The sequence below is a fragment of the Ruegeria sp. CK1 genome (assembly GCF_056536545.1).
Genome location: NZ_JBQFPX010000002.1, coordinates 114,455 through 172,125 on the forward strand (window position 1 = coordinate 114,455; position 57,671 = coordinate 172,125).

Consider the following 57,671-nt stretch of genomic DNA (forward strand, 5'->3'; position numbering starts at 1 on the left):
TTTACGTGAGCGATACGCCAGAAATCCCTGAAAACATAGATGAAACCCCGCCCGAGCGCCCAGTGTATGACGGCCCGACGGTATCCATCGAATCCGAGATGCGCACGTCCTATCTGGACTATGCAATGTCGGTCATCGTGTCTCGCGCGATCCCGGATCTGCGCGACGGTCTGAAACCGGTTCACCGCCGAATCCTTTATGCAATGCACGAAACCGGGAACACGCACGACAAGGCCTATCGCAAGTCGGCCCGCCCGGTTGGTGACGTGATGGGTAAATATCACCCGCACGGCGACAGCGCGATCTATGACGCGCTGGTGCGGATGGCCCAAGATTTCTCAATGTCGCTGCCGTTGCTTGATGGTCAGGGTAACTTTGGATCGATGGACGGCGATAACCCGGCAGCCATGCGTTACACCGAAGTGCGGATGGACAAGCCCGCCGCTTCGCTTTTGGCGGATATTGAAAAAGAAACGGTCGATTTTCAGGACAACTATGACGGCAAGGACCAAGAGCCGACCGTCCTGCCCGCACGTTTTCCAAACATGCTTGTTAATGGCGCCGGCGGTATCGCGGTGGGTATGGCGACGAACATCCCGCCGCACAATCTGGGCGAAGTGGTCGACGCAACGCTGGCTTTGATTGACGATCCAGACCTGACTTCGGAACAGTTGATCGAATACGTGCCCGGCCCCGATTTCCCGACTGGTGGCGTAATGCTGGGCCGGTCCGGCGCACGTAAAGCCTATCTGGAGGGTCGTGGCAGCGTCATCATCCGGTCCAAGACACGCGTTGAAGAGATCCGCAAAGACCGTTACGCCATTGTGGTTGATGAGATCCCCTATCAGGTGAACAAGGCGGCGATGATCGAAAAGATTGCCGAGGCCGTGCGTGAAAAGCGCATCGAAGGCGTAGCCCATGTTCAGGACGAATCCGACCGCAACGGTGTCCGCGTTGTGGTCGAGCTGAAGCGCGACGCTACGCCCGAGGTGGTGCTGAACCAGCTCTATCGCTTCTCGCCGATGCAAACCTCATTTGGCTGTAATATGCTGGCGTTGAACGGTGGCCGCCCCGAGCAGCTGACACTGCGCCGCTTCTTGACTTCGTTCATCGACTTCCGTGAAGACGTTGTCGCACGCCGTACCGCATATGATCTACGTAAAGCGCGGGAACGTAGCCACATCTTGTGTGGTCTGGCCGTGGCCGTTTCCAACGTGGACGAAGTGGTCGCCACGATCCGGTCGTCCGCCGATGCCGCCGAAGCCCGTGAAAAGCTGATGACGCGCCGCTGGCCCGCAGCCGAGATCGAAGGCTATCTGCGCCTGATCGACGATCCGCTGTCCAAGATGAACGACGATGGCACCTATAACCTGACCGAAGTTCAGGCTCGCGCCATCCTCGACCTGCGCCTGCAGCGCTTGACCCAAATTGGCGTTAAAGAGGTCACGGACGAACTTGAAGAATTGGCCGCCAAGATCAAGGAATATTTGGATATTCTTTCCTCACGCGAGCGGATCATGTCGATCATCGGTGATGAGCTGCGCAGTGTCCGCGAACAATTCGCCGTGCCGCGCCGCACCGAGATCGTCGACTGGTCCGGCGACATGGAAGACGAAGACCTGATCGAGCGTGAAGACATGGTCGTGACAGTCACTTCGGGCGGTTACATCAAGCGCACCCCTCTGGCCGATTTCCGCGCGCAAAAACGCGGTGGCAAGGGCCTGTCCGGAATGCAGACCAAGGAAGAGGATGTTGTTACCAACCTCTTCGTCGCGAATACCCATACCCAGCTGCTGTTCTTCACCACCGAGGGCATGGTCTATAAGCTCAAGACCTGGCGCCTGCCGCAGTCCAGCCGGACCGGCAAGGGCAAGGCGATCGTCAACATCCTGCCGATCCCGACCGGCGTTTCGATCGCTGCGATCATGCCCGTTGATGTGCCTGATGAGGAATGGGAGAACCTGCAAATCGTCTTCGCCACCAGCGCAGGCGACGTGCGCCGCAACCGCCTGTCGGACTTCACCAATGTCCGTCGCAACGGCAAGATCGCCATGAAACTGCCAGAGGGCGTAGAACTGGTGAACGCGCGCATTTGTTCCGAAGACGAAGACGTGATGCTGGTCACCAATTCGGGCCGCGCAATTCGTTTTCGCACTACAGACGTGCGCGTATTCAACTCGCGCGAGTCGACCGGTGTACGTGGAATTAAGCTGACCAACGGTGACCGCGTGGTTTCTATGTCGGTGATCCGCCACTTCGAGGCCGGTCCGGACGAGCGCGCTGCATACCTCAAGATGCGCCGCGCTGTGGCCGGAATTGCAGACGAAGGTGAATCCGATGAGGATGAAGCAGCACCCGGAATTATCACACAGGAACGCTATGCCGAGATGTCGGCTGCCGAAAACCTGATCCTGACCATCACGACAAGCGGTTCTGGCAAGCTGAGTTCTAGCCATGACTACCCGGTTCGCGGACGTGGCGGTATGGGTGTTGCCGCTATGGACAAAGCAATGCGCGGCGGTGAGCTGGTCGCCTCGTTCCCAGTTGAAATCGACGATCAAATTATGCTGGCCACCTCCAAAGGTCAGTCGATCCGGGTTCCGGTCGATGGCATCTCATTCCGGTCCCGCAGCGCGGGCGGCGTGAAGGTTTTCAACACTGGTAAGGGCGAAGAAGTCGTGAGCGTTGCTTGGATCGCTGATCAGGGCGACGAGGAAGCAGAAGAATAAAACAAGGAAAGGCCCCGGAACTGAGTTTCCAGGGCCATTTTCCATCTAAACGTTGACTTGCCCCGCACCGCGCCCCGAAACTCCATGTTAGAGTGCGTTTTTTTGTCCGGTGGTTTGTTTGGGGGGCGCTCCTAGATGAAGGTCATTGCCTGCTATTCGAACAAGGGCGGAGTGGGTAAGACAGCAACTGCGGTAAATCTGGCCTATGCGTTGTCGACGGCTGGGGTGCGCACCTTGCTGTGTGATCTGGACCCTCAGGGTGCCTCGGGCTTTTACTATCGCCTCAAATCTTCAAAATCCTTAACCAACGCCCGCTTCTTTCAAGATTCAAACCAGCTCAACAAAGCCATTCGGGCCAGCGACTTCGAAAATCTGGACATCCTGCCGTCAAACCAAAGCTATCGAGGCTTTGACATTCTTTTGTCCCAAATGTGCGCGGGCCAACCCCATCTCAATCGCGCTTTTTCAGAAGTAAAAGCAGACTATGAAGTTGTCGTGCTGGATTGCCCACCGAACCTGTCGCATTTGTCGGATCACATCTTTGAAACCGCCGACGCTGTCGTTGTTCCGGTGATACCCTCAACCCTGTCACAGCGGACGTTGGAGCAACTCATCAAAGTCTTTAAGAAAAAGGGGCTATCGACCGAAAAGCTTCACTGTTTCTTTTCTATGGTTCAGCGGGCAAAGAGCCTGCATCGAGACACCATGGAAGATATGAAAAACACCTACGGCAAGCGTTTCCTTGACGCACAGATCCCCTTTGCCACAGACGTCGAAAGGATGGGTATCCACCGCGCCCCAGTTATGGTGACAGCGCGCAGCGGCCCCGCAAGTCAAGCGTACTTGTCACTTTGCGAAGAGGTAATCTCGCGCGTGTTCCGAGCTTAGCAGTGAAAGTACTATTGAAACCGCAAAAACTTACACTCCGTAAAGCGCACCGAATTTTTGTTCCAGATAAGTCAAAAATGGTTCTGCGCTTGGCTCCATTCCGCTTGCACGTCGAATGGTTTCTCGTGGGGCGTAAAGACCGCCGAAACGCTGGAGATTTTCGCGCAGCCAACCAGTAGCGCCAGAGGTGTCACCATTAGCCAGTTGCGCATCGAGATCCGGCACAGCTGCAGGCAGCGCCTGATAAAGGCAACCGGCGTAGACGTTGCCAAGCGAATAGGTTGGGAAATAACCGAACAAACCAACGGACCAATGCACATCCTGCAAACATCCGTTCGAAGGCATGTCCACCGCATAGCCGAAATCAGCTTTGAACCTGTCGTTCCATGCGGCTTCAAGATCACTGACTTGCAGGTCACCACTCATCAGGGCGCGCTCAAGATCGAAGCGCAACATGATGTGCAAGTTGTACTGAACTTCGTCGGCTTCGGTACGGATATAGCCGTTATGCACACCGTTTACTGTGGCATAGAAAGCATCCGCATTCGCAATCCCGAAGTCGCCGAACACATCGACCATTTGTTCATAAAGCCAGCCGGTGAAGGCGCGGGACCGGCCCAGTTGGTTCTCGTAAATGCGGCTTTGACTTTCGTGCACACCCATCGACACGCCCTGCCCCAACGGGCTTAACGCAAATTCTGGATTGATACCCTGTTCATAAGCGGCGTGACCGACTTCGTGAATGGTCGAGTAGAAACAGTTGAAGGGGTCAGTTTCACTGGTGCGCGTGGTGATCCGCACGTCCAGCCCGCTGCCTGAGCTGAACGGGTGCACAGCCTTATCCACTCGACCCGTATTCAGGTCATAGCCGAAGGTCATCGCCAATTTCTGCGATAGCTGCATCTGGGCGGCCTCGTCGAACTTGCCCGTCAAAGCCTGCGGTGCGGGTTTGTCCAAAACGGCTGCGCGCAACGCGACCAGACGCGGGCGCATCTGATCGAAAATCTCGGCGATTTGCGCGCCCGTTGTGTAGGGTTCGTAGTCCTCGACCATCGCGTCATAAACATCGCCACCTTGTGCCAGCGCCGCGCCCTCTTCACGCTTAAGCGCCACAACCTCTTGCAGAACAGGTAGAAAAGCCGCCACGTCTTCATCGGCGCGCGCTTGTGCCCAAGTGCCCTGCGCAGCGGATGTTACGCGTGCAATGGCCTTGGCCAGATCAGCGGGCACTTTAACTGTGCGTTCGTAAGACCGACGAATATCACGCAACTGCGCGCGGGCAACGTCGTCTTGGGGGTCAGCCCTATCCAACCATTCTGCCACGCGAGGGTCGGACCGGCGGGCATGCAGAACTGCCTCGATCGCGGCCATCTCTTCGGCCCGTTGCGGTGCTGCCCCCCTTGGCATCACCGTTTCCTGATCCCAACCCAAGCGCCCGGCGATCTGCCCAAGAGCCGAGGTTTCGCGTTGAAAGGCCATCAGGTCATCGTAAGCGGTCATGAAAGTTAAGCTCCGCGAATTGAGGTGGCAATTGGGTAAGCCGTCAGGAAACGCGCGCGCAGGATTAACGTCCAGACGACAACGGCCATGAATTGATGGAAGATAGCAATTTGCCAAGGTGCCGCGTAAATGACGGTCATAATCCCGACTACCACCTGAAGCGACAGAGCGGCAAAGGCTGCGTTGAAGGCGAAGCGCGTCTGAGGATGCGCGCTGGTGCTGCCGCGCCGCCAGACGATGATGCCGAAGATGAACAGCAAATAGCCAGCGCAGCGATGGATGAACTGCACCAGGCCGGGGCTTTCAAAGAAGTTGCGCCAAACCGGCTCTAGCATTGTTGCGTCGGGCGGTAAAAGTTGCCCTCCGATCAGCGGCCAATCTGTATACGACCGACCCGCGTCAATCCCTGCAACAAGGGCTCCAATCAGAATTTGCAAGAAAGCAAAGTGCATCAAACCCGTCGACAGCGAGAACAGCTTGGCCTCTTTCGCGCGGCGTGCCTGCATAAGGTCGCGTTCTTCACGGCCCAGTTCAAGGATGTACCATACAAGGAAGCCCAGGATGACGAACGCCAACCCGAGATGCACGGCCAAACGGTAGCTGGCAACCGCGGTCATGCCCTCGCCTTGCGTCACACCCGAGGCGACCATCCACCAACCAACGGCGCCCTGAACGCCACCTAAAAGGCCGGGAATCAATAGCTTGCCAGTCCATCCGGTCGGGATTTTGCGCGCAGCGAGAAATCCGAAGAACCCAATCGCCCAGACCAGACCGATGACGCGGCCCAGTTGGCGATGCCCCCACTCCCACCAGTAGATGAATTTGAAATCGTTCAACTCCATCCACTGGTTCTGAATGCGCCATTGATCGATTTCTTTGTACTTGTCGAATTCGGCTTGCCAGTCGGCCTCAGTCATCGGCGGGACTGCCCCAGTGATCGGACGCCACTCGGTTATCGACAATCCGCTGTCGGTCAGGCGGGTCAAACCTCCCACTGCGATCATCACAACGACCAGTGCGAACAAAATCATCAGCCAGACGCGGATCGCCTTGCGCGCGCCACCCCGGCCTCGGTCGATCATACCCGGCTGTAACGCTTGTTGTTTTTCGGTGTCCGAGACCTCTTCGAAGATGCTGCGCTTGCCGCTCATGCCGTCCTCATGTCCTGAATTTCATCGCAAGCTAGGGCTTGAGTAGAGATAGGTCCAGCCTCAGCCCTTGTCTTTCCAGCGGACCATCTGACGCATGATCCCGTGCAGCATCTGCACATCCGCCCGCGTCATGCGCATCCGAGACCACAGATTGCGCAGATTGGTCTTCATCCCTTCGGCTTTTTCAGGCGGATAAAAGAAACCAGCCTCTTCCAAACGATCCTCGTAATGTTCGACCAGTTTTTCGACTTCGATACCTGTTGCCCAGTCACCTTTACCCAGATCCGTAGCTTCATGAACCACGTCGCCGGTCTGGCGCATCCATTCATAGGCTGTCAGCAAAACGCATTGACCAAGATTCAAAGACGCGTATTCGGGATTCACCGGCACTGAGATGATAGCGTTGGCCTTTGCGATATCCTCGTTCTCCAGCCCTGCGCGCTCCGGGCCGAACAGAACTGCCACCTTCTCACCCGCCGCAACCTTCTCGGCTGCTATTTGCATGGCACGTTCTGGGCTATAAACCGGTTTAGTCAGGCCGCGCTGACGGGCCGTGGTGGCGAAGACAAAAGTGCTGTCGGCCAGCGATCCGGCAAGATCGTCGAACAGTTGCGCCTCATCAAGCAGCCGGCCTGCGCCGCTGGACATAGCCACAGCTTTGGGGTTCGGCCACCCATCCCGCGGTGCCACAATCCGCATCCGATCCAGCCCAAAATTCCACATCGCCCGAGCGGCTGCGCCGATGTTCTCGCCCATCTGAGGGCGCACGAGCACGAAGGAAGGCTGAGTTTTATCGCTTGGCATTGTTGTCTCCGGAAAACTGCGCCTGCTGTAATCGGCGGACACGCGCAGGGCAAGGCGTCCGGAAGGTCAATTGCGCCTTATTCGGCCATAAAAGTTTGCTTCCTCTGCGCAATCCGCTAAACCGCGCCAAAGACTGAAAGCGAAGGACGCGCCAATGGACACCCCCGAGCAGCCGCAGATTTACCTGATCACCCCGCCCACATTCTCTCTGAGCACCTTCCCTGACCAACTGGGCCGCGTGCTGGACGGTGCGGATATCGCGTGCATCCGAATGGCATTGGCTGGCAACGACGAAGACACTATTGCCCGAGCAGCCGATGCTTGCCGGGAAGTAGCACATGCTCGTGATGTGGCACTGGTGATATCGAACCATGTTCTGCTGGCACAACGACTGGGATTGGACGGAGTGCATCTGGACGACGCTGCGCGTTCTGTTCGGTCAGCGCGTAGGGAGTTGGGCGCGGACGCCATCGTCGGCAGCTTCTGCGGCGCTTCCAGCCATGACGGCATGACAGCAGGTGAAGCCGGTGCTGACTATGTCGCCTTTGGCCCAGTTGGCACTTCGGCCCTGGGTGACGGCACAACGGCAGAAAAAGACCTGTTCCAGTGGTGGTCCGAAATGATCGAGGTTCCGGTCGTAGCAGAAGGTGGCCTGACCCCGGATTTGATCCATGAGCTTGCTCCTTCCACCGATTTTTTCGGTATCGGCGAAGAAATCTGGTCACAGGAAGACCCTCTGGCGGCGCTCAAGACCCTGACCGACGCGATGTGATCGATGACCCTTGCGCAAGCGTCGGGGCTGCGGCATGAGTTCGGCATGACCCAGAACAGTGAAATTCTTTGTATTGGCTCGGTCCTGTGGGACGTTATCGGGCGCTCGGCCAGCGCTATGCGTCAGGGCTCGGACGTGCCGGGGCGGATCACCCGCCTGCCCGGCGGTGTGGCCATGAATATTGCCATGACGCTGGTGCGCTTCGGCATGACACCGACCCTGCTGACCGCCATTGGCCAAGACCCTGAAGGCGACGAATTGGTCAACGCTTGCGCCCGATTGGGGATGGTTACCGACCACATCTATCGCTCGCAAGATTTGCCGACTGACCGGTACATGGCCGTCGAGGGTGCCAACGGTCTAATAGCCGCCATCGCCGACGCGCATTCGCTTGAAGCTGCGGGGGGCAAAATCCTGAACCCGTTGATGCATGGCCCATTGGGTTTTGAGAACGCCCCCTTCCAAGGCCCCATCGCACTGGATGGCAACCTAACGCTGACCTTGCTGGAAGAAATTGCCCAAAGCCCAGCATTTGCACGGGCGGATCTGCGCGTGGCCCCAGCCTCTCCCGGCAAGGCCGAACGCCTGCTGCCGTTCCTGAAGCATGCCCGTGCGACGCTCTATGTGAACCTAGAAGAGGCGGGCATACTTTGTCAGCGCGAATTTACCGATTCCGAGAGCGCTGCCAAAGGCTTACTGGATCGTGGCGCGCTCCGTGTGTTGGTTACTGACGGGGGCAACTCAGCCACCGTAGGCAACGCTGACGAGATTCTAACACAAACACCCCCCTCCGTTTTGGTCACTCGCGTGACAGGCGCAGGGGACACTTTCATGGCGGCGCATATCGCGTCCGAAGCCGCAGGCGCTTCAAATGATGAGGCCCTAAGCCGCGCCTTGCACGCCGCTGCAACTTACGTTTCCGGAGAAACCCCACTGTGATCGACATTCAGTATTCAGCCGAAGTTCGCGCAGCAAAAGACGCAAGCAAACCCATCGTCGCACTGGAAAGCACCATCATTACGCATGGGATGCCCTACCCTCAGAATATTGAGGTGGCGGCGCAGGTCGAACAGGATATTCGGGATGCCGGGGCCGTTCCGGCAACCATGGCAGTGATCAAAGGCAAATTGCATGTCGGACTTGAGGCTGATCAGCTGAAAGCGCTTGGACAAGCGCAGGGCGTTGCCAAAATCTCTCGTGCCGATATGGCCGCTTGCATGGCGACAGGCGGTACCGGTGCAACAACGGTCGCGGCAACGATGATCGCCGCGCATTTCGCCGGAATAGAAGTTTTCGCCACAGGCGGCATCGGCGGCGTGCATCAGGGCGCCGAAACGTCGTTCGATATCTCTGCAGACCTGCACGAGTTGGCGCAAACTCCGGTAACTGTAGTGGCCGCGGGTGCAAAAGCGATCCTTGATCTGGCCAAAACCTTGGAAGTACTCGAGACGCTGGGCGTTCCCGTCATTGCCTACGGGCAGGACGAGTTTCCGGCTTTCTGGTCAGCCAAATCGCCTTACGCTTCGCCCCTTCGCATGGACAGCGCCGAAGACATCGCCAAGGCCCACGCCACACGCCGCGCCCTTGGTCTGCCCGGCGGCCAGCTTGTTGCGAACCCAATCCCCGACGCCAACCAGATTCCGGCCGAGGAACTGGCCCCCATCATTGCTTCGGCCCAAGCCGACGCGGATGCGCACCGGATCACCGGCAAAGGCGTTACGCCATATTTGTTGCAGCGCATTTATGAACAAACCGAGGGGCGCTCGCTGACTGCTAACATCGCGTTGGTTCGCAACAATGCCCGACTTGCTTCTGGTATCGCCATCGCCCTGAAAAAAGCACCAATGGACTAACCTATTGCACTAAAGCCCCAGACTGCTTACCTAAATTCGCAAATCACTCAGGACTGCAATGAATACACCGTTTGACGAAGAACCCCACCGCCGTCCGGGCCTGTTTTCCCGGCTGCGCGCGTCGTTCCTGACGGGCATCGTCGTCATTGCGCCTGTTTGGCTTACGATCTGGCTGATCTGGTCGGTGGTTGGTTGGATCGACAGTGCAGTCTTGCCGCTCATCCCGCAGCAGTTCCAACCCGAGCAATACGTTGGCATCAACCTGCGCGGTGTGGGTGTCATCATCTTTCTGGTGTTCACTGTACTTGTAGGCTGGATCGCCAAAGGCATTCTGGGACGGTCATTTATCTCTTTCACGGAAAGCCTTGTGGATCGGATGCCTGTCGTCCGTTCAATCTATTCCGGAATCAAGCAAATTTCGGAAACTGTGTTCGCGCAAACCGAACGGTCTTTCGAGAAAGCTTGTCTGGTGCAGTACCCCCGTCGCGGCATTTGGGCCATCGGCTTTGTCTCAACGACCGCGAAAGGCGAAGTATCGGAACGTGCAGAAACTTCTGGTGAACTGCTGAGCGTTTTCATTCCGACAACACCCAACCCCACTTCGGGCTTTTTACTGTTTTTTCCTGCCGAGGACGTGATCCTGTTGGATATGTCCATCGAAGACGCGGCCAAGTTAGTCATCTCTGCCGGGCTGGTTTATCCCAACGGTAAAGATCCGACCCAACCGCCTGAGTGATCAGCCGAACATCTCGGGTAAGTTCACGGTGCTACACGCGCCAAGATCACCCTTGTGATCTGACAGGAAACGATCTGCCGCTGCGCGGCCAGCAATCTTGAGTTTGTGGAGGACTACTGGATTAGGAACCGTTTTTGTCGCCACAGAAAGATCGTTCATCAGCGCGTCATCTGCGATCATGTGAACCAGAACCCTGCTCATCTCTCCTGCTTTCAACTTACCCTCGGACAGCAGTCGCTGGACGAAGCTAATCGCGCGAAGTTCACGGAACAAAGAAGAGTTAAAACTAATCTCATTAATCCTGTTCTGAATCTGCTGCGGTGTTTTGGGCACCTCGTCCCGTTCCAGCGGGTTAATATTCACGATTACCAAGTCATCGGGTAAGTCATTGTTGAACAAAGGGTATAGAGCTGGGTTTCCGGTGTAGCCCCCGTCCCAGTAGGCTTCTGTACGGCCAGACTTGGGATCGAAAATCTCAACCGCCTGAAACAGATTTGGAAGACAAGCCGAGGCGAGTATTGCGTCGGTCGAGACCTCTGCGCCTGTGAACACACGAATCTTGCCGCTACGGACACAGGTCGCGCACACAAACAGTTGCGGGCCTTCGTCGGCACAGATTTCAGCGAAGTTGAACCGATCCACGACCGGTTCCAACGGGTTGCGGTAAAACGGACCATAGGCATAAGGCGAAACCAATCGGGACCACGCGTCGCCGACAGAAAACGGCAGCGAATATTCCATTGCATGAGCAATCTGAGCGGGTTCGATCGCTTGCATCCAGTTGGCAAGGCGCATGTCACCAACCGCCCCCATTCGCTCCCACAGCCCGTCTAGATTTGCACGAGCTCCGTCTCGGCCATCGCGGACCATCCCGGATTTGAACGCAGCCCCGTTTAGCGCCCCTGCCGAGGTTCCTGTAATCGCGGCAACTTCGATGTCTTCTTCATCCAGCAGACGATCCAGAACACCCCAGGTAAAGGCGCCGTGTGCGCCACCACCTTGCAAGGCCAGATTGATCCGTTTCATTGCGGGCCTCCTAGATCAAAGAGCCGTCCAGCCTCCATCGACCGAGATTGTTGTTCCGGTGATCTGCGCAGCAGCGTCCGAGCACAAGAAGACCGTGGTGCCGCCCAATTGCTCGACCGTCGCGAACTCCTTCGACGGTTGGCGCTCAAGCAGAACGTTTTTAACCACGTCCTCGCGGCTCATGTTGTATTCTTTCATCGTGTTCGGGATCTGAGCTTCAACCAGAGGTGTCAGCACATAGCCCGGACAAATGGCGTTGCAGGTAATCGGCTCCTGCGCGGTTTCCAGCGCCACGGTTTTTGTCATCCCGACCACGCCATGTTTCGCTGCGATGTATGCCGCCTTGAACGGCGAAGCCGTCAAACCATGAGCCGAGGCGATATTGACGATCCGCCCCCAACCCGCCTTTCGCATCATCGGCAACGCGGCCGCCATCGTGTGGTATGCCGAGTTCATGTTTATCGCGATAATCGCATCCCATTTATCTACCGGAAACTGATCAATGGGCGCGACGTGCTGAATACCCGCGTTGTTCACCAGAATGTCGCAAGCGCCTGCTTTCTCAATCAGTGCACGGCATTCGCCACCATTGGACATGTCAGCTTTGATATAGCGCGCGTTGGTGCCGGTCTCTTGTGCAATCTCGGCAGCAAGCGCGTGATCTTCGTCCCTTTCCGTGAACGAATTCAAAACCACGTCGGCTCCGGCTTTGGCCAGTTCGCGCGCAACTCCAAATCCGATACCTGAATTCGACCCAGTGATGATCGCTGTTTTACCCGACAGGCTCATGACCCTTCTCCCTCAAAAACCACTTTGGCTGAACAGTGCCATGCTGCACGTGCAAAGAAAACGGGGAAACTTCGGGGTTTGTCATTAGGGAGTAAATGCGCGAAAAAAAACGCCCGCACGAAGCGGGCGTTAAGTTATTGAGGCAGGTTTCATACAGGCAAGAAACCTATCGAGCAGTGCACCCTTTATAAGCAATTCCTTGCATCCGTCCAAGCTAAAAGTTTGAAAATAAGAAAAATCATCGGTACGGTGAATCCCAACAAAATAAGGCCTGAGCAGGATTGTTTCCAAAATGCGCCCCGATTTTCTACACCCCGTCCGTTGTGCGATCGCGGGAATCGCCTCTGTTTTTGCCGTCACAACCGCCCAAGCAGAATCGGCTCATGGCATAGCTATGTACGGCGACCCAGCGCTACCACCGGATTTTGTGTCTCTACCGTATGCAAACCCAGATGCACCCAAAGGTGGAAAAGTCGTTTTTGGAAACACGGGCGGCTTTAACAGCTTAAACCCATTTGTGCAAAAAGGGACCGTACCCTGGCAACTTCGGTTTTGGACACATGAAAGCCTAATGGGCCGATCCTGGGACGAACCCTTCACTCTTTACGGGTTGTTAGCCGAATCAGTTGAGACTGCTCCGGATCGATCTTGGGTCGAATTCACCCTTCGGGAAAACGCACAATTTTCTGATGGCGCGCCTGTGACAGTCGACGATGTTATCTGGTCCTATGAAACGCTGGGTACCGAAGGGCACCTTCGGTATCGCGGGTTGTGGGGCAAGATCGACAGTGTAGAACAAACCGGCCCTCGCACTGTGCGTGTTACATTCAATGAACCTGATCGAGAACTCGCATTGATTGCCGGTCTACGCCCTATCCTGCAAAAAGCCCAATGGGAGGGGAAAGATTTTGCTGACGCTGCTCTGCATGACGTTCCCATCGGATCGGGTCCGTATGTCGTAGAAGACTATGAAGCCGGGCGGTACGTTAACCTGAAACGAAACCCCGACTATTGGGGGGCTGACATTCCCTTCCGCCGCGGCACCATGAACCTTGATGACATGCGGATCGAATTTTACGGCGATGGCACGGTACTGTTCGAAGCGTTCAAAGCCGGTGAGCTAACCGCAGTACGCGAATTCAACGCTGACAAATGGGACACTCAATACAACTTTCCGGCTGTGCAGCGTGGCGATGTTGTTAAAACAGAAATCCCTCATGGCAAACCGTCGGGAATGACCGGCTTCGTCATGAATACCCGCAATGCACCTCTTGACGATTGGCGTGTGCGCGAGGCGCTGCTGTTGGCTTTCAACTTCGAATACATCAACGACACGATCACAGGCGGTGCTCAGCCAAGAATCGCCTCGTACTTTTCCGGCTCCGACCTCGGCATGCAGCCTGGCCCTGCAACCGGCCAAGTCGCCGAACTGTTACAGGCCTATAAGAATGACCTGCCGCCGGGTGCTCTTGAAGGGTATGACCTGCCTGTCGGTGACGGCTCAGCCCGCAACCGAGCCAACATTCGAAAAGCCAACCAGCTTCTGTCCGAGGCTGGCTGGACCGTTCAGGATGGCGTTCTGCGCAATCAGAACGGCGAAGACTTCTCGATCACCGTTCTGCTTCAGCAAGGGGACAGCGAAAGCCAGACTGCGATGGAAATTTACAGCCGAGCGTTGGAACGCCTTGGAATTCGGGTCAACGTTGAACAAGTGGACAGCGCCCAATTCACTGGTCGCAACGCAGAGCTGGATTTTGATCTGACCTTCTTTCGGCGTGCTTTGTCTCTTTCACCTGGGAACGAACAACGCCTGTATTGGGGCAGCGAAAACGTAAGCACGCCCGGAACACGCAATCTGATGGGCGTCGCATCCCCCGCTGTTGACGGGCTTATCGACACGATGCTCGCTTCGGAAAGCCACGAAGATTTTGTGGCCGCAACCCGTGCGTTGGATCGCGTACTTACCGCTGGGCGGTATGTGATTCCGATCTGGAATTTCGATGTCGGGCGCATTGCTCACGCTAAGGAACTGAAACATCCGCATACCCTGCCGATCTATGGCGACGGGCCAGAATACATGCCACAGCTTTGGTGGTTCGAAGAGTGACCGGCTAACGGCAACTTGCTACATTAACGGGTTTGGGATCGCAGGTACTCTGAGTTCTCATGTTTGCCTGTACAAAGTACTTTATGCTCTGTCCGATGTTGGCACCTTTCGGCGGATTTCAGCACATTGCCAAATTCTACGAAATATAGTGGTACCTTTTCTGAACTTCGCCACAAATTGCGAACTCACCTAATTCCAGCGAAAAGTTATTAAATACCCACAAGGGGCTTTACGGAATACCCTCCGGCGATATAGCCTATTGTCATTTAGACGCGCCGATTAAACGGATTATTTCTGAGAATATCAGTAGATAGCGGTTGTTCGGCGCGAAACACTTTCGTTTTGCGGACCGGCCTCCACTCACTCCAACCTCAGGTCCGTAGGCCCGTCGTGCTAAATGCGCGGCGGGCCTTTTTACCTAAGGTAAGCCAAGTCAGGGTGCGACATTTTGTCATGCGCTTGGTTACCTGCACTCTCCGTACCCTGAAATAGGGGCTGGGCACCCGTGAAACAAAAAAAACGGAGCCTGACTGATGTTGAACTGGACTGACCTGACGCAAGACTGGGACGCTATGTACTCGCGTGCAAAGCGGCGTTTTCCGAACCTGCTCGATCAGGACAAAGTAAGGCTGAGTAAAGATCGAAAAGGTTTTGAAGCGTATCTGGCCGAACGCCACCATCTGACCGTGAACGAAGCGCACGAAGAGCTTGAGGATTTCTTATTTACCGAAGGTCTGAATCGCGAGTTCAGCCGATCTTTAAGTAAGTGAAGTGACCCAAAGTATCGTCGCGTCCTCGTCACTTACAGAGATAACATTGTGCCCCATACTACCGTCGTAATAGGCGCTGTCGCCGCGGCGCATTTCGACGGGTTCGTAGAACTCGGTATACAGTTTCACAACGCCAGTCAGCACATACAGGAATTCCTCGCCGTCGTGGCGCACCCAGCCGTCGAACTCTTCCATTGAGCGGGCTCGCACGCGAGCACGGTAAGGCAGCATCTGCTTTTTTGTCAGGTTCTCTGCTAACAGCTCATGTTCGTAAGTCACTGTTGGATGCGCTGCGCCTTCGCCCATCCTGGTGACAGCCATACGGCCAATCACCTGATCGCGCTGCGGCGGGGTAAAAAGCTGCGGCACTGAAATTTCCAACCCGATCGCCAACTTTTTCAGCGCATCATACGTGGGCGACATTTGCCCGTTTTCGATCTTGCTGAGGGTCGATCTTGCCAATCCGGCTTGCGTAGCCGCCTGTTCCAGCGTCCAGTTCCGCGCCTTGCGCAATTGACGCACACGTGCGCCGAGGTCCAGCGGTTCAAGCTCGGTGTGATCGCCCGAGTCCCGAGCGATGCGGATTAGAGATGGCTGTTCATTGGTGCTCATGCGCCACTCTATAGGCCCAGCCTGCCCCGCTTGCAACGCGCCAAGCGCCACTGTAGCCAGTTGTCATGCTTTCTGTTTTCGATCAGGGGCCACCGCCGACGTGTCCCGCACCGTTCAATCTGGCAGCCCATGTGTTGCGATGCGTCGACGACCATCCGGACAAGATCGCATTGTCGGTCCTGCGCGGCGATGAGACCGAAGACTGGTCTTACAACGCACTCAAATCAGCGATCTTGGGTACTGCCACTGGATTGTTGAACGCCGGCCTGAAGTCAGGTGACATCGCATTGATGAGGCTGGGGAATACCGTAGACTTCCCTATTGCTTATCTCGCCGCAATTGCCGTCGGAATCGTACCGGTGCCCACGTCGTATCAACTGACAGAACCCGAAACCGAACGCATAATCGCGGAATTGAAACCCTCTGCCGTTATAAAGGATCCGACGGTAGCCTGTGCAGCGCATCCGGCGCAGATCACACTGGGCAGCCTAATCCAGATGCGCGACTTACCCCCAGCCGAGTTCCAATTCGGCGATCCGGATCGGCTGGCCTATATCGTCTACACATCCGGCACGTCCGGCAAACCGCGTGCCGTGGCACATGCCCACCGTGCCATCTGGGCGCGCAAGATGATGGTCGACGGCTGGTACGGGCTGAAGAAATCGGACCGTTTGTGCCACGCCGGGGCCTTCAATTGGACCTACACGCTGGGCACTGGGTTAATGGACCCTTGGACTATCGGCTCCACCGCCCTCATCCCAGAGGCAGGAACCGACCCGGACGCGCTGCCAGAGCTGTTACAGCGCAACAGTGCAACGATCTTTGCAGCAGCGCCCGGAGTGTTCCGCAAGATATTGAAGACGTCGCAAACCCTGCATCTGCCAAACCTCCGCCACGGCCTGTGCGCGGGGGAGAAATTATCCCGCCATTTGCACACGAAATGGGCCGAAGCGACCGGAACGGAGCTATACGAGGCTTATGGTATGTCCGAATGCTCGACCTTCATATCGTCCAGCCCCATCCACCCTGCGCGTGGCGAAGCCCTGGGTCAGCCCCAACCAGGGCGGCGCGTGGCAATCCTTGGGCCAGACGGACCGGTTCCGCAAGGACAGGAAGGTACCATCGCCATCCACCGATCCGATCCCGGCCTGATGCTGACTTACCTGAATGCGCCTGATGAAGCAGAAGCGCGCATGCAAGGTGACTGGTTCCTGACTGGTGATCAGGGGGCGATGGCTGTTGATGGCCAAATCACTTATTTAGGCCGTGACGACGACATGATGAACGCGGGCGGCTATCGCGTTTCACCGGTCGAAGTCGAGGCCGCGTTGTCCAAATACCCCGGGATCACGCAGGTCGGTGCCGCTGCGGTCGAAGTTAAACAGGACACGTTCGTGATAGCTGCCTTTTATACTGGCCCGGAAAAGCTGGACGATGCCGACCTGCGCACCTATGTGGAGGCAAATCTTGCGCGATATAAACAGCCCCGCGCGTTCATTCACCTGCCCGAGCTCCCGACCGGCGGCAACGGTAAACTTTTGCGCCGAGCGTTGCCGGCCTATTTCAAGGCGATAACACCATGACCCAGAACGTCAAACTCGATATCATGTCTGATCCGATCTGCCCGTGGTGCTATATTGGCAAGACCCATTTGGATAAGGCTTTGGCAGCCATCCCCGATCATCCCTTTGTTATCGAATGGCATCCGTTCCAACTGAACCCAGACATGCCCGACGAAGGCATGGACCGGCGCGAGTACCTGGAACGCAAATTTGGTGGCAAGGAAGGAGCCGTTCGCGCGTATTCGCCCATCGCGGAACACGCCGAAAATGCAGGGCTGAACATCGACTTCGAAGGAATCAAGCGGACACCTAACACTCTTGACGCCCATCGCCTGATCCATTGGGCCGGGATCGAGGGCAAGCAGAACGCCGTAGTTGACGCTTTGTTTGACGCCTATTTCGTGCAGGGTCGGGATATTGGTGACCACGAGGTTCTGGCCGACATTGCCGACAGTGTCGGTATGGACGCCGCCGTCGTGCTGAAGCTGCTCAGCTCTGACGCGGACCGTGAAGATATCAGCGCACGCGATACGCATTCACGTCAGATGGGCGTAAACTCGGTTCCGACATTCATTGTAGCCAACCAGCATGCAGTTCCCGGCGCGCAACCTCCTGAAATGTGGGAAAAAGTGATCGGTGAAATTATGTCTCAGCTTGAGGCTTCCTCTGCAAATTAGCACAAAGCATTGTGCAATTTGATCCCTAGCGTCGTTTGGCATGTCGTGATAGCGCGATCACGTCAGGAGTCGCACAATGGCAAATCGTATGTCACAGAAGGAGTTTATCGCGCTCATCGCAATGATGTTCGCGACGATCGCATTTTCGATCGACTCGATGTTGCCCGCTCTGCCCGAGATCGGCGCGCAGCTTAGCCCAAGTGACGTAAACAAAGCACAGCTTATCCTGACGTCTTTCGTGCTTGGAATGGGCATTGGAACTTTTTTTGTTGGCCCCATCTCGGATGCGTTCGGGCGCAAGCCGGTCATCTACTTTGGCTCGGCACTTTACATCGGCGCTGCGGCGGTGGCTTGGGCCAGTTCGTCACTTGAGCTGTTGTTGATCGCACGGGTTGTACAGGGCATTGGGTGTGCTGCACCGCGTGTGGTTGCCATGGCCATCATACGCGATCTGTATTCTGGCCGAGAGATGGCGCGGATTGTATCCATCGCCATGATGATCTTCACGCTGGTACCGGCCGTGGCACCGATGCTGGGCGCTGGTATGATCGCAATCGCGGGTTGGCGCGGCATCTTCGTCTCATTCATACTTTTCTCAGTGATTACTATGATCTGGATGGGCTTGCGCTTGCCTGAACCGCTGCAGCCCCAGAACAGAAGACCGCTGCGCTTACCTCTCATGGTTTCAGCCGCACGAGAGATGTTTAGCCATCCAACTGTACGCGTATCCATCTTCGTACAGACCCTTTGTCTGGGCATGCTGTTCACCACTTTGACCATGGTGCAGCCAGTCTATGATGTAATCCACAACAGCGCTGACAGCTTCCCGTTCTGGTTCGGATTTGTGGCACTAGTTGCAGGGTCAGCTAGCCTGTTGAACGCAGCTCTCGTCATTCGCGTTGGGATGAGACGCTTGGTGACATGGGCCTTGGGTGCACAGATCGTTATCACCGCGCTTGTATTTGCGCTGAACTTGATACCTCTGTCTGCCAATCTTTCCTTTGCAGTTTTCGTTTTTTGGCAGACCTCGATCTTCTTCATGGCGGGCATGACCATGGGCAATCTGAACGCCATCGCTATGGAACCGATGGGCCACGTCGCAGGTATGGCAGCATCGGTAATCGGGGCGTTTTCAACCGTTCTGGCCGCAGCAATAGCCGCGCCAATAGGATTGCTATTCGACGGAACAATAATACCCTTGACCACCGGCATCTTGGTCATGAGTGTGATCGGTTTTGGGTTGATGCTCCATATGGGCCGGATTGAAAACAGACTGCCAGCCTGATCTGTGCAGCCTGCCCGAATCCCGCTAACCTCGACTTGATCCGAGGGGAGATATCAATGAGCGGTTATTACGATCTGGGCACGCATTCTTGTCCGGTCAGCACGTCAGTGCCCGAGGCGCAGCTTTGGTTCGACCGAGGGTTGGTTTGGACCTATGGATATAACCACGACGAGGCTGTGGTTTGTTTCCAGCGTGCCGCCGAGTATGACCCTGAATGCGCTATGGCTTATTGGGGCATCGCCTATGCCGCTGGTCCAAATTACAACCTACCGTGGGATTTGCGGGATGATCGTGGCCAGCAAAAAGCGTTGGCACAAGCCTATGATGCGACGCAACAGGCATTAGCCTTGGCAGAGAACTGCAAACCAGTCGAACAGGCGCTGATCCGCGCCCTGCCAGCGCGATACCCGCAGCGTGATCCGATCCCAAACATGAACGGATGGGATCAAAATTTCGCCGACGCAATGCGCGCTGCATTTACTCAGCACTCTGATCAGCTGGACCTGCGCACAATTTATGTCGAGGCGCTGCTAAACCTTACGCCCTGGAAAATGTGGGACCTCAAGACCGGACAACCCGCCGAGGGGGCCGCCACGCTAGAAGCGCAACAGGTGTTAGAGGACGCGATGTCTAACGACCCTGCGGCCATGTCCCATCCGGGCTTATTGCACCTCTATGTTCATCTGATGGAGATGTCCCCAACACCGGAAAAGGCTCTCAAGGCCGGGGATGTTCTACGTACGCTGGTGCCTGACGCGGGTCATCTTGTTCATATGCCAACCCACATCGACGTTCTGTGCGGTCACTATCAGAACGTTGTCCACTGGAACGAAAAGGCTATCGAAGCTGATCTGAAGTATTACGAGCGTGAAGGCGCATTCAACATCTACACGGGATATCGTCAGCACAACTATCACTTTGCAATCTACGGTGCACTGTTCCTTGGCCAGATGGAACCGGCCCTGCGTGCAAATCAGGGCCTGTGGGACACCACACCAGAAGAGATGCTACGTATCGAAAGCCCGCCTATGGCGGATTACTTCGAAAGCTACATGTCGATGGGGCCGCATATCCTGATCCGCTTTGGACAGTGGGAAGAGGCCAAAGCGTTAGAACTTCCTAAAGATCCCGACCTATTTCGCACGCTGACAGCGACCATCCACTACGCTCGGGCTATCGCTTATGCTGCCACCGCAGAAGTGGCCAAGGCTGAAGCCGAAGAACAATTGTTCCTCTCAGCAAAAGCCTGCGTTCCTGAAACCCGCTTGTTGCACAATAACCGCGTCGTCGATCTGCTTGAAATTGCACGTGAAATGCTACGCGGTGAAATCGAATACCGCAAAGGCAACTATGACATAGCCTACGCGCATCTTCGCCGTTCGGTCGAGTTGGACGATACGCTACCCTACGACGAACCATGGGGATGGATGCAGCCCACCCGCCACGCGTTAGGGGCGTTGCTGTTCGAACAAGGCCATATTGCCGAGGCCGAGGCCGTTTATCGCGAAGACCTTGGCCTGGGCGGCACACTCAGCCGCGCCTCAATCCATCCGGATAACGTTTGGAGCTTGAAAGGCTTGCACGATTGCTTGAAGATGCGCGGAGAAAGCACTGAAATAACACAAATAAAACTGCGCCTTGATCTTGCGCTGGCCCGCGCTGACCGTGTTGTCGGCGCGTCTTGTTTTTGCGCTCAAGCCGCGATGAAGGTCGCCGAATGAAATACGTTCTTTTACTGGCCGCATTGATCTGTGGTCCCGCTTTTGCCGACCGTCAGTCATTTCCACCCATTGATCAGGCTGATCGCGACCCCTCGCTGGCAGCCTTTCGCGATGCTTTGCTGGACCAAGTGATCGCACGAGACGTCGAAGCCGTAATCGCATCAGCATGCCCGGACATTTACCTGAGCCACGACGGAGATGGAGGCCCAGAAGAGTTAAAAGAGAAGCTGATCCTCGATCCCGAAACGCTGTCAGAAGAATATCGTGAAGATGCGGATGCAATGCGGGCCCAATACTGGGCTGATCTTGAGAACACGTTATCCCAGCCCGGCTATTTCGACCAAGAAGGCGAGTTCTGGATGCCGCATCAGTGGCAGATTACTCTGCCTGCTTCACTTGACCCAAGCCTGGCTTACTTTGTGACGGGTCAGGACGTAACACTACGCCAGCTACCGTTTCATGGCGCACCGATCCTGGGGTTGATCAGCCACGAAGTCGTGATCATCCGCATGTATCAGGACACGGCTGAGTATCAGCGTGTGCTGCTGACCGATGGAATGCAGGGCTATATGCACCGAGACTTCCTCTGGCCAATGACAGGCAACCGCGCCGCGCTAGTAAAATCGGACGCGGGCGATTGGCAGCTCTGTACCTTTGTCAGCGGAGACTAGGCCTTGGCCTTTTTCTTTTCGGCCACAACCTTTTCTGCAAGATCACGAGCAATCGCGAAGGCGCCTTTGATTTTGTCGCTGTCCTTCTTCCAGTCGCGTCGCACAACGATCTTGTTGTCTTTGACCTTAGCCATTCCGCGCTGATTTTGGATGAATTCAACCAGCCCTTGGGGCGAAGCGAATTTGTCATTGTGGAATTGAATAGTTGCGCCTTTTGGCCCTCCGTCAAGCTTGGCAATCCCTGCCCGCTTGCACATCGCCTTAATGCGCACGACCAGCATCAGGGTATTCACCTCTTTCGGCAGTTTTCCGAAACGGTCAATCAATTCGGCGGCAAAACCCTCGAGTTCAACTTTCGTCGAGAGTGAGGACAAACGACGATACAATCCAAGTCGCACATCCAAATCGGGCACATAATCTTCGGGGATCAGAACCGGGACACCCAAATTGATCTGGGGCGCCCATTGGTCGTCAGCATCAGACAGCCCTTCCATCTCACCGGCTTTAATCTTGGCTATCGCCTCTTCCAGCATCGACTGATAGAGTTCGTATCCCACGTCGCGCATCTGGCCAGACTGTTCTTCACCCAACAAGTTACCAGCACCGCGAATATCCAGGTCTTGAGAGGCCAGCGTGAACCCGGCACCCAACGTATCCAGCGAGCCCAACACACGTAGGCGTTTCTCGGCCGTCGCTGTAAGTTTCTGACGTGGTTTCGTGGTCAAATAGGCGTAGGCGCGGGTTTTTGAACGCCCTACCCGCCCGCGAATTTGATACAATTGCGCGAGGCCGAACATATCCGCCCGATGCACAACCATCGTGTTCGCCGTGGGAATATCCAGCCCGCTTTCTACAATCGTGGTCGCCAGTAATACGTCATACTTGCCGTCGTAAAAGGCATTCATCCGGTCATCGAGTTCACCTGCAGCCATTTGCCCATGTGCGACCATATAGGTCAGTTCAGGCAGCTGCTGTTTCAGGAACTCTTCAATCTCAGGCAGGTCCGAGATACGCGGAACCACATAGAAGCTTTGCCCACCGCGGTAATGTTCGCGTAGCAGCGCCTCGCGGACGGTAACTGCATCAAATTCACTGACATAGGTACGTATGGCCAAACGGTCGATGGGCGGTGTACCAATGATCGACAGGTCGCGCACTCCGGTCAGTGACAGTTGCAGCGTCCGAGGGATCGGTGTTGCGGTCAGGGTAAGAACGTGAATGTCTGAACGCAGTTGTTTCAAACGTTCTTTGTGCCTAACGCCAAAGTGCTGCTCCTCGTCAATGATGAGCAGGCCCAGATTGTTAAACCGAATTCCCTTAGCCAAAAGCGCATGGGTGCCGATCACGATATCCACTGTCCCGCGCGCCAGACCGTCGCGGGTCTGCTGTGCTTCTTTCCCGGAAACAAATCGCGAAAGCTGCCGCACCTCCAAAGGGAAACCCCGAAAGCGTTCCTTGAACGATGCCGCGTGTTGGCGCGCCAGCAAGGTTGTTGGCGCAACAACTGCAACCTGCACCCCCGACATGGCCGCAACAAACGCCGCGCGCATTGCAACCTCGGTCTTTCCAAAACCAACATCACCGCAGATCAACCGGTCCATCGGCGCACCAGAGTGCATGTCCTCCATAACCTCGGAAATGGCACGCAATTGATCGTCGGTTTCTTGATACGGGAACCGGGCGCAGAATTCCTCCCACGCGTGCGGCGGCGGTTCCATGACCGGGGCCTTGCGCAAAGCTCGTTCGGCTGCGATGCGGATCAGTTTGTCCGCCATCTCGCGGATGCGCTCTTTCAGCTTGGCCTTCTTCGCCTGCCAAGCACCCCCGCCCAGACGGTCCAACAAACCTTCGTCATGACCGTATTTCGACAGCAGTTCGATATTTTCGACAGGTAGATACAGCTTGGCCTTTTCAGCGTATTCCAACAGCAAACATTCATGGGCCGCACCGGCGGCTGTCACCACTTCCATTCCCAGATAGCGGCCAATGCCGTGATCTACGTGGACGACCAGATCGCCCGGAGTAAGAGATTGAGTTTCTGTCAGGAAATTCTCGGCTTTGCGACGCTTCTTGGGTTGCCGGATCAGGCGGTCGCCCAGCACGTCCTGTTCGGCAATGACCGTCAATTCGGGCGTTTCGAACCCATTTTCCAGCGCCCACACGGCCAGATGCAAACCGCGCTTCCCAATGCGGGTGCCGTTGGCGACAGGAACCGCCTCAGCCAGACCTTCATCCTCAATCAACCCGGTCAGACGCTCACGCGCGCCTTCAGAGTAAGATGCGATTAGAACAGGTCCTTTGTTCAGCTTGTCGGTGATATGAGCCGCCAGCGCGCCAAACAGGCTGACACTTTCTTGCTGGCGTTCTGGGGCAAAGTTGCGCCCAATGCGACCGCCTGCGTCGATCACTCCGGGGCCGCTGGCCTGCGGCAAAGGGGTAAACTGCATGACCCTTCGGGCACCTACCGCTTGCTCCCAAGCGGCATCGTCCAGGTACAACAAACCGGGTGGTGTCGGCTTATAAACCGTGTCCATTCGAGACCGATTTTCCAAGGCCAATCGACGAGTTTCATACTGGTCTTCAATCGACTCCCACCGGGCAAGCCGCGCAGGCGTCACCTGATCGTCCAAAGAGATCGTCGCCCCCGGCAAATAATCGAACAAAGTTTCCAGCTTTTCGTGGAAAAACGGCAGCCAGTGTTCGATACCCTGATGCTTGCGACCTGCACTCACTGCTTCATAAAGCGGGTCATCTGTGCCCGCTGCACCAAATTCTATGCGGTAGTTCTGACGAAACCGCGTTATGGCTGCATCATCCAGAATGACCTCGGATACTGGAGCAAGTTCCACGACGTCCAACTTTTCAGTGGTGCGTTGCGACACTGGATCAAAACGACGAGCACCATCAAGCACATCGCCGAACAAATCCAATCGGACCGGGTCGGATTCGCCGGGCGGAAAGATGTCTATAATGCCACCCCGAATGGCGTAATCTCCGGGCTCCATCACCGTGGGGCTTTGCGTGAAGCCCATGCGCACCAAAAAATTCCTCAGCGCCGTTTCGTCAACACGATGATCCACGCGCGCCGTGAAAGCGGCTTCGCGCAGCACATCCCGTGCGGGCACCCGTTGGGTCGCAGCATTCAGCGTGGTCAGCAGGACGAACCGGTCGGGCATCTGATGCACAAGTGCAGCCAACGTTGCCACTCGTGCCGCTGCAATATCGGCATTGGGCGAGACTCGGTCATAGGGCAGGCAATCCCACCCTGGAAAGACAAAGACCGGCATATCAGGCGCAAAAAAGGCAAGCGCCGCACGCATCGCTTCCATCCGCTTGTCATCGCGCGCGACATGGCAGACCGGCCCGCCGGACCGAGCGATCTCGTTCAAGACAAGCTGCGCGTCAAACCCTTCGGGGGCGCCGCCAACTGATACGTGGTTCGGAGCCGTCATCTTTTCGTACCTTTCCGAATTTCCTACCCAAGAACTCCGATAGAGAAGTTCTGATACATGCCCCAAAGCGATGTGATCAGGATCGAGATCATTCCGATGATCTGAGTATAAATCCTGCATCGCGTCAGCGTCTTACCGACGACTTCAATTGTTCCATCGCTGCGCTTTAGCTTACGGGCAGATGATATGTTTATCAGCATCACTGGACACAATGGAAACAGCAGCAGGAAAACGGCCTGCGCAAATTCGAGACCATAGTAAAAACCAAGCATCGCCAGACCAGCGAAGAAAAAACACGCCAAACCCAGAATGATCTGCCCAGAAACGTCGACGATATAGAGTATGCGGTTACTGTTTATCCGAACGATATCCAACAGATCGCGCTCTGCCTGCCCGCCCACACGACGCGCGCGCACCAAAAGGTCAAAAGGCACACCCATCGCCCAGTGGCTGGCCGATGACCACAACACGGCCAAACCAATCCAATACCACAAATTGGAAAAGCTGCGCATGTCGATGATTTCGAATAGCGTAGAGTATAAGTCCAAGCGTCAGCCCCTTGTTCACTGTCCTTAGGGGCTTTGTTTGCGCAGCGCGTTTATCGTTACCCTTGAGACCTTGTGGAATTCATGCCACCCAATGCGGGAATATTCAAGGAGAGTGCGAGATGAAACCTACCATCGCCCCCTATCCCCTGACCCGTTTTCGCAGGGCCCGGCAATCGCGAGCCGTTCGAGGACTTGTTCGGGAAAACACACTGACCACAGATGACCTGATCTGGCCGGTTTTTGTGCGCGATGGCGAAGGTATCGAGGAACCCGTGCCTTCTATGCCAGGCGTAGTGCGCCGATCAGTCGACCTGACCGCAAAGGCCGCGATTGAGGCGCAGGAATTGGGCATCCCAGCAATTTGCATCTTTCCCTACACCGATCCCAGCCTGAAAACTGAGGATTGCGCGGAAGCTTGGAATCCAGACAATTTATCGAACCGCGCCATTCGCGCGATCAAAGCAGCGGCCCCAAACATCGCTGTTATGACAGACGTAGCGCTGGACCCCTACAATATCAATGGTCACGATGGCTATGTTGTCGACGGCGAGATTGTGAACGATCAGACCGTCGAGGCGTTGGTTAAGATGACCCTGGCCCAAGCCGAGGCCGGAGCTGACATAATCGGACCCTCAGATATGATGGATGGCCGGATCGGCGAAATGCGTCGGGCGCTGGAAAAGGCGGGGCATCAAAACGTGATGATCCTTAGCTACGCTGCAAAATATGCGAGTGCTTTTTACGGGCCGTTTCGCGATGCCGTCGGCGCATCCGGTGCGTTGACCGGAGACAAGAAAACTTACCAGATGGATCCGGCCAACTCGAACGAGGCTCTGCGTCTGATCGAACGCGATCTGACCGAGGGCGCGGACATGGTGATGATCAAGCCCGGCATGCCCTATTTGGATATCTGCCGGCGCGTGAAAGACGCCTTCGGCGCGCCTACCTATGCATACCAAGTGTCAGGCGAATACGCGATGATCCAGGCAGCAGCGCAAAATGGTTGGGTTGACGGTGAAAAGGTGATGCTGGAAAGCCTGCTGGCCTTCAAGCGCGCGGGCTGTGATGGCATCCTGACCTACTTCGCCCCAGAAGTTGCTCGCCTGCTACAGGGCTAAAACCTGAAATTTACGCGATTTTTCGCCGATAGAAACGCGTGGTCGCTCAGCTTTCCCGTGACACGCGCAAGCAATCGGCGTATTCTTGCACATAAGATCGGGAGCACCCGACAATTCAGGCAGTAATACAGAGAAAAAATATGAGCAGTTCCAATGCACCCCGACTAAGCCGTCGCGGCTTTGCCTTTGGCATGGCCGGATTGACGGTCACCGCAGCATGCGGCAATGGCGTCGGCAGTTCCAACGCTGCCAAGATCGACGCCCGCGTCGATGCCACGCTAAACGAGATGTACACGAAGTATCCCAACACGGTTGAGATCGCGAACAAAGCCAACGGCATGTTGGTTATGCCCTTGATTACCGACGCAGGGTTAATCTTCTTTGGCGGCGCCTATGGCCAAGGCGCGTTGCGCATTCAGGGCGCAACGGTTGACTACTATTCCGCGATTTCGGGTACCGCTGGCCTGCAAATCGGCGCCCAGCAATATGCGCATGTGCTGTTCTTCATGACCGAAGATGCGCTGAACGACTTCCGCCGTTCCAGCGGCTGGACCGCTGGTGCTGATATTGGCTACGTGGTTGATGCGACTGGAAATTCTTTGTCCACTGACACAACAACGCTGCGATCGCCTGTGCTGGCCGTGGTATTTGGACAAGCCGGTCTAAAATTCGGCGCTACTGTTGAAGGCACAAAATATACACGGATTATTCCTTAACTTTGGACTACCACGTCCCCCTCAATTGAACCCCGCCACAAGCCTCATCTGTGGCGGGTTTTCTTATTTCTTAAGCCGTAAATAAAAATTTTCCCGGGCTGTTCCTCTTTCGGTCAGCACGACCATCCACTAGTCTTGCCGCAACCGGAACAAGATTAGGGTAGTAGGCCGCCGATGGCATTTGTATTTCGCTGGCTCGTGCGCATTACCACAGGTCTGATCCTGCTTGGTTTGGCCGCCATAGCACTTGTGTATTTCTTGGCCAGCCAGTCGCTTCCGGACTACGATCAAACCGTCGAAGTCAAAGGCTTATCCGCACCGGTTGAGATTATCCGTGACACCGCCAATGTCCCTCACATTCTGGCTGAAAATGATCCAGATGTGTTCTTTGGGTTGGGTTACGCCCATGCTCAGGACCGGCTGTGGCAGATGACAGTAATGCGCCGCACAGCCCAAGGGCGTCTATCAGAAGTGTTTGGCGCACGCACGGTTCACGTCGACAAACTTCTTCGCCGACTGGACCTGTATGGGTTGGCGCATCGCTCGGTCGAGGTGCAAGACGACTATACCAAAGCGGCGCTCCGGGCCTATGCCGCAGGTGTGAATGCGCGATTGGATGAAATCAACGAAGCAGCCCTAGGCCGTGGCGCGCCTGAGATGTTTCTGTTCAATGCACCAGTTTCGCCGTGGCAGCCCGGTGACAGTATCGCAGTGATCAAGCTGATGGGCCTACAATTGTCAGGTCATCTTCAGGACGAGGTACTGCGTGCACGTACATCGCTGATGCTGAACGATCCCGTGCGTCTCGCCGATATTCTGCCTGACGTTCCAGGCGCTGGTATTGCCGCCTTGCCTGAATATGCCGCGCTGTTCCCAACGGTTCCCCGCTATGCTCGCGGGACTCCGATGCCCGAAACACCACTGTCACCCTTTCCAAAAAGAGGGTTGGCTGGCGCTTCGAACGCATGGACCGCAGCACCCTCACGTTCGGCCAGCGGTGGCACGCTATTGGCCAACGACCCGCATCTGGGTTTCACGGCGCCCGGCGTCTGGTACTTGGCCCGACTGGAGCTCGCCAAAGGCGGCGTAATCGGCGCAACCATCCCCGGTATACCCGCTGTCATGACAGGGCGCAGTGACCGTTTGGGCTGGGGGCTCACATCGTCTTACCTTGACGATCAGGACGTTCATATCGAACAGCTGAATCCCGATAATTCTGAGGAATACCTGACCCCAGACGGGTTCAAAAAGTTCCGCACGCGTCCATCGATCATCGAAATCAAAGACGAGGCCCCGATTACGTTAACTCTGCGCTGGACAGAAAACGGCCCTGTACTGCCCGGCACTCACTATGATCTGGAAACGATTACGCCCCCGGGCCATGTTGCTTCGTTGTCCTGGACGGCACTCAGTCCACGCGATACTTCGATGACCGCCTCAATGGCATTGATGAACGCTGACAATGTTCGGGAAGCCATAGAAGGGGCTGAATTGTTCATCTCGCCCTCGCAAAATCTGTCTTTGGTCGACAAGGACACGATCGGTATGAAGCTGATCGGCGCCATGCCCAAACGTGATCTGCGCAACCAAAGCCGGGGGCGCATACCGACGCCCGGTTGGCTGGCTGAAAACCTATGGCAGGGCCGCCTGCCCTATGGAGACAACCCTGAATTCATTGCACCTGCAGGGGGCATTTTGGGCAATACAAACAACAAGATCATCAACCGCCCTTTTCCCGAACATGTCTCGTATGAATGGGGCGACACCCAGCGTGTTCATCGCTGGGAACGCCTGATGCAATCACGTGAAGTACACACACGCGACAGCTTTATCGAGGCTCAACTGGATACCGTCAGCTTTACAGCCCGTTCGTTGCTGCCGCTGATAGGTGCAGACCTTTGGTTTACCGGAGCTTCTGCCCCAGAGGGAACACCCGAACGCCAGCGCCAGATCGCGTTGTCCCTGCTGGCTGAGTGGAATGGCGAGATGAACGAGCACCTGCCTGAGCCTTTGATTTATGCTGCCTGGCTTCGGGCGCTTCAGATTCGGTTGATTTCGGACGAATTGGGTCCGCTGGCTGCCGAATACAAACATGTCGAGCCGCTTTTCATAGAACGTGTTTATCGTGACGTGAACGGCGCTTCTGTTTGGTGCGACGTGCGTCAGAGCGCGCCAGTCGAGACCTGCACTGATATGGCACGTCTGGCGCTTGACGACGCGCTGATCTGGATTTCAGAAAACTACGGCACCGCGCTTGAATCGCTGCGTTGGGGTGACGCACACCAAGCCACACATGACCACCCGGTACTGGGCTCTGTCCCCGTGTTGCGGTTTTTCGTCAATATTCGCCAGTCTACAAGCGGTGGTGATAACACGCTGCTGCGCGGACGCACATCGGGCGAAGGTAAAGACCCATTCCAAAATGTCCACGGCGCTGGCTATCGCGGCGTATATGACTTTGCCGACCCCGATAGCTCGGTCTTCATCACAGCCACCGGTCAGTCGGGTCATTTCCTGTCACGCTACTATGATGATCAGGCTCAGCTATGGCGGCGTGGAGAGTACATTCCGATGTCGCTGGATCTGGATTTGGCGCGGGCTGCCGCCGTCGGTATTACTAACCTTATCCCGCGCTGAATATCGCGCTTCGGCAAGACCTTGCCCCTTTTTTCACCGGTCGTGGACGCGGACAGGCCTTTTCGCCTACGATCCACCGGTGACTATTTGCGACCGGGGGCACAAATGGCGAGTATACGGGATAGGCTGAATAACCTTGCACGCGACTACGCCATCGCTTGGAGTTCAGGCGATCCAAACGCGGTGGCCGAATTCTTTGCCCCTGATTGCCAAATGACAATGAACCGGTCCGAGCCCTTAGTGGGCCGTGCCGCAATCGCCGAGATGGCGCGTGGATTTCAATCCGATTTTCCAGATCTTGAGCTGCGCTGTGACATGATGCGATGGGCCGGGCACCACGCAATCTTTGTCTGGACCTTCGAAGGCCATCACGCCAAGACCGGCAACCATGTTCTGACCCGTGGGTGGGAGGAATGGGATTTGAATGAAAACCATAAAGTTCTGTCTTCATCGGGCTGGTTCGACGCCGAAGACATGCAGCGTCAGATTGACGGTGCGTGACTGCACTCCTCAATCCGGCTAGTCAGACGTAGTCGTGTACTTTCGTGGGATACCCTGCGTTACTTCAAACCAGACAGAAGCTTTTGTGCGTAACTGATGTGCATCGAAGGCAGCTTGGTTCTCGAACACTTCACTAACGTTAAAACGTCCAGAGACAGTTTCATCCTCCAGAACTTCGAATGATAGGCAGCCCGGCTCAGCCCGTGTCAGCGAAATGTGCTCTGGCAGCGCGGCCCGAACTTCTTTCAGCCGGTCGACAGGCACCATAATGTAGCCGCGCAGATATACTTTTCCCTCTGATGCCATGCTGCACCTTTCGATAGCTCAAAGCGCAGCAAACTGCGCAGCCTGTTTGTCCGTCCACAAAACTGTGATTTCGAAACCATCGTCCGTCTGACTCTCGGACCTAACCACATCCTGGCGAAACAACCATGCACGCTTGTTGCCATCGGCGAACCCCAATGAGAGGACTTCTTCGTGTCGTACCCCCTGCAGTTTGGTTGCGATCTCGGCCAACAGCGGTTCAACGCCCTCACCCGTCACTGCAGAGATAGCGAAGATCGAAGGGTCTCGGTCGGCACGTTTAAAAGCGGCTTCACGTTCGTCACTGTTCAGAAGGTCGATCTTATTCCAAACCTCCAGCCGCGGACGTTCGTCATCGACACCCAATGAAGTCAGGATCGTCTCAACATCCTGCGCTTGGGCATCTGTTTCTTCATGGCTGATGTCACGGACATGGACAACGATATCGGCACCCAGAACTTCCTCAAGCGTTGCACGGAACGCAGCCACCAACTCGGTCGGAAGGTTCGAGATAAATCCAACCGTGTCCGAAAGGATAACCTCGGGGCCGTCGGGCAATTCTACCCGCCGCATGGTCGGGTCCAGCGTGGCAAACAGCATGTCCTTGGCCATCACCTTGGCCCCAGTCAGCCGGTTAAACAGCGTGGACTTTCCTGCGTTGGTGTAACCTACTAACGCCATAATCGGATAAGGTACTTTGGCCCGTGCTGCACGATGCAGCGTGCGCGTTTTTACGACCTTTTGCAGTTGCCGACGCAAACGCACCAATTGTTCGTCAATGGCACGACGGTCGGCCTCGATCTGCGTTTCACCCGGACCGCCAACGAATCCCAGTCCGCCCCGCTGGCGTTCAAGGTGCGTCCAAGCCCGCACCAGTCGCGTTCGCTGATAGCTAAGAGCGGCCATTTCGACCTGCAATACCCCTTCTCGGGTTCGCGCACGATCACTGAAAATCTCAAGGATCAAGCCCGTCCGGTCGAGGATTTTGACCTTCCAAGCCTTCTCAAGGTTACGCTGCTGGACGGGTGTCACCGGCCCATCAATCAGAACCAACTCAATCTCTTCATCGTGCAGCCGTTCGGCCAGCTCTTCGATTTTACCGCTACCGAACAACAACCCCGGCTGAGCGCGTTGCAGGCGCACAATTTCGGACCCGATCACATCTAAGTCGGGCAATGCGGCCGCCAGAGCAACCGCCTCTTCCAGCGCTGGTTCAGGGACACGGCGCTGTTCATCTGATTTGATTTCCGGATGCAGCACCCAGGCTCGGGTGCGCGTCCTGTCATGTTCCATCAAGAGGCGTCTTCGCCCTCATAAAGGCTGATCGGCTGTGACGGCATGATGGTTGAAATCGCGTGTTTGTAGACCAACTGCGACTGTCCGTCGCGACGCAGCAACACGCAGAAATTGTCGAACCAGGTGATCACACCCTGCAATTTCACACCGTTGATCAGGAAAATTGTGACCGGGACTTTTGCTTTCCGTACATTATTTAGGAACGCGTCCTGCAGATTCTGTCTGTCCGAAGCCATATTTTTATAATCTCGCCATTGTTCTTGCTACGCGCTGCGGACCAACGCGCTCCCTCTGGCCGAGTATGGAGCGGGATCAATCGAGTTTCCAGATCAAAAATTAGCCAATGTGCATATGGCAAAGCCTAGTCTCGCCAGAGGGTTGGCGTGATCAGCGCAATAATCGCCAGAGTTTCCAGCCGCCCGATAACCATTGCCGCGCACATCGTAAGCTTGGCCCCATTGGAAAGGTCAACGATCCGGATCGGGATATCTGTTGCCAATTCGATCACTGGACCCGTCGTGCTGAGCGCCGCCACGGTCAGAACCATGGCCTGTTCGAACCCGGCCCCCATCATCGCCAGCAACAGATTAAACAGCGCCGCCGTCAGCGCGAACATCATCAAGAAAATCCAAGCAATAAATGCTCCGTCGCTTTGAATTCGCCGGTTACCGCCACCCACACCACTGACGGACGAAGGGTATATAAGACGATCAATCTCGCGCGCGCCATTTAGATACAGTGCAAATACGCGCAGCAGTTTTACCCCGCCCGCCGTTGTCGCAACGCCACCACCGATCAAAGCCAACCCCATCAAGATCAATCCTGGCGTGCCCAGTCCCGACAATTGTTGCGCATCGTTCCAGTTGGCGCTTTCGAACCCGGCCGTTGTCAAGAAAGATAGACCCGTGAACAACATGCCCCAGAAAACGTTCACCGCCTCTAATGGCTGCATCGTTCCGCCGATTTCACTGACCCCAGCCAAGACCCTGAAAAACAGTAAAACCGCCACGGCGAAGACAATCATTAGGCCAATGCGAAATTCCGGATCTTTGTCTAACCGCGAGTACCCCGTTGTTGCTGTGTCCGTTGAAAAAGTCAGACGTGATAAGGCAAAAAACAAGAACAAGAAAATGAGCGCCTCGCCGGTGATACCAGCCTGCGCGCCTTCGAGGCCGCCGACCGGCGAAATACCTGAAGTCGCCATCGTCGACATTGCATGACAGATGGCCGTCAACCCCTGTTCACCCGCAACCAGCAGCAGCACCCAAATCACTGCAGTCAGACCTGCATACACTGGCGCAAGAGTACGCGTGACGCGGATCAACCGCCCACGTGGATCAACCTTTTCACTTTGCGCCACACCGGTGACCGGGCGACCTGGCTGGCCGCGCGCAGTGACCTCGAAACCACCCAAAGAGAGCGGCGCCAGAATAGCGGCTGCCGAAATCCACATCAGCAAACCGCCCATCCAGCCAACCAGCGCGCGCCAAAGGTGAAGCGGTGCCGTCAAACGATCAGGGTCAGGGAAAATATCGGCGCCCGTGGTTGTCAGCGCGCTGACCATATCAAAATAGGCATTCAAAAATTTCGTATTGCCCATGGCATCATGTTGCGGGATCGCAAGGAACAACGGCAATACAGTGAAACACGCGAGCAAGACCGCAAGCTGCCCAAGTGTACCTCGGCGTGGAACACGGTTCGAAGACGCCAAAGAAACTGACGCCACTATGAACAATCCTACCAAACCAGAATAGAAGAAAGACCGTGACGTGTCGTGATCATCCAGCGCAAGCGCATAGATCGCCGGAATCCACATCGACAGCGAGACCACACCCCAGATCAGTAGAAATAGTGGCAAGCGCCGCACCAACCCAATCTGCTGTGTTTGCGCGGGCAACATTAGAAGAAATCGATCGAGACCTGCAGCAATCGCTCAACCTCGGGAACGTCCTTGGCCATTGCAAATATCGCTACAACGTCTTTTTCTTCGATCCGCAGACTGCCCGAAGGTCGCAAGACCTCGTCCCCTTTACGAACCGCACCGACCAACACGCCCTCGGGGAAATCAATGTCGCGCAACCTCTGCCCAGCCAGCGGTGAGGTAGAAAGTACCTCAGCCTCGATCACTTCAGCCTCAGCATCGCCGATAGAGTAAACCTGACGGACCCGCCCATGTCGGATATGGCGCAAAATTGAGCTAACTGTGGTGGCCCGCGGGTTGATGTATGCGTCGATCCCCAGCGGCCCCATCAGCGCAACCATGCTGGGATCATTGATCAATGCAATTGCCAACGCGCAGCCTTCGGCTTTCGCACGCACAGCGGCCAGCATGTTCGCTCGGTCATCGTCAGTTACCGCAAGCATTGCATCAGCCCGTTCGATTCCTGCTTCTCGCAGAAGGGCTGCGTCCAGACCGTCACCGTTCAGAACAATCGTCCGCTCTAACGCCTCAGCCGCTAGTTCAGCGCAATGGCGATCCCGTTCAATGATCTTGGCCCGAACCCGGCTTTCACGCTCTTCCAGCGTTCGAGCGACCTCAAGCCCTACGTTGCCACCGCCAACGACGACCACCCGGTCCTGTTTCTTTTGCGCCTTGCCAAAGACCTCCATCGTGCGAGCCACGTCATCGACATGGCTGAACACATAACATTCATCGCCAACAAACAGCTGATCCTCGGATTCCGGAGCAAAAAGGCTGCCTTCTCGACGAACCCCCACAACAATCGCGCTGAGCGTCGAGAACAAATCCGTAAGCTGCCGCAAAGGTGTGTTCACGATGGGGCAGTCTTCTTCCAGACGGATGCCCAGCAACTGAGCTTTGCCGTCCATGAACATCTCGGTATCAAAGGCGGACGGTGCTGACAGTCGCTGCATCGCAGCTGCCGCGACCTCGCGCTCGGGGCTGATCACCACGTCAATTGGCAAGTGGTCGCGTCGGAACAGGTCCGAGTGGATCGCCTGCAAATAGGATTTGGCCCTTAGACGCGCGATCTTGCGCTGGATTGAGAAGATAGAGTGCGCCATCTGACAGGTGACCATGTTCACCTCGTCCGAATGGGTCGCTGCGATGATCATATCGGCGTCTCGGGCCCCCGCCCGATCCAGTACATCAGGATAGCTAGCGAACCCCGCGATCCCTTGCACATCCAGCGTCTCGGTCGCACGGCGCACAAGATCGGGGTTGTTGTCCACGACCGTTACGTCATTAAGCTCACCCGACAGGTGCCGCGCAATCTGCCAGCCGACCTGACCGGCGCCGCAAATGATGACCTTCATGTGTTTGGCCCTTCTGCCTGAATTGTTTGAATGACAGATGCCCCCAAAACGGTCAATTGATTTGTCATACTCGCCCACCTAGGGCAAGATAAGTGCATGAAAACAGTGCTTCGTTTGCTACTTCCGATTACGGTCCTATCCTCCTGCACCGGACCGCTCTCACTGTACTACCGCGAGGGTGAGAGTGTGTCTCGCCTTCAGAGCGAAACCACTCAGTGCCAAGTGCAGGCCGTAAATGAAGTGCCAGTAGCCACTCAGGTACGCCAAAGCCCGCCTACATACTGGCCCGGCCGGTCTTATTGCGACGGCAGAGGGCGTTGTTATCGTTCACCTGGGTGGTGGCAGCCCGGACAGATTTATACGGTAGACGTCAACCAAGGGCTGCGGAATGAAGTCGAAGCGCAGTGTATGGCCAAGAAAGGGTTTCGCCCGGTCAGCCTGCCACCGTGCAAACAAGGTGAGAAGGCTAACGTACCAGCTGTACCTACGACAACTTTACCGCCACTGACGACCCAGTCCTGCTATGTGAAATACGACAACGGGTCGTTCCAAATCATCTCTCCCGGTCAGGCCGGATAAAGACCCGGCGGTTTATTCCGCCGGTTCCGGTTCATCCAACTGCGCTACGCGCGCACCGGATTTGTTCGAGGTCACGACCCCAAGCGATTTCAGTTTACGGTGCAACGCGCTGCGCTCCATACCAACAAAGCTGGCAGTACGGCTGATGTTTCCTCCAAAGCGGTTAATTTGGGTCAACAGGTATTCACGCTCAAACGCTTCACGCGCTTCCCGCAACGGCAATGTCGCAAGTGCTCCGGATAGGACAACACGCCCGGTATCGTCTGCTTTTTCCTCTTCCGCGGGCAGTTCCTTGGCTTCTATTGGACCAGAGCCATCGCCCAAAATCAGAACGCGCTCGATTAGGTTTTTAAGCTGCCGAACGTTGCCGGGCCACGTCATGGTTTGAAGCAACGCGACCGCCTCTTCCGAGATTTCGCGTATCGCAAGTCCCTGGGTTTCATTGCACATCTCAATAAAGTGCTGCGCCAGAACCGGAATATCTTCGCGCCGTTCTTCCAAAGACGGCACCGCAATTGGAACCACGTTCAGGCGATGATAGAGTTCCTCACGGAAACGTTCAGCCTCGATTTCTGTTTCAAGATCACGGTTGGTTGACGAGATCACCCGCAAATCAACGCGCACCTTGTCCGATCCGCCCACACGCTGGAACTGCTGATCGACCAGCACGCGCAAAATCTTGGATTGCGTGCCCAGCGGCATGTCAGCCACTTCATCGAAATAGACCACACCGCCATGGGCCTCTTCCAACAGACCGGATTCGATGCCGCGTTCCGAAGATTCACGCCCAAAGAGAACCTCTTCGACACGCTCAGGTTCGATCCCGGCGCAGTTTACGGTCACAAATGGCGCGTTGGCACGGTTGGAATGCGCGTGGATGTACCGCGCAGCGATTTCCTTTCCCGAGCCGGCCGGGCCACTCAACATCACTCGACCATTGGACTTCGTCACCTTGTCCAACTGGCTCTGCATTGTGCGGAAGGCTGCGGACTTGCCAATCATGTCTGAGTTGGTCACTTCTTTGCGCTTAAGCGATGCATTCTCGCGGCGCAGGCGCGACGTTTCCATCGCGCGGCGGATAACCACCATCAGTTGGTCGATGTTGAATGGCTTTTCGATAAAGTCATACGCGCCCTGCTTGATCGCAGCCACGGCGATTTCGATGTTGCCGTGACCAGAAATAATCACGACGGGCACATCGGGGTTGTCGCGCTTTACCGCCTTTAAAATATCTATCCCATCCATCCGGCTGTCCTTCAGCCAGATATCAAGAATCAACAGCCCCGGCGGTTCGGAATTGATCTCGGTCATGCACTCATCCGAGTTGCCAGCCAGCCGGGTTGAATAGCCTTCGTCCTCCAGAATGTCGGACACCAGCTCGCGAATATCGCGTTCGTCATCTACGATCAGAATGTCACTCATCTTTGGCCTGCTTTCAGTTTGTTGGTTTTGATTGCCTGCTTTTGTGGCGCTGCGGTCGGAGACAAGTTCGCCCCCGGTAAACGGATCACAGCCATTGCACCAAAATGGTCCTGTCCGTCAAAGACGGGCGCGTCTTCAAGCGTTAGCGCTCCGCCATGTTCTTCAATGATCTTTTTGACGATGGGCAAACCCAGACCGGTACCCTCGTCCCGTGTGGTTACATAAGGCTCAAACAGCCGCGCCCGATCTTCGGGCAAGCCGATGCCATTGTCAGCGATTGTAATTACCGTACCCGCATCATCGCTGGTCAACGCGACTTTGATCTGCGGTTTCAGATTTTCCGGTGGGCTTTTTAGTTTTAGCGATTCAATGGCTTCACCAGCATTTTTGATGAGATTCGTCAGCGCTTGGTTCAACATCGTCGCGTCTACGTCCGCCAAAATGCTGTGATCGGGCAGAGTCGCATCAATTTGCACGTCTGGTTGACCCGCTTGCTGCAACAGCACCGCCTCTTTCACGAGCCCAACAACATCTTCTTCATGTCGATCCGGCTCGGGCATACGGGCAAATTTTGAGAATTCGTCCACAATGCGCCGCAGGTCATTTGTCTGCCGCACGATTACGTCGGTCATGGATTCCAGGCTATCGCAATCCTCTTCATCCAGCTTGCGTGAGAACTTGCGTTTGATCCGCTCCGCGCTCAATTGAATTGGGGTCAGTGGATTTTTGATTTCATGTGCGATCCGTCGCGCGACATCACCCCATGCGGCCATCCGTTGGGCACTGACAAGGTCGGTAACGTCATCAAAGGCCACCACATAACCTTCTAGACCGCCATCTTCACCGCGTCGGGTGGCCATGCGAACCAACAGATTTTCCAGTTGCCCCTTGCGTGTAACCTTGATTTCACCCTGCACGGCTTCTTGCCCACCTTCCTTTAGGCTTTCGAAGAGGGGTAAGAACTCTGGCACGGCGATACCGATGGCCAATTGATCATCAACCTTCGCCCAATCCAGCAACCGTTCCGCCGAACGGTTCACGAAGGTTACACAACCATCGGGATCAACGCCAACAACACCTGAAGTCACGGAACTGAGAACCGAATCGAACAACCTGCGGCGGCGTTCAATTTGACGGGTGTTTTCGAGCAGCGTGTCGCGCTGTCCTTTAAGTTGTCGCGTCATCTGATTGAAATAACGACCTAACATCGCGATCTCGTCATCGCTGGCTTCTTCGATGACCTGCACGCCAAGATCGCCCGCACCGACCCTCTGCGCCGCCGTCGTCAAACGCCCGACCGGACGCGACAGGCGTTCTGCGAACCACATACCCAATGACATAGCTGCCAGAATAAGGATCACTGCAAAACCCAAATACAGTAGCCCGAACTCGAACAACACCCTGCCCCGATCGCTTTCAAGCTGCTGATAAAACTGAGCCGTTTCTTTGGTGTCGTCCAGCAGAGTCAAAAGCTGCCCGTCCACTTCGCGGCTGACGTAAAGGTATCGGTCCAGGTAGGCCCGCAACGGCACCAACGCGCGGAACTCACTGTTTTGCCAGTCCGCAATAATCAACAGCCCGTTATCTGTCGCTTCTATGACCTGCTCAGGAGTTGGTGCTTCATAGTTAAAGAGGTAAGACCGATCTCCACGGGAACGGATTTCACCACTTCCATCAATTACATAGGCTTCTTTCAGACCACGCTGAATTTGCGATTGTCCTTGTGCTAGAACTTCGCGCAGCTCTGCGTCTGAAATGTAAAAGTCCAGCGCGCGCGCATTGTCCAGAAAACGGGCCAAAACCGCCGAGTCCTGCGTGAGGCCCTGCCGGTGTTCTTGCTCATATGCTTCGGCGGCAGTCAGGGACGAACCAACCACCTGCCTGACGCGATCCGAGAACCACCCTTCCAGGCCAATATTGACTGTAAGCCCCGCAAAAATCGCAACTGTGACGGTCGGCACCAGCGCCAGAAGTGTGAAAGCACCGATTAGCCTAAGGTGAAGACGGGATCCTGCAGATTTCGCCCGGCGTGCCGCGATCAAACTAAAGACCTGCCCTAGAACCAAGGCGGCCACGACCAGCACATACACGAGGTCAGCCAACAGGATCAGGCGCAACGTGGGGGCCGTCGCCCCCAAATCAAATGGACCGATAACAAGATAGGTAGCCAACGCCAAAGCAGGGCCTAGAAGAACCAGCCCCAAGGTGCCGATATTGCGCAGTTTTCGGGATTTTCGCCACCGATTAATCGCTGGTATCGGCCCGCTCTGTGCTCGGGTTGCCACCGTCTGCCCTCATTCTGATGTGTCGCTTGCGCGACGAACCGCCATATGTCGTGGTCGTTACCGGATGCGAACCCAGATGCCACGACTTGTGTGGCGATATTACATCAGTTTGCGGCGCCGTGTCACCTGAATATCGAGGTCAGTTATCTTTTTGCGCAGCGTATTTCGGTTAATCCCTAGAAGATCTGCACATTTTGCCTGATTTCCACCAGTTGCATCCAATGCAAGTTCAATCAAAGGCGCCTCGACCTCACGCAGAATGCGCTGATATAGACCTGGGGGCGGTAGAAGATTGCCGTGAAGGTCGAAATACCGGCGCAGATGGCGCGCCACCGAGGCTGACAGTTTCTCGCGCTCACCATCACCCAAAACCGGTTCAGCTTCGGGCTGACTACCCAGCACCATCTCAACCTCGGCCTTGGTGATTTCGTCCGCGCGGCTGGTCAGGCTAAGACGACGAATGGCATTTTCCAGTTGCCTAACATTGCCGGGCCAAGAATACCGGCGGACCAGCTCAACAGCATCATCGCTGAGCCAACGTTTCGCGCCATGATCACGTTCTTCCCGCGCCAGGAAGTGATCAGCCAACAAGGTAATGTCGTCCACCCGTTCGCGAAGGGCCGGAACATGTACTGTCGCACCGCACAAGCGATAATACAAATCTTGACGCACGCGACCGCTTTCCATCGCTTCGGTCAAATCTGACTGACTGGTTGCCATGAACCGAGGAACATGGTCGCCGGGCGTGTCCATCATTCGCACGATGCGGGCTTGCAACTCATCTTCAATATCGGCGATCTCGTCTATCAACAACGTGCCGCCCCGAACCCGCGCCATGACCCGTGCGGGGCCTTCCAAATCTCGTAGGTCCGCCGCAGTCGCCGTTACAAAGGGTAAGGTGCGACGATCTGAAAAATCATGAATTGCGCGCGCGATCAACGACTTGCCAGTCCCGCTTTCACCAGAAATCATCACCGACAGATCGGTATTCATCACCCGGGCAACCAATCGGTAAAGCGCTTGCATAACCGGTGTTCGCCCGACCAAGGGCAACTCCTCGGGGCGATCTTCATCAGGTTCGGAGACGTCTGCCTGAACACGCTGCTTTTGCTCAAGTGCGCGCGCTGTGCGCTTCATGAGATCCGGCAAATCGAATGGTTTGGGCAAATAGTCATATGCATCTGCCTCTGCCGCCTGAATCGCCGTCATGATGGTGTTTTGGGCTGAAATCACAATGACCGGCAAACCGGGACGGTCCTGCGCGATCTTTGGCAGCATTTCCAATCCGTTCCCGTCCGGCATGACCACGTCCGAGATCACCACGTCCCCCTTACCTTCCCCAACCCAGCGCATCAGCGTGGTCAACGAAGACGTTGCGTGAACCTTGCAGCCCGCCCGTGTCAGGGCCTGTGTCAGAACGGTGCGAATCGTGCGGTCGTCATCTGCGACCAGTACTGTGCCATCCATCGGGTGCTCTCCATTTTCTCTGCTCTTGTTGGCAGTTTTAAGTTTCGTCCTTCGGCGCCCGCCTCAGAGAGATGCGGAACACCGTGCGGCCCGGAACCGAGTCAGCTGAAATCCAGCCGTCGTGGTCCGAGATGATCTTGCTCACCAGCGCCAAACCAAGGCCGGTGCCGTTTTCTTTGCCTGAGACAAAAGGGTCAAAAATATCACTGCGGATCTTTTCAGGCAGGCCCGGCCCGTCGTCGATGATCTCAATCTGCAGCGGGAGGGAATGGCCGGAACCGTCGCTGCGCCGCAATCGAAAAGAATGCTCGAAGTAAGTGCGCAGACGAATAGTTCCCCCTTTTGGATCAGCAGCTTCAGAGGCGTTCTTAAGAAGATTCAGCACCACCTGAAGGAACTGATCCGGGTCGCCGAATGCCAGTGGCAGCGAGGGGTCGTAGTCCTCGATAATCTTCATATGCGCGCCGAATCCCAACAGCGCAGAACGGCGCGCGCGATCCAAGACATCGTGGATATTGACCGGTTTGAAATCAGGTTGGGAAAGGTTGCCAAACTGCTCGACCTGCTCCAACAACTTTACGATGCGGCGGCTTTCAGCCACGATAAGGTCGGTAAGCTCAAGGTCCTGAGGCGGGATATTCATGCTGAGAAGTTGGGCTGCGCCGGTAATCCCCGCCAAAGGGTTTTTTATCTCGTGTGCCAGCATTTCAGCCATACCAATAGCCGATTGCGCCGCCGACTTCACCGTATTCCCACGGGTCATCCGCCCTGCTAGTTCTCGCGGCGAAATGATCATGATCATCGATCCCGGATGACCGACCAGAGGAGCAATCTGCAAAGCACATTGCAATGGAGCACGGTTCCCGGAACCAGCATCCACATCGTTCACGAATAAAGGCGTACCTTGCTCGCGCGCGCGCTCGAAAGCTTCTTCTAATGGGGCGTCCACAGCGATTTGGTCCCAAACCGGGTGCCCAATCACAGACTTGCGCGAGGCATTCAAAAAACCTTCACCAGCAGAATTCACATCCGCAATCCGATCATCTGGGCTGATAATAAACGCTGGAACCGGCAGCGACGTCCAGATGCTCTGATCCGAAGTCATGCCGCCACCTCTGCATCTGCACTAAGTGCGTCGCCCAATAGGCGCATCACCTCATCTGTGTCGCGAGAGGTCAACACGGCGCGACGTGCAGCAGCGGGCGTTGCAGCTTCGTCCATATACCAACCCAAATGCTTGCGAGCGACGCGCAAACCAAGTTCAGATCCGTAGAATTCCAGAATCGACTGATAATGGGCACGCACCATATCAATCAGGTCGGCACCTTTTGGAATTTCCGGAGCTTGAGAGCCGTAAAGGTCATGGCATATCTGGGCCAGTTGCCATGGTTTGCCCTGCGCGCCGCGCCCAACCATGACACCATCCGCGCCAGATTGATCCAACGCGTTACGTGCGGCGTCGGAATCCACAATATCTCCATTGGCGATAACTGGAATTGAGACTGCTTCTTTCACAGCGCGGATCGCTCGCCAATCCGCATTGCCCTTGTAAAACTGACACCGCGTACGACCGTGGATCGTAACCATGGAAATTCCAGCATCTTGCGCCCTTTGCGCAATAACAGGGGCGTTTAGAAGGTTATCATCCCAGCCCAGACGGGTTTTCAATGTCACCGGAACATCAACGGCCTCAACAACCGCCTCAATCAAGGTCAGCGCATGGTCTGGTGTCTTCAACAAGGCAGAACCAGAGTAACCGTTTGTCACCTTTTTAGCGGGGCAGCCCATGTTGATGTCGATTACCCGCGCGCCGCGATCAGCAACCTGACGGGCAGCTTCAGCCATCCAATGCGCGTCGCGTCCTGCCAGTTGCACAGCGGTATTTTCCACATCAGCAGACAGTTCGGCCCGCTCGCGCACTCCGGGCTTGGCCTGCACCATCTCTTGGCTAGCGACCATTTCACTTACAACCATACCCGCGCCAAACCGCATCACCAGGTCACGGAAAGGCCGATCTGTGATTCCGGCCATCGGTGCCAGCATGACCGGCGGGTTCAGAGCTTTGTCAGCGAGCTGCAGAGTCAACGTGCTTAATCCTTGGGCAGTTGTGGCTTTGATAACGAATTGAGCGCATATGAACAACAAATCGGCGGGCATCAAGCCCGCGAAATCATCACATGCCTATTTTTTGGGCAGTTTTACGCGGGTGATTGCCTCTGCATTCACCGCACCCTAAACATTGCCCAAACCATCGGAGATCTCGCCCAATGACAACCGCCGCCATCATCGTTGCTGCAGGACGCGGGCTGCGCGCCGGAGGGGTAGTTCCAAAACAATGGCGCTCTCTTGCTGGGCGACGTGTTGCAGATTGGACGATTGACCGGTTTCGTGAGCAGATGGATCACATTGTGCTGGTGCTTTCCGAAGACGATCAAACTGCATGGGACGAATTCGCACCTACAGATCTGATCTTGGCAAAAGGCGGCAACGACCGGGCTTCATCTGTGCGCAACGGCCTATTGGCGCTTGAGTCGCTAGGAGTGCAAAAGGTTCTGATCCACGACGTTGCACGGCCATGCGTTAAACCTGAAACTATTCAGCAGGTCGTCGAAGCACTGGAAGCATACCCTGCGGCAGCTCCTGGGCTTGCGGTGACAGATGCACTTTGGACGGGTGATGGTGATACCGTAACCGGCACCCAGGATCGGACAGGCCTTTTCGCTGCTCAAACTCCACAAGGCTTTCACTTTGATGCCATCGTCTTGGCCCATGCGGCTCACCCCGGCGAAGCTGCTGATGATGTAGAAGTCGCTCGTGCTGCAGGGTTGGAAGTGGCTATTGTGCCGGGGGATGCGGACAATATCAAAATCACACGGCCTGAGGATTTTGCCCGGGCAGAGCGCATACTAGGAAAAGATATGGATGTAAGACTGGGCAATGGCTACGACGTTCATCGCTTTGGCGATGGGGATCACGTCATTCTCTGTGGTGTGAAAGTGCCGCATAACCGCGGCCTTCAAGGTCATTCCGACGCAGACGTTGGAATGCACGCGGTAACTGACGCAATTTATGGGGCTCTGGCGCAGGGTGACATCGGACAACACTTTCCGCCCTCGGACCCGCAATGGAAGGGCGCCGCCAGCGAGATTTTCCTAAGACATGCAGTCGAGTTGGCCGAACAGATGGGGTATCAAATCTCGAATATCGACTGCACACTAGTCTGCGAATACCCAAAGATCGGTCCGCACGCTCCGAAAATGCGGGACGAATTGGCAGGGATCATGGGATTAAGTGCCGATCAGGTCTCAGTCAAAGCAACCACGTCGGAACGGCTAGGGTTTACTGGCCGCAGCGAAGGCATAGCCGCGCTGGCCACAGCTTGTCTGGTGAGATCATGAAGGCTGCGCGTCTGATCGGAACAGTCGGTGGCGTCGGCTATCTTCGGCCTGCGCCTGGCACATGGGGGTCATTGGCCGCCCTCCCCTTGGCCTGGGTACTGCATACGCTGGGTGGTTTCCCGTTGCTCTTCATCGCAACGCTCGCCGTGTTCTTTGCCGGTCTTTGGGCGACCCGTGTCATGACTGCGGGTCAGGACAACCACGACCCGTCCGAAATCGTCATTGACGAAGTTGCAGGTCAATTCATTGCCTTGTGGGCCGTTTCCTACCCTTCTTGGGCGCACGGAATCGAAATCACGGCCCTCTGGCCCGGCTGGGTTGCCGGCTTCCTACTGTTCCGCCTGTTCGACATCACCAAGCCCGGCCCCGTCGGCTGGGCTGACCGGCGCAACGATGCAATGGGCGTCATGCTGGACGATGTGATCGCTGGAATTCTCGCGGGGATTGGCGTCATTGTTCTAAGAGGCATCGCACATGGAGTACTGGGCCTGTGACCGTTTCCGAACTACTTGACCGCGCCAAGGCGCAAGGCGTGATGATTGCTACTGCAGAAAGCTGCACCGGCGGCATGGTCGCCGCCGCGTTGACCGATATTCCCGGCAGTTCGGCAGTGGTCGAGCGCGGGTTCGTCACCTACACCAACAAAGCAAAGCAACAGATGTTGGGAGTTTCGGTCGAGACGCTGACAGCTCACGGCGCAGTCTCTGAACAGGTCGCGGGTGAAATGGCGGAAGGCGCGTTGAAGCATTCGGACGCGCAGCTCGCGGTTTCAGTCACCGGCATCGCGGGCCCCGGAGGGTCCGAGTTCAAACCCGAAGGTCGAGTCTGCTTTGGCTTGGCCACCGAAGGACGGTCGACGCGCACAGAAACAGTTGAGTTCGGCGCAATCGGCCGAGACAAGGTTCGCGGCGCGGCACGCGATCATGCACTTGATCTGCTCTCAAATGGCCTTCTCAATATCGCCCAATAAACCGGCATTAGGAGCCGCTGGCCGCCTATTTTTTCGCCAGTACGTAAAAAGCCCTCTAAATAGGCACTAAAATCCCTCTCTGCCTCTTTTTTCCCCGTCTTCTCTCAGCTTCAAGGCGCGCCACGCAAATTCGAGACGCTAAGAGGAGACCGGCTGATGAATGGAGCCGACACCGCCTGGATCATAGTGGCTACCGCCTTGGTCCTGTTCATGACACTGCCGGGCCTAGCCCTGTTCTATGGCGGCCTTGTGCGCGCCCGCAACGTGCTGAGCGTTTTCATGCACTGCTTCAGCATCGCTTGCTTGATGAGCATTCTGTGGCTGGTTGCTGGCTATTCGATCGCGTTTGGCGACGGTGGTACTGGCTTGTGGGGCGGACTGGGTAAGGCATTCCTAAACGGTGTCGACGTTGACAGCCTATCCGGCACCCTGCCCGAGATCCTATTCTTCGTGTTCCAGATGACCTTTGCGATCATCACACCAGCCCTGATCGTAGGCGCCTATGTCGAGCGCGTGGGATTCGGGTTTGTCTTAACTTTCTCTGCCCTTTGGATGTTGCTTTGTTACGCACCCGTAGTTCACTGGATCTGGGGTGGCGGCATTCTGACCGATGGCGGTATTTTGGGCGAGACCGGCGTTCGCGACTTCGCAGGCGGGATAGTTGTGCACGAAACAGCTGGCCTGGCCGCGCTGATCATTGCGATCGTCTTAGGGCCGCGCCGCAACCGTACGACACCACCGCACAACCCCGGTTACGTCATGATTGGTGCTGCGATGCTTTGGGTCGGTTGGTTCGGCTTCAATGGCGGCTCGCAGCTCGCGGCCGACGGCGGTGCAGCAATGGCGATGACGGTGACGCATATTTCTGCTGCAACGGCTTCGCTAAGCTGGGCACTTTGGGAACGCATCCGCTTTGGCAAGGCCTCAATGGTCGGCTTGGTCACCGGAACAATCGCCGGTTTGGCTTCGATAACTCCGGCCTCGGGCTATGTTGATCCGGTGCAGGCGTTGATCATCGGTGCAGTTGCAGGTGTCCTGTGTCAGGAAGCTGTTAGCGTCATCCGCAACCTTCTCAAAATCGACGACACGCTGGATGTTTTCGCCGTACACGGTGTCGGCGGTATCTTCGGTACGATCATGATCGCGGCCTTTGGTCTTGGTGCCTGGACGGCCCAACTGGGTGGTCTAGTTATCGTTGGTGCCTTTACGGCAGTTGTCACATTTGTGTTGATCAAGGTGGTTGCGCTGATCACCCCGCTGCGGGTAGACGCTGATACTGAGACAAACGGGCTCGATCTGTCGGTACACGGCGAACGTGCTTATGACATGAGCAGCTAAGCCCACCTTAGCTTGCTTTGCCCGTAAGGGCGAAAAGCGGACCTCTATAGGGGTCCGCTTTTCTTTTACACGCAACCCTCTCGACTCCGGGCCAAGGGTCGGGCTATCAGCCCGCAACGCCATATTGTCCCGAGGTTACGCCATGATCCCCAGTTCTTTCCCCGATAGCACCGAAATCGCCCGTCTGACCGCTCGGATGCTGCTGGAGATCAAAGCCGTCCATTTCAATTCGCGCGAACCGTTCACGCTGGCTTCGGGCTTGCCCAGCCCGACCTATATCGATTGCCGCAAGCTGATCTCTTATCCGCGCATCCGCTCAACCTTGATGGACTTTCTGACAGTCACAGTAATGCGCGACGCGGGTTTTGAGGCGTTCGACAACATTGCAGGTGGTGAGACTGCTGGTATTCCTTTCGCCGCCATGGTTGCAGAGCGAATGGCCCTGCCCATGACATACGTTCGCAAAAAACCCAAAGGCTACGGTCGCAATGCCCGTATCGAAGGCGCGATGAGCGAGGGTGAGCGCGTTTTGCTGGTCGAAGACCTGACAACCGATGGCGGCTCGAAATTGTCTTTTGTGGATGCGATCCGCGAAACCGGCGCGACCTGCGGGCATACAGCAGTGATTTTCTACTACGGCATCTTCCCGGAGACCGAGAAAACGCTCGGCGACCACGGCATTCAACTGCATCACCTGTGTACTTGGTGGGACGTTTTGGCCGAAGCCAAGGCGCAAAAAGCCTTTGACCAAGAGACACTTGATGGAGTCGAAGCCTTCCTGAACGACCCGCGCGGCTGGCAGGAAGCCAATAAATCCACTTAAACCGCTTGTGGACAGGCTGGGGATAATTGTTAAAGAATCGATCCTTAGGATACGATATCTGGTGACTTTTACCCCATTTCCTACATAATAAGCTAAGCATACTCAGGCATCCAAACTGTCAGGAAAGTTATCCCGAGGCCTTACCCCGAGTTAGCCACAGGTATTTCCAGATAGATTGCGGTGTTGTTTCGCGTGTAAAACCTCGGAACGGGCAGCGGGGACAAAATGAACGAGATAAGCAGTATCGAGCAGGCGGCGGCACAGATTCAGAATGCCGAAACCATGCCGCATTCCATTGAGGCTGAGCAGCAGCTTTTGGGCGCTATCTTAACGAACAATGATCTGTACGACCGAGTAGCATCGATTATCGGGGCCGAGCATTTCTATGATCCGGTCCATGCCCGAATTTACGAAGTTGCGGCCACCCGTATCGCCAAGAATGCGCTGGCCTCGCCCGTAACTCTGAAATCCTTTATGGCCGAGGACGAAGGTCTGAAGGAACTGGGCGGCCCAGCCTATCTGGTCAAACTGGCTGGCGCTTCGATTAGTGCCTTCGCGGTGCATGACTACGCGCAAATGATTTACGACCTAGCCATACGACGTGAACTGATCCGTTTGGGTCGGGATATTTCGGACAAGGCGGCACGGGTCGATGTGTCCAGCGAGCCCAAAGAACAAATCGTCGAGGCCGAGCAGCAGCTTTATCAGTTATCCGAGCAGGGCCAGACCGAACAAGGATTTCAATCCTTCCTCAAGGCGGTCACAGAAGCCGTCAACGTCACCAACGAAGCGTACCAGCGCGGCGGTGGCATGGCAGGGATCTCCACCGGTCTGGCCGACTTGGACAAACAACTCGGCGGGTTGCACCCATCCGACTTGATAATTTTGGCGGGGCGTCCGTCGATGGGTAAAACCTCGCTAGCGACCAACGTGGCGTTCAACGTGGCCAAAGCCTATAAGCGCGGCACCAAGCCGGACGGTTCTGAGGGCGCTATTGACGGCGGGGTTGTGGGATTCTTTTCGCTTGAAATGAGCGCGGAACAGCTAGCGGGTCGTGTTCTGGCCGAAGCCTCCGAGATTTCCTCGCACAAAATCCGTCAGGGTGACATGACAGAAGCAGAGTTCCGCCGCTTCGTCGACGCGGCCAAGGACCTTGAGGCCTGCCCCCTGTTCATCGATGACACCCCGGCCCTGCCGATCTCGCAACTTGCTGCCCGGGCACGGCGGTTGAAGCGAACGCATGGCTTGGACCTGTTAGTGATTGACTACCTGCAACTGTGTCGCGGTATGGCCGACAACCGCGTCAACGAGATTGCTGAGATTTCGATGGGCATGAAGGCCATCGCCAAGGAGTTGAACATTCCTGTCATCGCTCTGTCACAGCTTAGCCGTCAGGTGGAAAGCCGGGACGACAAACGCCCGCAATTGTCCGACCTGCGGGAATCAGGTTCGATCGAACAGGACGCCGACGTGGTGATGTTCGTATTCCGCGAGGAATACTACAAAGAACGTGAAAAACCAGGCGATCACGAATTGGAAAAGATGGAAGAGTGGAAACAGGCCATGGAACGCCTGCATGGCAAAGCCGAGGTCATCGTCGGTAAGCAGCGCCACGGCCCCATCGGAACGGTCGAGCTGTCATTCGAGGCTCAGTTCACGCGGTTTGGCAACCTCGTCAAACCCTGGCAACAAGACGGCCAGATCGAAAGCTACTAATCTACCAAAGTTCGGGCCGGTTAAACGCACTTACACAGTGCGACGGGCCCTCAATCGGTGTATCCACCCCTGTCAAAGATTGCCCAAGCCACCCATGCGGCATACTCAGTGGCATGGGCGGCCGAGCAAAGGTTTCAGGAATCTGGTGAAATCCTGACCTGTCATAGTAAGCCGGATCGCCGTAGGTCACGGTAAAATCTACGCCTTGCACGCGCAAACTCTCTAACCCGAAACTAATCAGCTTTTGACCAATTCCCGTTTTCTGCCGATCTGTCTGCACCGCCACCGGAGACATCAAAAACACCTGACGAGGATCCTGGTCATAGCTCAAGCGAGAGAATAGAACGCAGCCTAACAGCACCCCGTTATCCAATGCCAAAACGCCGAGCAAATCGTTGTCAGGCGTCGTTTTCAATAAATCCTGGACCAAATCACCAACTGCGCGACCCTCTTCTTCACTCTCAGAGGCCGCAAAGACGGAACGAAAGAACCCGGGTAATTCGGGAGCACGGACTTTATAGTCAGCGGTCAGATTCAGCATTTTCTGCATCCTTCAGGTAGATCAACGATCCTGCCTTAGAACTTTCAGTTGATCACAAAGACGACACAATGACGAGAGGTGAACAAATTCCACAAAGGCCTTTTTCTGCCAAGGCCTTGCGAGTTTGGCCAGAACCTGCGCGTGATCGCCACGATATCTACAAGAATTGCCGTCTACCCCCTTGACCTGCGGTGATCCAATGTCATGAAAAGCACCATGAGCAACGCACGTTTAACGATCAATCTTCACGCGCTGGCCAGTAACTGGCGGGCGCTCGATGCAAAAACGAATGTCGAGACAGGCGCCGTAGTCAAAGCCGACGCCTATGGCTTGGGGGCCGGACCAGTTTCAGCGACCTTAGCTGAGGAAGGCGTTCGCAAATTCTTTGTTGCAATCGCCGAAGAAGGTGCTGCCGTGCGCAAAGCTGTTGGCCCTGGTCCGATGATCGGCGTGTTCTCGGGCCATATGGAAGGTGATACCGATCTGCTGCGGGATCACGATCTGACTCCGTTGATAAACTCGCCAGAACAACTCATCCGGCACCAGCAGGCGCTAACCGATCACTCCTTTGGCATTCAGCTGGACAGTGGCATGAATCGCCTAGGGCTAGAGCCCTCGGACTGGGCCGAATTACGATCAAGCGTCGAAGCACTAAATCCCGCAGTTGTCATGTCGCACTTGGCCTGCTCCGACGAACCAGAACACCCAATGAACCGGCAGCAGTTGAAAACCTTCCGCGAAATGACGGATGGCGTGACTGCACCTAGATCGCTTGCCGCGACCGGTGGCACGTTGCTGGGCTCCGAATTCCACTTTGACTTCTGCCGCCCCGGCGTTGGCCTCTACGGTGGCATGCCTTTTGCAGACGCCAAAACCGTGGTGACCGCTGACCTGCCCGTCATTCAGGTGCGCCCCATCGAAGTCGGAGAAACCGTGGGCTATGGAAACACTTGGGTCGCTCGGCGCCCATCGCGTATAGCAACCGTAGCCGCAGGGTACGCGGATGGGCTGCACCGGGCCATTGGCGGGGGCATTGACGTTTTCGCAGGTGGAAAACCTTGCCCCGTCGTCGGTCGCATCTCGATGGATCTAATTACGGTCGACGTCACTGACTTGCCCGAAGACCCGGAACGCCTGCGCATCCTAAACGGCCACCAAACCGTGGATGATCTAGCCGAAGCCGCAGGCACTATTGGGTATGAAATCCTCACATCGCTTGGCGCGCGTTATTCCCGAGGTTACGTGGAATGAACCCTTTGCACCTGCTGGGCGGGCTGGGCCGTGCGGTTCTGGCGCTATTCGCCACCTTCGGCAAAGTCGCCCTGTTCTCGGGCGATGCCATTTCTCACGTCTTTCGCCCTCCCTACTACCCACGCGAATTTGCGGTTGCGCTGATAAACATCGGCTGGCTTTCTTTGCCGGTTGTCGGGCTGACGGCGATCTTCACCGGCGGCGCACTAGCGTTACAAATCTACGCTGGTGGAGCGCGTTTCAACGCCGAGGCCGTGGTGCCGCAGATTGTCGCCATTGGCATGGTTCGCGAACTTGGACCGGTGCTGGTCGGCCTGATGATCGCGGCACGCGTGACCTCATCCATTGCGGCCGAGATTGCCACCATGAAAGTGACCGAGCAAATAGACGCGCTGGTAACCTTGTCGACGCACCCGATGAAATATCTGACTGCCCCACGCGTGCTGGCCGCCCTGATAACCGTCCCCCTGCTGGTCGGGATCGGAGATATCATTGGAATCGCCGGCGGGTATGTGGTCGCGACCCAGAACTTGGGTTTCAATCCAGCGACTTACCTTTTGAACACTGTCAACTTCCTTGAGGCGCGGGATATCGTTTCATCGCTTGCCAAAGGTGCCGTGTTTGGCCTGATTGCAGCATTGATGGGGTGCTATTACGGCATGAACTCGGGCCGTGGTGCACAGGGTGTTGGCCGGGCCACCAAATCCTCGGTCGAATCCGCCGCCATCATGATTCTAGCCGCCAACTTCATTCTGACAGGAGTGTTCTTCTCGCTATGATCCGGATGGAGAACGTACATAAAGCCTTTGGCAATAACCAAGTTCTGCAGGGCATGAACCTGGAAATCCCTAAAGGCACTTCAATGGTTATCATCGGGGGGTCGGGCACCGGCAAATCAGTGGCGCTAAAATGCATCCTCGGCCTGATCAAACCGGATAGCGGCATGATCTATGTTGACGAAAAAGACGCCACCAAAGGCGACCGAGACGCGTTTCTGGCCCGGTTCGGCATGTTGTTTCAGGGCGCGGCGCTGTTTGACTCGCTGCCCGTTTGGCAAAACGTCGCCTTCCGTCTGCTGCGCGGTCCGTTGAAACGCCCGCCGGAATATGCCCGCGAGATCGCCATCGAGAAACTGCGCCGCGTGGGTCTGAAGTCCGACGTAGCCGACCGCTTTCCATCCGAATTGTCTGGCGGCATGCAAAAACGCGTAGGCCTCGCCCGCGCTATCGCCGCCGAGCCCGAAATCATCTTTTTCGATGAACCCACCACAGGTCTGGACCCGATCATGTCCGGCGTCATCAACGACCTGATCCGCGAGATCGTGACCGAAATGGGTGCCACTGCCATGACCATCACCCACGACATGAGTTCCGTCCGCGCGATTGCCGACAACGTCGCCATGTTGCATGACGGAGTAATTCAATGGACTGGCCCGGTCGCAAAGATGGACGCGTCGGGAGATCCTTATGTTGAGCAGTTTATCAGCGGGAGTGCTGAGGGGCCGATTGAGGCAGTGAGATAGGACTAAGTCTCAACCATCCAGAGTTTGGCCTTTTCGGCTATTTCCTGTGGCAATTCCGCAGCACTGCGCGACGTCAGGTTCAACAGTACGCATTTGAACACGGTAACGAACGCCACTTCGCCGTTCGCCGCCTTTTTGAGCGTGTGACGGAAAGTCACCGTTTTCGCACCTACTTCAAGAACTTCAGTCTCCATTTGGATCGCCTCGCCTGCGCTGAGTTCTGATTGGAAATCACTCGTAGCGTGCACAACTGCGAATGAGAGCTTTCTACCGCCGCTCATATCCTCTCTAGTAAGTCCCATTTCAGCTTGCAGCGCGAACACTGAATCCGAACACGCAGCGAAATACTTGGATACATTCATGTGCCCCAAGAAATCACAATCGGAGGGGGCTACGACCGACTTGAAGGCTAAATAAGCGGGCATGAGTATTTACTCCTTGTCGAATGCTGCGACATGGCTTCTTCTGTTCAAGATAACACATATGTGTTTGAAAACACTTTCTCGATCGGGATCGACCATCTAACGTACATGACCCTCCGCCTCGCCACCCTCTCGCTCCTAATCCTCTACCCTATTGCATGGTTCGCGCCCTTGATGCGCGCGGGTCTGCTGCCGATCTTTGGCCTCAGCGAAATCAGCGTCATCACCGGCCTCCAATCCCTCTGGAAGTCCGACATCTTTCTGGCACTGATCGTCACCATCTTCGCCCTCGTCGCGCCCTTTATCAAAACCATTGGCACCGCTCTGATCCAGTGGAACCTACTGGATGTCCGTGTCCAACCCGCGCTGAACATCCTCGGAAAACTGGCCATGGCCGACATTTTCCTGATCGCGCTTTACATCACTTTGGCCAAGGGAATTTCCTACGCGACCATCGAAACCGCATGGGGTCTCTACCTGTTTACAGCCTGCATTCTGGCCTCGCTCGTACTGGGTCACATTACGGAAATGACATGCAGATCACGAAATCCTCAGATGTAATTGATTGAAAACAGTCATCTGAGTATCATCTTTATATTTCGAGCAGTGACAATTTGTAGTTTACGGGTCCGCAGCGGATCATTCTGCGTGTTTTAGATGTTCTCCGCTTGGGCCTGTTGTGTACCGGTTCTAGAAGGAGTTCGTCTATCATGACAGCCCTCCATACAATGACATTGCAATTTCAGAATGCCTTTTTAAGACTGACTTTTTTCCTCATATGTGCTTCGGCACTTTTCGCTGTTACCGTAACGCTTTTATCCGCATTGGGTGTGTTGCCGTGGCTCTCAATGCAGGCCGGTTTTGGCACGACTTCGATCGTGGATGCCGGTATGTTTATTCAGATCGGTCTGACCGCTCTGATTCTTATGTTGGCGTTTTATTTGCCAGCAAATGCACGAATGATGGCGTTGGAAAACAACCATCGCAAGTTCACCCTGACAATGCACGATATCGCCGAAGCGTATCACATGGCCCATGCCGCCGACCGTGAAGGACTGTTCATGATGTCGTCGGAATTCGACGGAGTGAAAGAGCGCATGGCCTTTCTTCGTCACCATCCCAACCTTCAGTCGTTAGAGCCAGAGATTCTGGAACTGGCTGCTCAAATGAGCCAGATCAGTCAGGAACTGGCAGAAACATACGGCGATGATCGGGTCAACCGCGCGCGGACCTTCCTGCAACAGCGACAGGAAGAGATTGAGCTTTTCCAGAAGCGGCTCGAAGAGGCCCAGGTTGTCCAGGGCGAGCTTCGTCAATGGACGCGAGATGTAGAGCTTGAAGAGTCCATCGCCAAGTCCCAGCTGAGCCGTCTTCGCGATGAACTGTTTGAACTGCTGCCTGAACTATCTGCACAGCTGCAAACACCCCCGAAAGACAGCGCTTCTAAAACGTCCAGCGTTGTCGCAATGTCACCCCCGCCCCGCGCAGCGGAATAGGCGCGCCAGCGCCCGGCTGTGAACAAGACCCCCTGGGGCTTGAGAGCGCCACCCACTCCCGGCAGGGATGAAAGCTTCGCCGGGGCTTGAAGTACCGCTCGTCCTCGGGCACCAAGGCCGCATGGCAAAAACGACTTTCTCCTGCTCGGCCTGTGGCGCATCGCACTCGCGTTGGTCTGGTCGTTGTGACGCATGCGGTGAGTGGAATACGATCACGCAAGACGTCCCCCTTTCGGCTGGTCCCGCGAAGAAGTCCCTCGGTGGAAAACGCGGGCAGTCCATTGCACTCACGGACCTGTCCACCGAGGAAACCCCACCACCTCGTACGCTTTGCGGGGTTGAGGAACTGGATCGGGTGCTGGGTGGCGGCCTTGTTCCCGCGTCGGCTCTCTTGGTCGGCGGAGACCCTGGCATCGGCAAATCTACCTTGCTCCTTCAGGCTGCAGCTCGGTTTTCGCGCGCTGGAGTTAAGACCATCTATGTTTCGGGCGAGGAAGCCAGCGCGCAAGTTCGCATGCGCGCGCGCCGGTTGGGGCTTGAGGATGCGCCGGTCCAATTGGCAGCTGAAACTAACCTGAGGAATATCCTGACTACACTCGAGGCTGAAAAACCGAGCCTCGCCATCATCGATTCCATACAGACCATGTGGGCCGACAATGTGGACAGCGCGCCCGGATCTGTCAGTCAGGTGCGAGCCGCGGCACATGAATTGACGACATTTGCCAAACGGCACGGCGTGTCGATCATCATGGTCGGCCACGTCACCAAAGAAGGCCAGATTGCAGGCCCCCGCGTCGTCGAACATATGGTTGATACAGTGCTGTACTTCGAAGGCGAACGTGGCCACCAGTTCCGCATCCTGCGCGCTGTCAAAAACCGCTTTGGCCCGGCGGATGAGATCGGCGTATTCGAAATGACAGGAAAAGGTCTGGCACAAGTCACCAATCCATCCGCCCTTTTTCTGTCCGAGCGCGGCACGCCCAACCCTGGATCAGCGGTATTTGCCGGGATAGAAGGTACGCGTCCGGTGTTGGTGGAGTTACAAGCTTTGGTCGCGCCCTCACCGCATTCCCAACCTCGTCGAACGGTCGTTGGGTGGGACAGCGGGCGGCTTGCCATGATACTCGCCGTTCTGGAAGCACGTTGCGGAATCCCTTTTGCAGGGCTCGATGTCTACCTGAACGTGGCCGGAGGGCTGAAAGTCAGCGAACCCGCAGCTGACCTAGCAGTCGCTGCCGCGCTGCTTAGTGCACGCGAAGATACTGCTTTGCCCGCTGATACCGTGATTTTCGGAGAAATCTCGTTATCTGGGGCACTTAGGCCGGCCCCACAGACCGAAAACAGGTTGAAAGAAGCGCAAAAACTTGGTTTCACATCCGCAATCGCTCCGGCAGGCGGCAAAACCGGTACTGTGGCAGGTCTGTCACTCACCCGACCCTCTGATTTGGTGGGGTTTGTTGGCGAAACCTTCGGAGCAGGTTAAGGTAACGCCTTGAGGGGCAGAAAAAATTACAGGCGAGGGCCATGGAAGGTTTTACAATTGTCGACGGGGTGGTTGCCCTGATCATCGTCGTGTCGGGCTTGTTGGCCTATTCGCGCGGCTTTCTGCGTGAGGTTTTGGCAATCGCGGGCTGGGTCGCAGCCGCTGTTCTGGCCTTTATTTTTGCGCCTCAAGCGGTTCCATTGGTGAAAGAAATACCAGTGGTCGGAGATTTCCTGCGCGACAGCTGCGAGCTGTCGGTGATTACCGGCTTTGCCGCCGTCTTCGCCATTGCTCTGATCGTTGTCAGCATTTTCACACCTTTGTTTTCGTCGATCGTGCAACGCTCCGCCATTGGTGGCCTGGATCAAGCACTTGGCTTTTTCTTCGGCATCGCACGCGGAATCCTTTTGGTCGCCATCGCTTTCTTTGTGTACGACACGGTGATGACTGGTCAGTCTTATACGCTGGTCGACGAAAGCCGCTCGGCCAAAGTGTTTGAGCAATTCAGCGACAGGATCGAAGAACAGAACCCGGAACAAGCACTGGGTTGGGTGACTCAGCAGTACGAAGAGCTTGTAGCAAGCTGCGGGGCTGGTTCTGAAACGGGCACCGAGGCCTCATCAGAAGAGCCGGCCGCACCCGCCACTGCAGAATAAAAAAATTGCCCGGCTTTGACCGGGCATTTCTTCGACTGCGGTGTGCCGGAAAGTATTAGATAAATCCCTCGCCCCCACAGACCGTGCACCTTATAGTTTTTGAGCCGAAACAACCTTCGCAACGGCCGTAAATAGGTTTGCCGTGGATGTCGCGGGTTTTGATAACTTCTCCGGCCCCGTTGCAGATTGGACAAGGTGCACGTCCCATGCCACGGCAGCGATGGCACCGACGCTTAACGGGCTCTTCCTTCTTTTTTCCCTGCTTGTGTTCCCACATCGCTCGGTTCCAATCCAAACTAAAAAATAGGGCAATACTTGTTACTCTCGGTATGACAGCACAAGCCCTTGATCATGTCACCTTTTGAAAATGCGTTCGCCAAAATATACCTTCGAGAAATCACAATTGTGATCCTTTGATGACACAGGCGTTAATAGGCATTATGTGGAGGCCGAACTGACATGGAATCGGAGCCGCCGATCTTGCTGTACCTGTATTCTTTCGCGCTCGCCCGCTTGACGAAGGCGCGACTGCACCAACAGCCGGGTTTGGATACTGTACGTGCATGTACATCCTTGAAGATGCTCCGACCGTCACCACTTATCAAATCGTCATAGAAATTGGAGCCCGTACATGTGTGGGATATTGGGGATCGCAAGCCGGACGCACGATGTCTTTGCGGAAATCTATGACGGGCTGCTGATGTTGCAGCACCGCGGCCAAGACGCTTCGGGGATCGTCACCTATAACGATGAATTCTTTCGCGAGAAAAAAGAGAACGGGTTGGTCAAGGACGTCTTTAAC

The 57,671-nt window shown here is 55.9% G+C and carries 52 protein-coding genes (1 of these 52 cut by a window edge); 32 read left to right on the top strand and 20 right to left on the bottom strand.

Annotated elements, in window-relative coordinates; genetic code table 11:
• Window positions 1-5 precede the first annotated feature (5 nt).
• Entirely contained in the window at window positions 6-2,729 is a 2,724-nt protein-coding gene (gene gyrA, locus ACR0L3_RS07130; protein ID WP_480744849.1) for a DNA gyrase subunit A, read from the top strand.
• A gap of 135 nt (window positions 2,730-2,864) precedes the next feature.
• Window positions 2,865-3,617, top strand: a complete 753-nt coding sequence (locus ACR0L3_RS07135) for a ParA family protein (RefSeq protein ID WP_480744851.1) — start codon at window positions 2,865-2,867, stop codon at window positions 3,615-3,617.
• Window positions 3,618-3,647: 30 nt separating this feature from the next.
• Here ACR0L3_RS07135 and ACR0L3_RS07140 read toward each other — a convergent pair whose 3' ends face one another.
• The 3 genes from ACR0L3_RS07140 to ACR0L3_RS07150 are packed head-to-tail and all read right to left on the bottom strand — an operon-like array spanning window position 3,648 to window position 7,072.
• Window positions 3,648-5,117 carry a carboxypeptidase M32 gene (locus ACR0L3_RS07140; RefSeq protein WP_480744852.1) on the bottom strand — a complete coding sequence of 490 codons (1,470 nt, stop codon included), beginning with the start codon at window positions 5,115-5,117 and terminating at the stop codon, window positions 3,648-3,650.
• A gap of 5 nt (window positions 5,118-5,122) precedes the next feature.
• Entirely contained in the window at window positions 5,123-6,268 is a 1,146-nt protein-coding gene (ctaA, locus tag ACR0L3_RS07145) for a heme A synthase (protein ID WP_480744853.1), read from the bottom strand.
• Between the two features lie 60 nt (window positions 6,269-6,328).
• Entirely contained in the window at window positions 6,329-7,072 is a 744-nt protein-coding gene (locus ACR0L3_RS07150) for an RNA methyltransferase (protein WP_480744855.1), read from the bottom strand.
• A gap of 154 nt (window positions 7,073-7,226) precedes the next feature.
• Here ACR0L3_RS07150 and ACR0L3_RS07155 point away from each other — a divergent pair, with 154 nt between their 5' ends.
• From ACR0L3_RS07155 to ACR0L3_RS07170, 4 genes are read left to right on the top strand one after another with little or no spacing between them, the layout of a single operon-like run.
• The gene (locus ACR0L3_RS07155) at window positions 7,227-7,844 is read left to right on the top strand and encodes a thiamine phosphate synthase (RefSeq protein WP_480744856.1); all 618 of its coding nucleotides are present in this window, start codon (window positions 7,227-7,229) and stop codon (window positions 7,842-7,844) included.
• A gap of 45 nt (window positions 7,845-7,889) precedes the next feature.
• Window positions 7,890-8,783, top strand: coding sequence for a PfkB family carbohydrate kinase (locus ACR0L3_RS07160; protein ID WP_480744858.1), 894 nt, complete (start codon window positions 7,890-7,892; stop codon window positions 8,781-8,783).
• Entirely contained in the window at window positions 8,780-9,697 is a 918-nt protein-coding gene (locus ACR0L3_RS07165; protein ID WP_480744859.1) for a pseudouridine-5'-phosphate glycosidase, read from the top strand. The genes ACR0L3_RS07160 and ACR0L3_RS07165 overlap by 4 nt, the downstream gene beginning before the upstream one ends.
• A 58-nt stretch (window positions 9,698-9,755) precedes the next feature.
• A complete protein-coding gene (locus ACR0L3_RS07170) occupies window positions 9,756-10,433 on the top strand; it encodes a DUF502 domain-containing protein (protein ID WP_480744860.1) in 678 nt (225 codons plus the stop codon).
• On the opposite strand, the gene ACR0L3_RS07175 is transcribed toward ACR0L3_RS07170, so the two are convergent.
• Window positions 10,434-11,459, bottom strand: coding sequence for a patatin-like phospholipase family protein (locus tag ACR0L3_RS07175; protein WP_480744862.1), 1,026 nt, complete (start codon window positions 11,457-11,459; stop codon window positions 10,434-10,436).
• A gap of 15 nt (window positions 11,460-11,474) precedes the next feature.
• Entirely contained in the window at window positions 11,475-12,248 is a 774-nt protein-coding gene (locus ACR0L3_RS07180; protein WP_480744864.1) for a 3-hydroxybutyrate dehydrogenase, read from the bottom strand.
• A gap of 292 nt (window positions 12,249-12,540) precedes the next feature.
• Here ACR0L3_RS07180 and ACR0L3_RS07185 point away from each other — a divergent pair, with 292 nt between their 5' ends.
• Together ACR0L3_RS07185 and ACR0L3_RS07190 are read left to right on the top strand one after the other, a co-directional pair.
• A complete protein-coding gene (locus ACR0L3_RS07185) occupies window positions 12,541-14,355 on the top strand; it encodes an extracellular solute-binding protein (RefSeq protein ID WP_480744865.1) in 1,815 nt (604 codons plus the stop codon).
• 533 nt (window positions 14,356-14,888) lie between these two features.
• On the top strand, window positions 14,889-15,125 hold the full coding sequence (locus ACR0L3_RS07190; protein ID WP_480744867.1) for a hypothetical protein: 237 nt from the start codon (window positions 14,889-14,891) through the stop codon (window positions 15,123-15,125).
• Here the strand turns inward: ACR0L3_RS07190 and ACR0L3_RS07195 are convergent.
• Window positions 15,114-15,737: a helix-turn-helix domain-containing protein gene (locus ACR0L3_RS07195; RefSeq protein ID WP_480744869.1), complete on the bottom strand. Its 624-nt coding sequence runs from the start codon at window positions 15,735-15,737 to the stop codon at window positions 15,114-15,116. The genes ACR0L3_RS07190 and ACR0L3_RS07195 overlap by 12 nt on opposite strands.
• 65 nt (window positions 15,738-15,802) lie before the next feature.
• On the opposite strand from ACR0L3_RS07195, the gene ACR0L3_RS07200 reads away from it, so the two are divergent.
• The 5 genes from ACR0L3_RS07200 to ACR0L3_RS07220 all read left to right on the top strand — a co-directional run bounded on the left by ACR0L3_RS07200 (window position 15,803) and on the right by ACR0L3_RS07220 (window position 21,653).
• Window positions 15,803-17,320, top strand: a complete 1,518-nt coding sequence (locus tag ACR0L3_RS07200) for a class I adenylate-forming enzyme family protein (protein ID WP_480744870.1) — start codon at window positions 15,803-15,805, stop codon at window positions 17,318-17,320.
• A complete protein-coding gene (locus tag ACR0L3_RS07205) occupies window positions 17,317-17,976 on the top strand; it encodes a DsbA family oxidoreductase (protein ID WP_480744871.1) in 660 nt (219 codons plus the stop codon). Before ACR0L3_RS07200 ends, ACR0L3_RS07205 begins: the two co-directional genes overlap by 4 nt.
• Before the next feature lie 76 nt (window positions 17,977-18,052).
• Window positions 18,053-19,261, top strand: coding sequence for a multidrug effflux MFS transporter (locus tag ACR0L3_RS07210; protein ID WP_480744872.1), 1,209 nt, complete (start codon window positions 18,053-18,055; stop codon window positions 19,259-19,261).
• Between the two features lie 56 nt (window positions 19,262-19,317).
• Complete coding sequence (locus ACR0L3_RS07215; RefSeq protein ID WP_480744873.1) at window positions 19,318-20,982, top strand: tetratricopeptide repeat protein; 1,665 nt, start codon at window positions 19,318-19,320, stop codon at window positions 20,980-20,982.
• Window positions 20,979-21,653: an SH3 domain-containing protein gene (locus ACR0L3_RS07220; protein ID WP_480744874.1), complete on the top strand. Its 675-nt coding sequence runs from the start codon at window positions 20,979-20,981 to the stop codon at window positions 21,651-21,653. The genes ACR0L3_RS07215 and ACR0L3_RS07220 overlap by 4 nt, the downstream gene beginning before the upstream one ends.
• Here the strand turns inward: ACR0L3_RS07220 and mfd are convergent.
• Together mfd and ACR0L3_RS07230 are read right to left on the bottom strand one after the other, a co-directional pair.
• Entirely contained in the window at window positions 21,650-25,105 is a 3,456-nt protein-coding gene (gene mfd, locus ACR0L3_RS07225) for a transcription-repair coupling factor (RefSeq protein WP_480744875.1), read from the bottom strand. The two genes, ACR0L3_RS07220 and mfd, sit on opposite strands and share 4 nt — an antisense overlap.
• A gap of 23 nt (window positions 25,106-25,128) precedes the next feature.
• Entirely contained in the window at window positions 25,129-25,653 is a 525-nt protein-coding gene (locus ACR0L3_RS07230; protein ID WP_480744877.1) for a component of SufBCD complex, read from the bottom strand.
• Between the two features lie 119 nt (window positions 25,654-25,772).
• Here ACR0L3_RS07230 and hemB point away from each other — a divergent pair, with 119 nt between their 5' ends.
• The 4 genes from hemB to ACR0L3_RS07250 all read left to right on the top strand — a co-directional run bounded on the left by hemB (window position 25,773) and on the right by ACR0L3_RS07250 (window position 30,625).
• Complete coding sequence (hemB, locus tag ACR0L3_RS07235; RefSeq protein ID WP_480744878.1) at window positions 25,773-26,771, top strand: porphobilinogen synthase; 999 nt, start codon at window positions 25,773-25,775, stop codon at window positions 26,769-26,771.
• Window positions 26,772-26,911: 140 nt separating this feature from the next.
• On the top strand, window positions 26,912-27,487 hold the full coding sequence (locus tag ACR0L3_RS07240) for a lipid-binding SYLF domain-containing protein (RefSeq protein ID WP_480744880.1): 576 nt from the start codon (window positions 26,912-26,914) through the stop codon (window positions 27,485-27,487).
• Between the two features lie 174 nt (window positions 27,488-27,661).
• The gene (locus tag ACR0L3_RS07245; RefSeq protein WP_480744882.1) at window positions 27,662-30,124 is read left to right on the top strand and encodes a penicillin acylase family protein; all 2,463 of its coding nucleotides are present in this window, start codon (window positions 27,662-27,664) and stop codon (window positions 30,122-30,124) included.
• A gap of 105 nt (window positions 30,125-30,229) precedes the next feature.
• Complete coding sequence (locus ACR0L3_RS07250; protein WP_480744884.1) at window positions 30,230-30,625, top strand: ester cyclase; 396 nt, start codon at window positions 30,230-30,232, stop codon at window positions 30,623-30,625.
• Window positions 30,626-30,643: 18 nt separating this feature from the next.
• On the opposite strand, the gene ACR0L3_RS07255 is transcribed toward ACR0L3_RS07250, so the two are convergent.
• The 5 genes from ACR0L3_RS07255 to trkA all read right to left on the bottom strand — a co-directional run bounded on the left by ACR0L3_RS07255 (window position 30,644) and on the right by trkA (window position 35,500).
• Entirely contained in the window at window positions 30,644-30,931 is a 288-nt protein-coding gene (locus ACR0L3_RS07255; RefSeq protein ID WP_480744885.1) for a putative quinol monooxygenase, read from the bottom strand.
• 18 nt (window positions 30,932-30,949) lie between these two features.
• Window positions 30,950-32,221: a GTPase HflX gene (hflX, locus tag ACR0L3_RS07260; RefSeq protein WP_480744887.1), complete on the bottom strand. Its 1,272-nt coding sequence runs from the start codon at window positions 32,219-32,221 to the stop codon at window positions 30,950-30,952.
• The gene (hfq, locus tag ACR0L3_RS07265; RefSeq protein WP_010440340.1) at window positions 32,221-32,460 is read right to left on the bottom strand and encodes an RNA chaperone Hfq; all 240 of its coding nucleotides are present in this window, start codon (window positions 32,458-32,460) and stop codon (window positions 32,221-32,223) included. Before hfq ends, hflX begins: the two co-directional genes overlap by 1 nt.
• A 125-nt stretch (window positions 32,461-32,585) precedes the next feature.
• Window positions 32,586-34,124 carry a TrkH family potassium uptake protein gene (locus ACR0L3_RS07270; RefSeq protein ID WP_480744888.1) on the bottom strand — a complete coding sequence of 513 codons (1,539 nt, stop codon included), beginning with the start codon at window positions 34,122-34,124 and terminating at the stop codon, window positions 32,586-32,588.
• Window positions 34,124-35,500: a Trk system potassium transporter TrkA gene (gene trkA, locus ACR0L3_RS07275; protein WP_480744890.1), complete on the bottom strand. Its 1,377-nt coding sequence runs from the start codon at window positions 35,498-35,500 to the stop codon at window positions 34,124-34,126. The genes ACR0L3_RS07270 and trkA overlap by 1 nt, the downstream gene beginning before the upstream one ends.
• A 96-nt stretch (window positions 35,501-35,596) precedes the next feature.
• Between trkA and ACR0L3_RS07280 the strand changes: the two genes are divergently transcribed.
• On the top strand, window positions 35,597-36,079 hold the full coding sequence (locus ACR0L3_RS07280) for a hypothetical protein (RefSeq protein WP_480744891.1): 483 nt from the start codon (window positions 35,597-35,599) through the stop codon (window positions 36,077-36,079).
• A gap of 12 nt (window positions 36,080-36,091) precedes the next feature.
• Here the strand turns inward: ACR0L3_RS07280 and ntrX are convergent, their stop codons facing one another.
• The 5 genes from ntrX to dusB all read right to left on the bottom strand — a co-directional run bounded on the left by ntrX (window position 36,092) and on the right by dusB (window position 43,338).
• Complete coding sequence (gene ntrX / locus ACR0L3_RS07285; protein WP_480744893.1) at window positions 36,092-37,501, bottom strand: nitrogen assimilation response regulator NtrX; 1,410 nt, start codon at window positions 37,499-37,501, stop codon at window positions 36,092-36,094.
• A complete protein-coding gene (locus ACR0L3_RS07290; protein ID WP_480744895.1) occupies window positions 37,498-39,786 on the bottom strand; it encodes a sensor histidine kinase NtrY-like in 2,289 nt (762 codons plus the stop codon). Before ACR0L3_RS07290 ends, ntrX begins: the two co-directional genes overlap by 4 nt.
• Window positions 39,787-39,885: 99 nt before the next feature.
• Window positions 39,886-41,253 (bottom strand): response regulator, encoded by a 1,368-nt coding sequence (locus ACR0L3_RS07295; protein WP_480744897.1) that lies wholly within the window; start codon window positions 41,251-41,253, stop codon window positions 39,886-39,888.
• Between the two features lie 37 nt (window positions 41,254-41,290).
• Window positions 41,291-42,358: a two-component system sensor histidine kinase NtrB gene (locus ACR0L3_RS07300; RefSeq protein WP_480744898.1), complete on the bottom strand. Its 1,068-nt coding sequence runs from the start codon at window positions 42,356-42,358 to the stop codon at window positions 41,291-41,293.
• On the bottom strand, window positions 42,355-43,338 hold the full coding sequence (gene dusB, locus ACR0L3_RS07305) for a tRNA dihydrouridine synthase DusB (protein WP_480744899.1): 984 nt from the start codon (window positions 43,336-43,338) through the stop codon (window positions 42,355-42,357). Before dusB ends, ACR0L3_RS07300 begins: the two co-directional genes overlap by 4 nt.
• A gap of 182 nt (window positions 43,339-43,520) precedes the next feature.
• Between dusB and ACR0L3_RS07310 the strand changes: the two genes are divergently transcribed.
• From ACR0L3_RS07310 to ACR0L3_RS07335, 6 genes are all read left to right on the top strand, one after another.
• Complete coding sequence (locus ACR0L3_RS07310) at window positions 43,521-44,651, top strand: bifunctional 2-C-methyl-D-erythritol 4-phosphate cytidylyltransferase/2-C-methyl-D-erythritol 2,4-cyclodiphosphate synthase (protein WP_480744901.1); 1,131 nt, start codon at window positions 43,521-43,523, stop codon at window positions 44,649-44,651.
• Entirely contained in the window at window positions 44,648-45,145 is a 498-nt protein-coding gene (locus ACR0L3_RS07315) for a phosphatidylglycerophosphatase A family protein (RefSeq protein ID WP_480744903.1), read from the top strand. The genes ACR0L3_RS07310 and ACR0L3_RS07315 overlap by 4 nt, the downstream gene beginning before the upstream one ends.
• Window positions 45,142-45,621, top strand: a complete 480-nt coding sequence (locus ACR0L3_RS07320; RefSeq protein ID WP_480744905.1) for a CinA family protein — start codon at window positions 45,142-45,144, stop codon at window positions 45,619-45,621. The genes ACR0L3_RS07315 and ACR0L3_RS07320 overlap by 4 nt, the downstream gene beginning before the upstream one ends.
• A 156-nt stretch (window positions 45,622-45,777) precedes the next feature.
• On the top strand, window positions 45,778-46,959 hold the full coding sequence (locus tag ACR0L3_RS07325; RefSeq protein WP_480744906.1) for an ammonium transporter: 1,182 nt from the start codon (window positions 45,778-45,780) through the stop codon (window positions 46,957-46,959).
• Window positions 46,960-47,101: 142 nt separating this feature from the next.
• A complete protein-coding gene (locus tag ACR0L3_RS07330) occupies window positions 47,102-47,782 on the top strand; it encodes an orotate phosphoribosyltransferase (RefSeq protein WP_480744908.1) in 681 nt (226 codons plus the stop codon).
• Between the two features lie 225 nt (window positions 47,783-48,007).
• Complete coding sequence (locus ACR0L3_RS07335; RefSeq protein ID WP_480744909.1) at window positions 48,008-49,498, top strand: replicative DNA helicase; 1,491 nt, start codon at window positions 48,008-48,010, stop codon at window positions 49,496-49,498.
• Between the two features lies 1 nt (window position 49,499).
• Here ACR0L3_RS07335 and ACR0L3_RS07340 read toward each other — a convergent pair whose 3' ends face one another.
• Window positions 49,500-50,039 (bottom strand): GNAT family N-acetyltransferase, encoded by a 540-nt coding sequence (locus tag ACR0L3_RS07340; protein ID WP_480744911.1) that lies wholly within the window; start codon window positions 50,037-50,039, stop codon window positions 49,500-49,502.
• A 216-nt stretch (window positions 50,040-50,255) separates the two neighbouring features.
• On the opposite strand from ACR0L3_RS07340, the gene alr reads away from it, so the two are divergent.
• The 3 genes from alr to ACR0L3_RS07355 are packed head-to-tail and all read left to right on the top strand — an operon-like array spanning window position 50,256 to window position 52,812.
• Window positions 50,256-51,290 carry an alanine racemase gene (alr, locus tag ACR0L3_RS07345; RefSeq protein WP_480744912.1) on the top strand — a complete coding sequence of 345 codons (1,035 nt, stop codon included), beginning with the start codon at window positions 50,256-50,258 and terminating at the stop codon, window positions 51,288-51,290.
• On the top strand, window positions 51,287-52,069 hold the full coding sequence (locus tag ACR0L3_RS07350) for an MlaE family ABC transporter permease (protein ID WP_480744914.1): 783 nt from the start codon (window positions 51,287-51,289) through the stop codon (window positions 52,067-52,069). Before alr ends, ACR0L3_RS07350 begins: the two co-directional genes overlap by 4 nt.
• Window positions 52,066-52,812, top strand: a complete 747-nt coding sequence (locus tag ACR0L3_RS07355; protein WP_480744915.1) for an ABC transporter ATP-binding protein — start codon at window positions 52,066-52,068, stop codon at window positions 52,810-52,812. The genes ACR0L3_RS07350 and ACR0L3_RS07355 overlap by 4 nt, the downstream gene beginning before the upstream one ends.
• Window positions 52,813-52,814: 2 nt before the next feature.
• On the opposite strand, the gene ACR0L3_RS07360 is transcribed toward ACR0L3_RS07355, so the two are convergent.
• The gene (locus tag ACR0L3_RS07360) at window positions 52,815-53,237 is read right to left on the bottom strand and encodes an acyl-CoA thioesterase (RefSeq protein ID WP_480744917.1); all 423 of its coding nucleotides are present in this window, start codon (window positions 53,235-53,237) and stop codon (window positions 52,815-52,817) included.
• Between the two features lie 105 nt (window positions 53,238-53,342).
• Between ACR0L3_RS07360 and ACR0L3_RS07365 the strand changes: the two genes are divergently transcribed.
• The 5 genes from ACR0L3_RS07365 to purF form a co-directional block, all read left to right on the top strand.
• Entirely contained in the window at window positions 53,343-53,795 is a 453-nt protein-coding gene (locus tag ACR0L3_RS07365; protein ID WP_480745444.1) for a paraquat-inducible protein A, read from the top strand.
• Window positions 53,796-53,944: 149 nt separating this feature from the next.
• Complete coding sequence (locus ACR0L3_RS07370) at window positions 53,945-54,730, top strand: DNA repair protein (protein ID WP_480744919.1); 786 nt, start codon at window positions 53,945-53,947, stop codon at window positions 54,728-54,730.
• A gap of 121 nt (window positions 54,731-54,851) precedes the next feature.
• A complete protein-coding gene (radA, locus tag ACR0L3_RS07375; protein ID WP_480744920.1) occupies window positions 54,852-56,213 on the top strand; it encodes a DNA repair protein RadA in 1,362 nt (453 codons plus the stop codon).
• A 41-nt stretch (window positions 56,214-56,254) separates the two neighbouring features.
• Complete coding sequence (locus tag ACR0L3_RS07380) at window positions 56,255-56,869, top strand: CvpA family protein (protein ID WP_480744921.1); 615 nt, start codon at window positions 56,255-56,257, stop codon at window positions 56,867-56,869.
• Between the two features lie 631 nt (window positions 56,870-57,500).
• Window positions 57,501-57,671: the 5' portion of an amidophosphoribosyltransferase gene (purF, locus tag ACR0L3_RS07385; RefSeq protein ID WP_480744922.1), read on the top strand. The gene runs 1,353 nt beyond the window's last position; the window shows 171 of its 1,524 coding nt (coding positions 1-171); the start codon lies at window positions 57,501-57,503; the stop codon falls past the right edge of the window.

What these genes read in the sequence shown, in the direction of transcription:
- ACR0L3_RS07135 (WP_480744851.1), top strand. Translation starts at nt 2,865, where the DNA reads ATGAAGGTCATTGCCTGCTATTCGAACAAGGGCGGAGTGGGTAAGACA.
- ACR0L3_RS07140 (WP_480744852.1), bottom strand. Translation starts at nt 5,117, where the DNA reads ATGACCGCTTACGATGACCTGATGGCCTTTCAACGCGAAACCTCGGCT.
- ctaA (WP_480744853.1), bottom strand. Translation starts at nt 6,268, where the DNA reads ATGAGCGGCAAGCGCAGCATCTTCGAAGAGGTCTCGGACACCGAAAAA.
- ACR0L3_RS07150 (WP_480744855.1), bottom strand. Translation starts at nt 7,072, where the DNA reads ATGCCAAGCGATAAAACTCAGCCTTCCTTCGTGCTCGTGCGCCCTCAG.
- ACR0L3_RS07155 (WP_480744856.1), top strand. Translation starts at nt 7,227, where the DNA reads ATGGACACCCCCGAGCAGCCGCAGATTTACCTGATCACCCCGCCCACA.
- ACR0L3_RS07160 (WP_480744858.1), top strand. Translation starts at nt 7,890, where the DNA reads ATGACCCAGAACAGTGAAATTCTTTGTATTGGCTCGGTCCTGTGGGAC.
- ACR0L3_RS07170 (WP_480744860.1), top strand. Translation starts at nt 9,756, where the DNA reads ATGAATACACCGTTTGACGAAGAACCCCACCGCCGTCCGGGCCTGTTT.
- ACR0L3_RS07175 (WP_480744862.1), bottom strand. Translation starts at nt 11,459, where the DNA reads ATGAAACGGATCAATCTGGCCTTGCAAGGTGGTGGCGCACACGGCGCC.
- ACR0L3_RS07180 (WP_480744864.1), bottom strand. Translation starts at nt 12,248, where the DNA reads ATGAGCCTGTCGGGTAAAACAGCGATCATCACTGGGTCGAATTCAGGT.
- ACR0L3_RS07185 (WP_480744865.1), top strand. Translation starts at nt 12,541, where the DNA reads ATGCGCCCCGATTTTCTACACCCCGTCCGTTGTGCGATCGCGGGAATC.
- ACR0L3_RS07190 (WP_480744867.1), top strand. Translation starts at nt 14,889, where the DNA reads ATGTTGAACTGGACTGACCTGACGCAAGACTGGGACGCTATGTACTCG.
- ACR0L3_RS07195 (WP_480744869.1), bottom strand. Translation starts at nt 15,737, where the DNA reads ATGAGCACCAATGAACAGCCATCTCTAATCCGCATCGCTCGGGACTCG.
- ACR0L3_RS07200 (WP_480744870.1), top strand. Translation starts at nt 15,803, where the DNA reads ATGCTTTCTGTTTTCGATCAGGGGCCACCGCCGACGTGTCCCGCACCG.
- ACR0L3_RS07205 (WP_480744871.1), top strand. Translation starts at nt 17,317, where the DNA reads ATGACCCAGAACGTCAAACTCGATATCATGTCTGATCCGATCTGCCCG.
- ACR0L3_RS07210 (WP_480744872.1), top strand. Translation starts at nt 18,053, where the DNA reads ATGGCAAATCGTATGTCACAGAAGGAGTTTATCGCGCTCATCGCAATG.
- ACR0L3_RS07215 (WP_480744873.1), top strand. Translation starts at nt 19,318, where the DNA reads ATGAGCGGTTATTACGATCTGGGCACGCATTCTTGTCCGGTCAGCACG.
- ACR0L3_RS07220 (WP_480744874.1), top strand. Translation starts at nt 20,979, where the DNA reads ATGAAATACGTTCTTTTACTGGCCGCATTGATCTGTGGTCCCGCTTTT.
- mfd (WP_480744875.1), bottom strand. Translation starts at nt 25,105, where the DNA reads ATGACGGCTCCGAACCACGTATCAGTTGGCGGCGCCCCCGAAGGGTTT.
- hemB (WP_480744878.1), top strand. Translation starts at nt 25,773, where the DNA reads ATGAAACCTACCATCGCCCCCTATCCCCTGACCCGTTTTCGCAGGGCC.
- ACR0L3_RS07240 (WP_480744880.1), top strand. Translation starts at nt 26,912, where the DNA reads ATGAGCAGTTCCAATGCACCCCGACTAAGCCGTCGCGGCTTTGCCTTT.
- ACR0L3_RS07245 (WP_480744882.1), top strand. Translation starts at nt 27,662, where the DNA reads ATGGCATTTGTATTTCGCTGGCTCGTGCGCATTACCACAGGTCTGATC.
- ACR0L3_RS07250 (WP_480744884.1), top strand. Translation starts at nt 30,230, where the DNA reads ATGGCGAGTATACGGGATAGGCTGAATAACCTTGCACGCGACTACGCC.
- ACR0L3_RS07255 (WP_480744885.1), bottom strand. Translation starts at nt 30,931, where the DNA reads ATGGCATCAGAGGGAAAAGTATATCTGCGCGGCTACATTATGGTGCCT.
- hflX (WP_480744887.1), bottom strand. Translation starts at nt 32,221, where the DNA reads ATGGAACATGACAGGACGCGCACCCGAGCCTGGGTGCTGCATCCGGAA.
- hfq (WP_010440340.1), bottom strand. Translation starts at nt 32,460, where the DNA reads ATGGCTTCGGACAGACAGAATCTGCAGGACGCGTTCCTAAATAATGTA.
- ACR0L3_RS07270 (WP_480744888.1), bottom strand. Translation starts at nt 34,124, where the DNA reads ATGTTGCCCGCGCAAACACAGCAGATTGGGTTGGTGCGGCGCTTGCCA.
- trkA (WP_480744890.1), bottom strand. Translation starts at nt 35,500, where the DNA reads ATGAAGGTCATCATTTGCGGCGCCGGTCAGGTCGGCTGGCAGATTGCG.
- ACR0L3_RS07280 (WP_480744891.1), top strand. Translation starts at nt 35,597, where the DNA reads ATGAAAACAGTGCTTCGTTTGCTACTTCCGATTACGGTCCTATCCTCC.
- ntrX (WP_480744893.1), bottom strand. Translation starts at nt 37,501, where the DNA reads ATGAGTGACATTCTGATCGTAGATGACGAACGCGATATTCGCGAGCTG.
- ACR0L3_RS07295 (WP_480744897.1), bottom strand. Translation starts at nt 41,253, where the DNA reads ATGGATGGCACAGTACTGGTCGCAGATGACGACCGCACGATTCGCACC.
- ACR0L3_RS07300 (WP_480744898.1), bottom strand. Translation starts at nt 42,358, where the DNA reads ATGACTTCGGATCAGAGCATCTGGACGTCGCTGCCGGTTCCAGCGTTT.
- ACR0L3_RS07310 (WP_480744901.1), top strand. Translation starts at nt 43,521, where the DNA reads ATGACAACCGCCGCCATCATCGTTGCTGCAGGACGCGGGCTGCGCGCC.
- ACR0L3_RS07315 (WP_480744903.1), top strand. Translation starts at nt 44,648, where the DNA reads ATGAAGGCTGCGCGTCTGATCGGAACAGTCGGTGGCGTCGGCTATCTT.
- ACR0L3_RS07325 (WP_480744906.1), top strand. Translation starts at nt 45,778, where the DNA reads ATGAATGGAGCCGACACCGCCTGGATCATAGTGGCTACCGCCTTGGTC.
- ACR0L3_RS07330 (WP_480744908.1), top strand. Translation starts at nt 47,102, where the DNA reads ATGATCCCCAGTTCTTTCCCCGATAGCACCGAAATCGCCCGTCTGACC.
- ACR0L3_RS07335 (WP_480744909.1), top strand. Translation starts at nt 48,008, where the DNA reads ATGAACGAGATAAGCAGTATCGAGCAGGCGGCGGCACAGATTCAGAAT.
- ACR0L3_RS07340 (WP_480744911.1), bottom strand. Translation starts at nt 50,039, where the DNA reads ATGCTGAATCTGACCGCTGACTATAAAGTCCGTGCTCCCGAATTACCC.
- alr (WP_480744912.1), top strand. Translation starts at nt 50,256, where the DNA reads ATGAGCAACGCACGTTTAACGATCAATCTTCACGCGCTGGCCAGTAAC.
- ACR0L3_RS07350 (WP_480744914.1), top strand. Translation starts at nt 51,287, where the DNA reads ATGAACCCTTTGCACCTGCTGGGCGGGCTGGGCCGTGCGGTTCTGGCG.
- ACR0L3_RS07355 (WP_480744915.1), top strand. Translation starts at nt 52,066, where the DNA reads ATGATCCGGATGGAGAACGTACATAAAGCCTTTGGCAATAACCAAGTT.
- ACR0L3_RS07360 (WP_480744917.1), bottom strand. Translation starts at nt 53,237, where the DNA reads ATGCCCGCTTATTTAGCCTTCAAGTCGGTCGTAGCCCCCTCCGATTGT.
- ACR0L3_RS07365 (WP_480745444.1), top strand. Translation starts at nt 53,343, where the DNA reads ATGACCCTCCGCCTCGCCACCCTCTCGCTCCTAATCCTCTACCCTATT.
- ACR0L3_RS07370 (WP_480744919.1), top strand. Translation starts at nt 53,945, where the DNA reads ATGACAGCCCTCCATACAATGACATTGCAATTTCAGAATGCCTTTTTA.
- radA (WP_480744920.1), top strand. Translation starts at nt 54,852, where the DNA reads ATGGCAAAAACGACTTTCTCCTGCTCGGCCTGTGGCGCATCGCACTCG.
- ACR0L3_RS07380 (WP_480744921.1), top strand. Translation starts at nt 56,255, where the DNA reads ATGGAAGGTTTTACAATTGTCGACGGGGTGGTTGCCCTGATCATCGTC.